The sequence below is a fragment of the Bifidobacterium saimiriisciurei genome, assembly GCF_010667655.1.
In the GTDB taxonomy this organism is placed as follows: Bacteria; Actinomycetota; Actinomycetes; order Actinomycetales; family Bifidobacteriaceae; genus Galliscardovia; species Galliscardovia saimiriisciurei.
In genome coordinates this window covers 82,099-129,576 of record NZ_WHZU01000009.1, presented here as the reverse complement: position 1 = coordinate 129,576, position 47,478 = coordinate 82,099, and the positions used below count along the sequence as shown (strand labels likewise).

Annotated in this window: 38 protein-coding genes (1 of these 38 only partly in view); 9 read left to right on the top strand and 29 right to left on the bottom strand. The window is 64.6% G+C overall.

The features are described 5' to 3' along the window. Nucleotides 1–302: 302 nt before the first annotated feature. On the top strand, nucleotides 303–1,019 hold the full coding sequence (locus tag GFD18_RS06945) for a DUF4391 domain-containing protein (RefSeq protein WP_163199640.1): 717 nt from the start codon (nucleotides 303–305) through the stop codon (nucleotides 1,017–1,019). Nucleotides 1,020–1,092: 73 nt separating this feature from the next. Beyond that, nucleotides 1,093–1,566, top strand: coding sequence for a D-aminoacyl-tRNA deacylase (gene dtd / locus GFD18_RS06940; RefSeq protein WP_163199639.1), 474 nt, complete (start codon nucleotides 1,093–1,095; stop codon nucleotides 1,564–1,566). 90 nt (nucleotides 1,567–1,656) lie between these two features. Here dtd and GFD18_RS06935 read toward each other — a convergent pair whose 3' ends face one another. The 12 genes from GFD18_RS06935 to mraZ form a co-directional block, all read right to left on the bottom strand. Beyond that, nucleotides 1,657–2,724, bottom strand: a complete 1,068-nt coding sequence (locus GFD18_RS06935; RefSeq protein ID WP_163199638.1) for a cell division protein FtsQ/DivIB — start codon at nucleotides 2,722–2,724, stop codon at nucleotides 1,657–1,659. Between the two features lie 26 nt (nucleotides 2,725–2,750). Beyond that, entirely contained in the window at nucleotides 2,751–4,325 is a 1,575-nt protein-coding gene (gene murC / locus GFD18_RS06930; RefSeq protein ID WP_163199637.1) for a UDP-N-acetylmuramate--L-alanine ligase, read from the bottom strand. 69 nt (nucleotides 4,326–4,394) lie between these two features. Further along, a complete protein-coding gene (locus tag GFD18_RS06925; RefSeq protein WP_163199635.1) occupies nucleotides 4,395–5,567 on the bottom strand; it encodes a UDP-N-acetylglucosamine--N-acetylmuramyl-(pentapeptide) pyrophosphoryl-undecaprenol N-acetylglucosamine transferase in 1,173 nt (390 codons plus the stop codon). A gap of 69 nt (nucleotides 5,568–5,636) precedes the next feature. Further along, nucleotides 5,637–6,845: a peptidoglycan glycosyltransferase FtsW gene (locus GFD18_RS06920; RefSeq protein ID WP_404801619.1), complete on the bottom strand. Its 1,209-nt coding sequence runs from the start codon at nucleotides 6,843–6,845 to the stop codon at nucleotides 5,637–5,639. Nucleotides 6,846–6,987: 142 nt separating this feature from the next. After that, a complete protein-coding gene (gene murD / locus GFD18_RS06915; protein WP_163199632.1) occupies nucleotides 6,988–8,421 on the bottom strand; it encodes a UDP-N-acetylmuramoyl-L-alanine--D-glutamate ligase in 1,434 nt (477 codons plus the stop codon). A gap of 71 nt (nucleotides 8,422–8,492) precedes the next feature. Continuing rightward, nucleotides 8,493–9,593 carry a phospho-N-acetylmuramoyl-pentapeptide-transferase gene (gene mraY, locus GFD18_RS06910; RefSeq protein WP_163199631.1) on the bottom strand — a complete coding sequence of 367 codons (1,101 nt, stop codon included), beginning with the start codon at nucleotides 9,591–9,593 and terminating at the stop codon, nucleotides 8,493–8,495. Next, nucleotides 9,590–11,119 carry a UDP-N-acetylmuramoyl-tripeptide--D-alanyl-D-alanine ligase gene (locus GFD18_RS06905; protein WP_163199629.1) on the bottom strand — a complete coding sequence of 510 codons (1,530 nt, stop codon included), beginning with the start codon at nucleotides 11,117–11,119 and terminating at the stop codon, nucleotides 9,590–9,592. Before GFD18_RS06905 ends, mraY begins: the two co-directional genes overlap by 4 nt. Nucleotides 11,120–11,190: 71 nt before the next feature. Beyond that, a complete protein-coding gene (locus GFD18_RS06900; RefSeq protein WP_163199627.1) occupies nucleotides 11,191–12,072 on the bottom strand; it encodes a UDP-N-acetylmuramyl peptide synthase in 882 nt (293 codons plus the stop codon). Between the two features lie 46 nt (nucleotides 12,073–12,118). Further along, nucleotides 12,119–13,915, bottom strand: a complete 1,797-nt coding sequence (locus GFD18_RS06895) for a peptidoglycan D,D-transpeptidase FtsI family protein (protein ID WP_318644444.1) — start codon at nucleotides 13,913–13,915, stop codon at nucleotides 12,119–12,121. Then, nucleotides 13,912–14,370 carry a hypothetical protein gene (locus GFD18_RS06890; protein ID WP_163199625.1) on the bottom strand — a complete coding sequence of 153 codons (459 nt, stop codon included), beginning with the start codon at nucleotides 14,368–14,370 and terminating at the stop codon, nucleotides 13,912–13,914. Before GFD18_RS06890 ends, GFD18_RS06895 begins: the two co-directional genes overlap by 4 nt. Further along, nucleotides 14,367–15,434 carry a 16S rRNA (cytosine(1402)-N(4))-methyltransferase RsmH gene (rsmH, locus tag GFD18_RS06885; RefSeq protein WP_163199622.1) on the bottom strand — a complete coding sequence of 356 codons (1,068 nt, stop codon included), beginning with the start codon at nucleotides 15,432–15,434 and terminating at the stop codon, nucleotides 14,367–14,369. The genes GFD18_RS06890 and rsmH overlap by 4 nt, the downstream gene beginning before the upstream one ends. Before the next feature lie 7 nt (nucleotides 15,435–15,441). After that, entirely contained in the window at nucleotides 15,442–15,939 is a 498-nt protein-coding gene (gene mraZ, locus GFD18_RS06880; protein WP_163199621.1) for a division/cell wall cluster transcriptional repressor MraZ, read from the bottom strand. A 242-nt stretch (nucleotides 15,940–16,181) separates the two neighbouring features. Here mraZ and GFD18_RS06875 point away from each other — a divergent pair, with 242 nt between their 5' ends. Together GFD18_RS06875 and serA are read left to right on the top strand one after the other, a co-directional pair. After that, complete coding sequence (locus GFD18_RS06875; protein ID WP_163199619.1) at nucleotides 16,182–18,461, top strand: HelD family protein; 2,280 nt, start codon at nucleotides 16,182–16,184, stop codon at nucleotides 18,459–18,461. Between the two features lie 10 nt (nucleotides 18,462–18,471). Then, nucleotides 18,472–19,674, top strand: a complete 1,203-nt coding sequence (gene serA / locus GFD18_RS06870; RefSeq protein ID WP_163199617.1) for a phosphoglycerate dehydrogenase — start codon at nucleotides 18,472–18,474, stop codon at nucleotides 19,672–19,674. A 158-nt stretch (nucleotides 19,675–19,832) separates the two neighbouring features. Here the strand turns inward: serA and nrdR are convergent, their stop codons facing one another. Both nrdR and GFD18_RS06860 read right to left on the bottom strand, forming a co-directional pair. Then, on the bottom strand, nucleotides 19,833–20,285 hold the full coding sequence (gene nrdR / locus GFD18_RS06865; protein WP_100509785.1) for a transcriptional regulator NrdR: 453 nt from the start codon (nucleotides 20,283–20,285) through the stop codon (nucleotides 19,833–19,835). Between the two features lie 89 nt (nucleotides 20,286–20,374). Next, complete coding sequence (locus tag GFD18_RS06860; RefSeq protein ID WP_318644440.1) at nucleotides 20,375–20,707, bottom strand: LysM peptidoglycan-binding domain-containing protein; 333 nt, start codon at nucleotides 20,705–20,707, stop codon at nucleotides 20,375–20,377. A 240-nt stretch (nucleotides 20,708–20,947) separates the two neighbouring features. Between GFD18_RS06860 and lexA the strand changes: the two genes are divergently transcribed. Continuing rightward, nucleotides 20,948–21,688 (top strand): transcriptional repressor LexA, encoded by a 741-nt coding sequence (lexA, locus tag GFD18_RS06855; protein WP_318644437.1) that lies wholly within the window; start codon nucleotides 20,948–20,950, stop codon nucleotides 21,686–21,688. A gap of 379 nt (nucleotides 21,689–22,067) precedes the next feature. Here the strand turns inward: lexA and GFD18_RS06850 are convergent, their stop codons facing one another. Both GFD18_RS06850 and hflX read right to left on the bottom strand, forming a co-directional pair. Beyond that, nucleotides 22,068–23,030, bottom strand: a complete 963-nt coding sequence (locus GFD18_RS06850; RefSeq protein WP_163199615.1) for an L-lactate dehydrogenase — start codon at nucleotides 23,028–23,030, stop codon at nucleotides 22,068–22,070. Between the two features lie 207 nt (nucleotides 23,031–23,237). After that, entirely contained in the window at nucleotides 23,238–24,737 is a 1,500-nt protein-coding gene (gene hflX, locus GFD18_RS06845; protein ID WP_163199613.1) for a GTPase HflX, read from the bottom strand. 139 nt (nucleotides 24,738–24,876) lie between these two features. On the opposite strand from hflX, the gene GFD18_RS06840 reads away from it, so the two are divergent. Next, nucleotides 24,877–25,494, top strand: a complete 618-nt coding sequence (locus GFD18_RS06840; RefSeq protein WP_225432949.1) for a class I SAM-dependent methyltransferase — start codon at nucleotides 24,877–24,879, stop codon at nucleotides 25,492–25,494. A 55-nt stretch (nucleotides 25,495–25,549) separates the two neighbouring features. Further along, on the top strand, nucleotides 25,550–29,611 hold the full coding sequence (gene hrpA / locus GFD18_RS06835) for an ATP-dependent RNA helicase HrpA (protein WP_404801618.1): 4,062 nt from the start codon (nucleotides 25,550–25,552) through the stop codon (nucleotides 29,609–29,611). A gap of 103 nt (nucleotides 29,612–29,714) precedes the next feature. Here the strand turns inward: hrpA and GFD18_RS06830 are convergent, their stop codons facing one another. Both GFD18_RS06830 and glnA read right to left on the bottom strand, forming a co-directional pair. After that, nucleotides 29,715–30,800, bottom strand: a complete 1,086-nt coding sequence (locus GFD18_RS06830; RefSeq protein ID WP_163199607.1) for a formate/nitrite transporter family protein — start codon at nucleotides 30,798–30,800, stop codon at nucleotides 29,715–29,717. Between the two features lie 413 nt (nucleotides 30,801–31,213). Further along, a complete protein-coding gene (glnA, locus tag GFD18_RS06825; protein ID WP_100509792.1) occupies nucleotides 31,214–32,551 on the bottom strand; it encodes a type I glutamate--ammonia ligase in 1,338 nt (445 codons plus the stop codon). A gap of 177 nt (nucleotides 32,552–32,728) precedes the next feature. Here glnA and GFD18_RS06820 point away from each other — a divergent pair, with 177 nt between their 5' ends. Beyond that, on the top strand, nucleotides 32,729–34,183 hold the full coding sequence (locus GFD18_RS06820; protein ID WP_163199807.1) for a DUF2252 domain-containing protein: 1,455 nt from the start codon (nucleotides 32,729–32,731) through the stop codon (nucleotides 34,181–34,183). 98 nt (nucleotides 34,184–34,281) lie between these two features. Here the strand turns inward: GFD18_RS06820 and priA are convergent, their stop codons facing one another. The 10 genes from priA to dnaE all read right to left on the bottom strand — a co-directional run bounded on the left by priA (nucleotide 34,282) and on the right by dnaE (nucleotide 46,065). After that, a complete protein-coding gene (gene priA, locus GFD18_RS06815) occupies nucleotides 34,282–35,007 on the bottom strand; it encodes a bifunctional 1-(5-phosphoribosyl)-5-((5-phosphoribosylamino)methylideneamino)imidazole-4-carboxamide isomerase/phosphoribosylanthranilate isomerase PriA (protein ID WP_163199604.1) in 726 nt (241 codons plus the stop codon). Between the two features lie 140 nt (nucleotides 35,008–35,147). Next, nucleotides 35,148–35,789 (bottom strand): imidazole glycerol phosphate synthase subunit HisH, encoded by a 642-nt coding sequence (gene hisH, locus GFD18_RS06810; protein ID WP_163199602.1) that lies wholly within the window; start codon nucleotides 35,787–35,789, stop codon nucleotides 35,148–35,150. A 53-nt stretch (nucleotides 35,790–35,842) separates the two neighbouring features. Then, nucleotides 35,843–36,463: a hypothetical protein gene (locus GFD18_RS06805; RefSeq protein WP_163199600.1), complete on the bottom strand. Its 621-nt coding sequence runs from the start codon at nucleotides 36,461–36,463 to the stop codon at nucleotides 35,843–35,845. Then, nucleotides 36,460–37,062 carry an imidazoleglycerol-phosphate dehydratase HisB gene (hisB, locus tag GFD18_RS06800; RefSeq protein WP_163199598.1) on the bottom strand — a complete coding sequence of 201 codons (603 nt, stop codon included), beginning with the start codon at nucleotides 37,060–37,062 and terminating at the stop codon, nucleotides 36,460–36,462. Before hisB ends, GFD18_RS06805 begins: the two co-directional genes overlap by 4 nt. Before the next feature lie 3 nt (nucleotides 37,063–37,065). Further along, nucleotides 37,066–38,241: a histidinol-phosphate transaminase gene (locus GFD18_RS06795; RefSeq protein WP_163199596.1), complete on the bottom strand. Its 1,176-nt coding sequence runs from the start codon at nucleotides 38,239–38,241 to the stop codon at nucleotides 37,066–37,068. Further along, entirely contained in the window at nucleotides 38,238–39,635 is a 1,398-nt protein-coding gene (gene hisD / locus GFD18_RS06790) for a histidinol dehydrogenase (protein ID WP_163199595.1), read from the bottom strand. Before hisD ends, GFD18_RS06795 begins: the two co-directional genes overlap by 4 nt. Before the next feature lie 135 nt (nucleotides 39,636–39,770). Continuing rightward, nucleotides 39,771–41,075 (bottom strand): class I SAM-dependent methyltransferase, encoded by a 1,305-nt coding sequence (locus GFD18_RS06785; RefSeq protein ID WP_163199806.1) that lies wholly within the window; start codon nucleotides 41,073–41,075, stop codon nucleotides 39,771–39,773. Between the two features lie 198 nt (nucleotides 41,076–41,273). Continuing rightward, nucleotides 41,274–41,609 carry a branched-chain amino acid transporter permease gene (locus GFD18_RS06780; protein WP_163199593.1) on the bottom strand — a complete coding sequence of 112 codons (336 nt, stop codon included), beginning with the start codon at nucleotides 41,607–41,609 and terminating at the stop codon, nucleotides 41,274–41,276. After that, nucleotides 41,606–42,379, bottom strand: a complete 774-nt coding sequence (locus tag GFD18_RS06775) for an AzlC family ABC transporter permease (RefSeq protein ID WP_318644427.1) — start codon at nucleotides 42,377–42,379, stop codon at nucleotides 41,606–41,608. Before GFD18_RS06775 ends, GFD18_RS06780 begins: the two co-directional genes overlap by 4 nt. A 119-nt stretch (nucleotides 42,380–42,498) precedes the next feature. Continuing rightward, nucleotides 42,499–46,065 (bottom strand): DNA polymerase III subunit alpha, encoded by a 3,567-nt coding sequence (gene dnaE, locus GFD18_RS06770; RefSeq protein WP_163199589.1) that lies wholly within the window; start codon nucleotides 46,063–46,065, stop codon nucleotides 42,499–42,501. Nucleotides 46,066–46,273: 208 nt separating this feature from the next. Here dnaE and GFD18_RS06765 point away from each other — a divergent pair, with 208 nt between their 5' ends. Then, a complete protein-coding gene (locus GFD18_RS06765) occupies nucleotides 46,274–46,657 on the top strand; it encodes a hypothetical protein (RefSeq protein WP_100509804.1) in 384 nt (127 codons plus the stop codon). A gap of 10 nt (nucleotides 46,658–46,667) precedes the next feature. Here the strand turns inward: GFD18_RS06765 and GFD18_RS06760 are convergent, their stop codons facing one another. Then, a protein-coding gene (locus GFD18_RS06760; RefSeq protein WP_100509805.1) for an RluA family pseudouridine synthase crosses the window boundary here: on the bottom strand, nucleotides 46,668–47,478 show its 3' portion. Its footprint extends 122 nt past the window's final position; 811 of the gene's 933 nt are visible here — the last part of the coding sequence; the start codon falls outside the window, past its right edge; it ends in the stop codon at nucleotides 46,668–46,670.

Here is a 47,478-nt window from a genome sequence, read left to right as displayed (position 1 = left end):
GTCTACCTTTTGCGCCGTGCAGAATCGTTGCAAATAAAGGGCTCACGGCTTTTGTATTCAATTCCCGCCGGCTCCACTGATATGGAAAGAGGCAGGGCGTCGCCAGACGTTCTGCCTCTTTCCATATTCCCTAACGGGAATTGAACCCCTTGGGGACGCGCGGCATGGAGCGGCTCCCGTTTTCGCCACGGACCACTCCCCTCCCCCGGCGTGTCGTGTCCGAAACGGCGAGCAATCATCGGGAACGCAACGCTGGAGCGGTATGGTTGGACGCATATGCATCGCACGGCGAAAGAAGGTCAATGATGACGGTTGCTGCATGCGGGTCGGTCTCCGCGCTCACATTGGGATTGCCGAAGACCACGGCGGTTCCCGCACGGAAGGGAATCCTGCCCAAGCAGATGTTCTATGCCAGGGTTCCGATTTCCTCGCGTCTGAAGAGGCATTTCACCGATCAGGTGGATTCCATCGCCATGCTCGGTCTTGTCCGGCCGGCGAACACCGGCGTCGCCGACGGCTCGCACTGCCATGAGATTCTCGTCCTCGGGGTGCGCATCAACGGGGCCGAGGTTCCCGAGGATGTGCTGGCGTTCATCGCCTCACGCCGAAGCGGCGGCATCGTGTTCGTCGTGGTCCGTGACTCCGACGGCGATGGGAAGGCCCACGCGGAGGAATGCATCCTGGCCGTATGTCGAAAAGCGCCCGGCAGAGTAGGCCATGTCGCCGAGACGAAGCTGTACATGGGTGAATGGGGCCCGGCGGGTGACGTTCGTCTGACGATGCATGGCCCGACGTTGGACGAGGCATGGGATTCGTTCTGCGCACAGGCCGTCCTCGGCGTCGAGGACGGAGCGGACCTCGACGCCCGCATCCTTCGCCGGGACCGAATCGTCACGCTGCGCACCCAGGTCGCCAAGCTGGAGCGCGACCATGCCCGCGCCAAGGCCCCTGCCCAACGCAACGAGATCTACGCGAAGCTGCATAAGGCACGCAGGCAGCTGGATGAGCTGCAGGCCTGACGTCCGACGCATCGCAGCCCGGAACGGGCGGGATATGCCGAACACATGGGCCTTGGACTGTAGACTGAACCGTATGCGTATCGTTGTGCAGAAGGTTTCACAGGCCTCGGTGTCCGTCGTTCCCGAATCGGAGGGCGACGAACCGTTCGAGCCCCGGTCCATCGCCCGGGGATATATGCTGCTGGTGGGCGTCGCCGACGCGGACGGCCCGGAGCAGGTGTCATGGCTGGCTCGGAAGATCGCGCATCTGCGGGTGTTCGAGGACGAGAACGGCAGGATGAACCGTTCGCTGCTTGACGTCGGCGGCGAGGTGCTGTCGATATCCCAGTTCACCCTGTTCGCCGACGTGCGCAAGGGCAACCGTCCCGGATTCACCGGTGCCGGCCGGCCCGACCACGCCGAACGCGTCTGGCACGAGTTCAACAAGGAGCTGGCATCCTACGGCGTCACCGTACGCGAGGGACGTTTCGGAGCGCATATGCAGGTGTCTCTGACCAACGATGGTCCGGTGACCATCTCATATGATACGGATATTCTTATGAAATAAGCCTTTTACCGCACAAAGGGCCGTTCGCATTCCCATGTCGGGAGCACGAACGGCCCTTTGCCTTTTATACGGCTTTGCACGCCGAACCGCCTATTTGATGGTGGCCTTGTCAGGCGCGGCCACGTTGATGGTCTTCGCGCCGTCGAGCTGCTTCGGATTCTCCAGCAGCTTGTCGACAACGGCCTTCTTCAGGGCGATGTCCGACGAATTGCCCCAGATGATGGTGTAGCCGTCGCTGAGCCTGGTCGTGACGGAGTCCTGGGTCTTCGCCTCGACCTTGACGATCTTGCGTCGCATCGATTCGTCAAGCGTTCCCAGAATCTTCAACGCCTGCTGCACGGCCTTGTTGTCAAGGCTTTTCTCGGCGTTCTTCACGTTGATGACGGGGATGCCCTTCACCGAGGCATTGACGGCGTTGAGCACACGCCCCTCCCTGTCGACCGCGGTCAGGGAGCCGCCGTCGGATTTCAGCACGGCTGCGGGGACCTCCGCCTTGACGGTGACGCTCAGACCATGGGGATACCGTTTGGTCGCATCGGCGGATGTGACCCCCGGGAGGTCGCCGATGTCGTTTTCTATCGTCGAGGTGTCGACGAGTATCAGGGATTTGCCGGCCTGCCTATGGGCGATGTCAAAGACCTGGTTTTCGGAGACCCACGTATTGGTCCCGGAAACGGTGATCTGGCTGGCCTGCAGCCGCAGCAGCGGGGAGAACAGCAACGCCCATGTCAGCAGCGAGACGAGAACGACGATGAGCAGGGCGATGGCGACGCGGATGATGTTCCGTCGCCGGTATGCCTGGCGACGTTCCGCAAGACGCTCGGGAAAGTTCACCACCTTGGGACGGGCGAACAGTCCGGGCCCGCCGAAATCGGGACTGTCAAGACGCTCCGAAACCGATTTGCGGCTTTCCATCCGGCGCGCGTCAACGAAATCCTCGGACTCCGGCAAATCGTTCTTCGTCCGGCGGGTCGACCCCGCCGGCGACTGGGATGATGCCGACCTGACGGTACGGCGGGACGACTTGCCGGCCACGCCTTCGGCGACCCGGCCGTGACGGACCCCACGGCCCGTCTCGCCACGAAGCGTCCTTCCGCGGGATTCGGTCCCGCCGTCATCGGATTGTCCCGAATGCGACGAGACGACTCGTCCGGCCATGAATCACGCTCCTCCGTGCTGTCGGGTCACTGCTGGTCCTCCGTACGCGTCTTGAGCACGCACAGCATGACGTCGGCCATGTCGGTGATGTCGCCGGCACCGACGGTGAACATGACGTCGCCGGGCCTGCATCGCATCGCCAGCATCTTGGCGGCCTGGCACATGTCGGGCACCGATTCGATCCAACCGCCCGACGGCTCATGGGCGACACCGGCCGCCGCCTTGACGACCGTTTTGGAACTGATGTCGGGATAGTCGGACTGCCGTTCGCGCGCCGGGAAGATGCAGGTGACGATGACATCGTCGGCCTTGGACAGCGCCTCGGCGAAATCATGGGCGAAGAACTTGGTGCGGGAGAACAGATGCGGCTGGAACAGCACGCGAATCGTGGACTCGGGGAAGCGGCGGCGGGCCGCATCGAGCATGGCGGCGATCTCGGTGGGATGATGGGCGTAGTCGTCGACCACGGTCACGCCGGCGGCCTCGCCTCGGATTTCGAAGCGACGGGCGGCGCCACGGAACGCACCGGCGGACTTCGCCGCATCGGCGGGGTCCATGCCCAGCAGCGTTGCGGCGATGATGGCGGCCGTGGCGTTGCGCGCGTTATGAATGCCGGGGATGCGCAGATGCACCGGTATGTCGCCTGCGGCGTGCAGGGATGCGGGCATGTGCAGGGTGAACGACTCCACCGCCTCCGGGGATGCGGAGCCGTCGTCCGCGGCGGCCTCGGCCTCATGGTCGATATGCACGAACATGGCCCCGTTGACGTCGCCGACCTCGTCGAGGGGACGCGTCGAATAGGCGACGGCACGGGATGCGGCGTCGGCGTCCATGGAACGCAGCACGGACAGCGCCCCTTCGTCGTCGGCGCACAGCACCACATGTCCCGTGGCGTGGTGGGCGTGGTCGACGAACGCCTGGCGGTAGGCCTCGGCCGTGCCGTAATGGTCGAGATGCTCGGCCTCGACGTTGGTGATGACGGCGATCTCCGGATGGTATTTGGCGAAGCTGCCGTCGGATTCGTCGGCTTCGGCGACCAGTACCGTTCCCTTGCCGGCGTGACCGCCGTCGACGGGGCCGTTCGGTCCTTGGATCGAACCGCCGATGGCGTAGCTGGGGTCGGCGAGGTCGCCCTTGCCTCCGTGGACAAGGATGTGCGCGATCATGGCGCTGGTCGTGGTCTTTCCGTGCGCACCCGCGACGGTGACCGCACGGGCCGACGTCATCAGCAGTGCGAGTACGTCGCTGCGGTGCATGAGCCTGGCGCCGGACTTGACCGCGGCGACGATCTCGGGGTTGTCGGGCTTGATGGCGCTGGACCACACCACCGTGTCGACGCCTTCGACGTTCTGGGCCTGCTGGCCGACGAAGACGGTGATTCCCAGGGACTGCAGGCGCTTGGCCTTCGGACCGAGCTCCCTGTCCGAGCCCTGGACCTCGACGCCGCGTTCATGCAGGATCTCCGCCAACACGCTCATGCCCGCGCCGCCGATGCCGATGAAATGGGTCCGGCCCAGCGTCCGGACCGTCAGGGTTTCGGCGTCCGCGGGACGGCTGGTGGGCTCCAGCACGATGGACTTGCTGCAAGCGCAATCTGACACGACAATATCTCCTTTTGGAAAACGAACTCATTCCATTATCGACGCGGTCGGGATATTCACGGCCGGCGTTCAGCGCCGTGCAAGAGCGAGCACCCGCTTCGCCATGGTATCGGCCGCGTCTCGGATGCCATAGCCCCATGCGGCGTGGGCGATGGACGCGAGACGGTCCTTGTCTCCGAGCAGTCCGGGCACATGGGACACCACCCATTCGCTGGTGAAGTCGTCGTCCTTCACCAGGAAGCCGCCCCCGGCCTCGACGACCGGTTCCGCATTGTACTTCTGCTCGCCGTTGCCGATCGGCAGAGGCACATAGACGGCGGGCAGTCCGAGCGCGGCGATCTCCGCGACGGTGCCGGCGCCGGAACGGCACATGACCAGATCGGCGCAGGCGAAGGCCCGGTCGATACGCTCCAGGTATTCTGCGGCATGGTAGTCGCCGTCACCGAGGCTGTCGGGGCCGACGCCGGAAATCACCTGCTCCCCCGCCGAAGCGGAGACGAGCTGACGCACCTGGCCGAGCTTGCCCTTGCCGGTGAGATGGATGACCTGCGCCACGTCGAGCAATTCGCGCGCGGCATTGGAGACTGCCACGTTCAGGCTCTGCGCGCCGAGCGAGCCGCCGGTGATCAGCACGATGGGCCGATCGGGATCGACCCCCAGAGCCTCGGCCCCTTCGCGGCGGGCGGCGGCGCGGTCCTGCTCCATCTTGGCCGCGACTTCGGCGATGGCGGGACGCAGCGGCAATCCGACGCGTTCGATGGTCGCGTGGGGACCGGCCGTCAGCCCCGTATCCTCGTATACGGTGCCGATGAAATCGGCCCAACGGGAGCCGAGTTTGTTGGCCATGCCGGCGCGGGCGTTCTGTTCATGGATGACCACGGGTATGCCCATGGCATGCGCGGCATAGTACGCCGGGGCCGAGGCGTATCCGCCGACGCCCACCAGCACATCGGCATGGCGCTCCCGCAGGATTCGCTTCACCTTACTGGTCTCGCTCACCCAGCGGAAGGGGAATTGGAACGCGTCGGCATTGATGCTGCGGGGGAAGGGAACCTTCTCGATGGTGTCCATCTCAAACCCCGCTGCGGGGACGAGTCGCTGCTCGAGGCCGACCTTCGTGCCGATGACGCTGATCGAGGCGCTGGGATCGAGTTCTCGGATGCTTGACGCGATGCTCAGCAACGGATTGACATGACCTGCGGTGCCGCCACCGGCGAGCACGATGCTTACTCCTTCAGACATGCTTATGAGCATACCGCCCCATCCGCCCGAACAGGCCGGTCGGGGCCGTTCAGGTGTTTCGCGTCCCCGTCATACGCGGGACACCGCCGATCCGATTTCGCTCTGAGCCCGTGCCATGCGCACCGCCGTGCCCGACGCCGCAAGGCACATGACCAGCGCCGTTCCTCCCGCGGAGACGAACGGCATGGGCAGGCCCATGACCGGCAGGATGCCGACGACCACGGAGATGTTGACCAACGCCTGACCGGTGAGCCACACGGCGATGCACATGAGCACCATGCGCGCGTAGGCGTCCTGATGGCGTATGGCGATGTTGATGAGACACCATCCGAGCACGACGAAGCCGAGCACCACGGCGCAGGTGCCGAGGAAGCCGAGTTCCTCGCCGATGATCGCAAGGATGAAGTCGTTGTGGGCGGCCGGCAGGTAGTTCCATTTCTCGCGTGAATTGCCGAGGCCGACGCCGGCAAAACCGCCTGATGCCAACGCGTAGGTGCCGTGGATGGACTGATAGCACACGGATTGCGCATCCTCCGCGGAGCAGGTGCCGTACGTGGCCAGGATGCGGCTCATGCGGTTGGAGCTGCCGGTGACGAACAGCAGGAGGATTCCGGCGAAGCCGAGGCCGCCGAGGCCGAAGAACCACCGCAGGGGGAATCCTCCGCACAACAGCGCCACGGCGCCTATGACCACGACGATCATGGCGGTTCCCAGATCCTTGCCCACCATGACGGCACCGAAGGCGGCGACGAAGCCGCCGATCGGCGCCGCATAGGCGCGCCAGCCGGGGAGCCGGAACGAACGCGACGCCAGCAGGGCCGATGGCATCCATACGCATACGCTCCACTTGAGAATCTCCGCCGGCTGGAAACGAATCGGACCGATGACGATCCAACCGACATTGCCGCCGGCTGCGGAACCGATGCCCGGCACAAGCGTCAGCAGCTGGAGGAATATGGCGATGAGCAGCATGATCGGCGACAGCGTGCGGTAGAACTTCACCGGCAGCGTCGTCAGCACGAATCCGACGAACAGGCCAAGGCCCGAATACAGAAGCTGCGAAAGAATGGTGCTCCACGGCGAATCCCCGTTGGCGACCGCGTCCACCGTGGAACTGGAGAACACCATCATCATGCCGAACAACGTCAATGCAGCCACGGAGATGATGAAGCCGTAATAGCACCATACGGGGTTGAGCAGGCAACGGATGCCGGAATAGTCCACCGGACGGCGGCTCGGACGGCCGCCGCTGGCGACCGGCGAGCCGTTCGTCACCAAGGCGACGGCCTTGTCCAGCCCCTTGAGCTGGACGTCGTCGCCTGGACGCTCGGCGCCACGCACGGCGAGCTGCTTCGAGGAGACCGACGACTTGACGCCCGACGACGAGGAACCCACCGAACGGCGGCCGGTCTTGCGTCGCTTATTCGGCATGGACCGTCACCCAGTGGCGGGCCGCCTTTGCGAAGCGATCGCCACGGTCGGCGTATGAACGGAACTGGTCCATGGAGGCGCAGGCCGGTGCCATGAGCACCACATTGCCCGGTTCCGCCACGGCTCCCGCGGCCTCCACGGCACGGTCCATCACGGTATCGTTCGGTTCCGGATCGATGAACGTGAGCGGGATGTCGGGCGCCTTGGCCGCGAATGCCGCCTTCATCGGCTCCTGGTCGACGCCGATGATGACGGCGGCCCGGATGGTCTTCGCCTGGTCTGCGACCAGGTCCTCGAAACGAGAGCCCTTGGCGAGGCCACCGGCGATCCAGACGACGGACTTGGGTCCGAAGCTCGACAGGGAGGCCCTGGCGGCGTGTGCATTGGTGGCCTTCGAATCGTCGACGAAGCGGATGACGCCGTTCCCGGACGGGGCCTCGGCGACCTTGGCGATGCGATGGCCGCCGGGCTTGAACGCCTGCAGCGCGGCTACGGCCACGCTGGCCGGAATGCCCTTGCCCAGCACCAGGGCAAGGGCGCACAGCGCGTCGGCCAGCAGGTGGGGGTATACCGTGCCATCGGGCTCGGTCAGATGGGCGAAGTCACGGATCTTGGCCACGCGTTCGGGCGCGTCCTCGCTGCGCAGTCCGGAACGGTCCACGATCCAGCCGTCCTCCACGCCGATCTGCCCGGCATGGGGCTTGTGCAGGGTGAATCCGACACGGCGGCATCCTTCGGCGGGACTGGCGGCCATGGCGAGTTCGCTCACGCGCTCGTCATCGGCGTTGTAGACCAGCGCGCGCTTCACGTCGCGGTAGACCTTGGCCTTGTCGGCGGCATAGTTCTCGAATCCTCCATGCCAGTCGAGGTGATCGTCGGCAAGGTTGGTGATCGCGGCGCAGTCCAGTTCCAGCGAATCGGTGTAGTGCATCTGGAAGGAGCTCAGTTCCACGGCCAGGGCGTCGTTGCAGGGGTCGACGGCGGCGGACGATACCGGAGTGCCGATGTTGCCCACGGCCGGCGCGTGCAATCCTGCGGCGCGCAGCATCTCCGAGGTCATCTCCGTCGTGGACGTCTTGCCGTTGGTGCCGGTGATGCCGATCCACGAAGCCGGCTTGCCGGTGTGGCTCGAATCGACGCGCAGGCGCCATGCGAGCTCGACCTCGCTCATGACGTCGAGGCCGCGGCGGGCCGCCTCCTGAAGGAACGGCGTGGAGGGAGCGAACACCGGTGACGTCATGATGGCGTCGAGTCGGTCGAACTCGATCTCGTTCTCGGCATGGTAGTCGGCTTCGGGCTTGCGCTCATCGAACGTCAGCACCGTGGCCCCGTGGTCGCGCAGCACCGTGCACGCGCTCCTTCCGGAGACCCCCAGTCCGGCCACCAGCACCGTTGCACCGGAAAAATCCTCAACTTTGGTCATACGACCTGCCTCCTTAGCATCGCCGCGTGGCACCGCGCCTCAGGCACGCCCCCATGCGGCACATCCGAACGTCAGAACTGGCCCGATCCCACCAGCCAGTTGGAGTAGAACGCCACCAGCCCGACGAGCACGAACAGCATCTCAATCATCCAGAAGCGTACTACGACAGTGTTCTCCTGCCAGCCGCACAGTTCGAAATGATGATGGATCGGCGCCATCTTGAAGACGCGCTTGTGCGTCATCTTGAAGTATCCGACCTGAATCACGTCGGAGCAGGTCTCCATGACGAACAGACCGCCGAGGATGACGGCAAGCACTTCGGTGTGGGTGGTGATGGACAGCGCCGCGAACAGACCGCCCAACGCCAGTGAGCCGGTGTCTCCCATGAAGATCTTGGCGGGATTGGTGTTGTACCAGAGGAACCCGAAGCAGGCGGCGACGGCGCAGGCGGCGATGATGGCCAGATCCTGCGGATCGGAGACCGAGTAGGCGAAGCCGGAGCCGGAGCCGCCCTTGAGGTGGTAGCTCTCCCAGTATGCGATGAGCGAGTATCCGACGAACGCGACCATGGAGCTGCCGGATGCCAGGCCGTCAAGGCCATCGGTGAGGTTGAACGCATTGGTCCATGCGGTCATGAGGAAGTTCACCCAGATGACGAAGATGACGATGGCGACGATGCGTCCGGCGAAATCGAACGACACGAACGGATGCTCGACGAATGCGATGCCCGCCTGCGCGCTGGGGAATCCGCTCTTCGTGGGCACGATCAGCGTAAGCACGGCGAACAGCGTGGCGAAGACGAACTGGCCGAAGAACTTGCCGCCGACCGAGAGGCCTTCGTTCTGCTTCTTGCGCACCTTGGCGAAGTCGTCGATGAAGCCCAGGGCGCCCATCGACAGCATGGCGAACAGCACGAGGATCGCCGTCCACGAGGGGGTGTCGTGATAGGCGAGGTACCGGTACAGCGCCGAGCACGCCCAGCCGAGCACGATGGCAAGGTTGATCACGACGCCGCCGAGCGTCGGGGTGCCGCGCTTGACCAGATGGGACTGGGGGCCGTCCTGCCGGATGTACTGGCCGTAATGCAGCTTATGGACGATATGAATCAGCAGCGGCGTGCCGATGAGGGTCACTATCAGCGACACACCGAGACCGATGAGCAGCGAAATCACAGCGTTTCTCCATTCTGGATCGACTTGCCTTCCGAAAGACCGGCCAGGTCGGGGACCGAATCGTTGCGCTCCCACCGGGCGGCGAGGCCGCTCAGACCCGATGCGTGCGAACCCTTCAGCAATACCACGGCATGCGGATGGCGCAGGGCCAGACGCAGCACGGCCCTGTCGGCGGCGTCCACGTCATGCACCAGTTCGGGCACGGGACCGTTGCCTTCACCGCCGGCGCGCACGCCTTCGACGAGGTCCGCGGCCAGGGAGTCGAGAGTGGAATCGTGGTCGCTGCCGACGGCGATCACCGCGTCGAGGCCGAGCCCGGCCGCGTATTCGCCGATGCCGCGGTGCAACGCCGCCTCGTCGCCTCCGAGCTCGAGCATCGAGCCGAGCACCGCGATCCTGAACGGCGCGGAACCGCCCTCCGCGACCTTCCATCCGGCGAGGCCGTCGAGACCGGCCTTCATGGAATCGGGGTTGGCGTTGAAGGAATCGTCGATGACGGTGAAGGACGCGCCTGCACGCTCCAACGTGGAGACGGCCATGCGGTGCGGGCTGATGCGCTTCTGCTCGCCGAGCACACGCACGATGTCCTCCGCGGGGACGTCCAGATACCATGCGGCGGCGGATGCGGCCAGCGCGTTCATGACATTGTGGCGTCCGGGGATGCCGAGACGGACATGCAGCGGATCGGCCACGTCCGGCAGCTTCATGTCGAAGCTCGCGCGGTCATGGTCGTCGGCACTCACGTTCCAGGCGCGAATCTGCGCGTCGGAGCCCTGGCCGAACCAGTACACCAGACCGGGGGCCAGGTTCGCCATGGGCACCACGTGGTTGTCGTCGACGTTCAGGATGGCAACGCCGTCCTCGTCGAGGGCGCGGACGATCTCGCTCTTCGCCTTCTGGATGTTCTCCACGGAACCGAATTCGCCGAGGTGGGCGACACCGACCTTGAGCACGATGGAGATGTCGGGGCGGGCGATCGACGTCAGGTAGGCGATCTCGCCGATGTGGCTGGCGCCCATCTCGGAGACCAGATAGCGGGTCTGTGAATCCACTTCCAGCGCCGTCAGAGGCATGCCGATGTCGTTGTTGAACGATCCGATGGGGGCGATGGTCCTGGCCTGGCTCGACAGCAACGCCTTGAGCAGGTCCTTGGTCGTGGTCTTGCCGACCGATCCGGTGATGCCGATCACGGTGAACGGTTCGGATTCGACCCGGCGACGACGGATGTTCTCCTTGGCCAGCAGACCGAGTGCGGCGACCGTGTCCCCGACCACGATCTGGTCGATGTCCACGCCGTCGACGACATGGTCCACCAGCGCGGCGACGGCACCGGCCTCGAGGGCCTTGCCGAGGAAATCGTGACCGTCGACGCGTTCTCCCGCGATGGCCACGAACAGCGAGCCGGCCTCGACCTTTCGCGAATCGGTGACCACCGACGAGATGGCCTCGGAGCCATCCCCCGCGGAGCCGCCGTGCAGCTCGCCGTCAACGGCCTGCGCCGCTTCCTTCACTGTTATGAGCATCATACGTAATCAACCTCTTCCGTCTTCTCGTGGCATTCGTGAGTTCCATTCGGCAGTCGCCGGCAACGTCTCCGTCAGCCCATTTCCTTGGTCACCCGCAGGGCGCTGCGAATGTTGCCCTTGCGCACCCCGGCCTTCATCACCATCGCGATGGCGAGGGACAGCCGGCGGTTCGAAGCATCGTCGTTCGCGCCGTCATAATGGGCCGCCATATCGTCGGTTTCGGCGGTGCGGTGGGCCACATGGGTGCGTTCGCGCAGTACGGCGCCATACCGTTCCATGGTCTCCTTGAGCGAGGGGCGGGCGGCCGCCGCGTCGTCGGGCTCGCTCAGGGCGCAGACATCGACGACGACGGACGAAAGCGCGCCGGGCAGCAGGGTCTGGTCATCGGCGCCGATGACGACCGCGGATGCGCCGTCCTCCACGAACACCGACAGCATGCGCTGGATGTCCAGGGCGTTGAGCGGGTATTCCTCGACCAGATGTCGTTCGAGGGACACGGAATGCCGGAATCCGATCTGTCCGACGGGGTTGCCCAGCACATGCAGCAGCCCGGCGATGTTCGACGCCTGCTTCGACGCCTGCTCGCCCGCCACCAGGAACACGGCGATGGCGTTGGAGGGATGCCCGGCGATGTCGGCGGCCATCTGCCCGTGCTCGGCATCGGTCAGGTCGCCATAGAGAATCGGGATGTTGCCTGCGAATCCCTGTCCTTGCGCGGATGATGGCAGGAGCACCGCATACGCTCCGCGACGTTCCGCCTGCAGCACCACGTCGGCGTTCAGTCCCATGACCGGGGCTATGTACAGCGCGCCGGGGCTCACGGAATCCATGTCGTTGGCCAGCGAGGTCACCGTGACCTTGCCGCAGGACCTGTTGTCGGTCATCAGGCCGTACCGTTCACGGAGGTCGGCGATGGTGAGATGCTCCGTGCTCGCTTCGCTTAATGCGCTCATGCCTCACCTCTTGCTGCGTTGATCATGTTGTCTCGCATGGTCCCTTTCACCATTCTGTAGGAATAGCATTTTTCCTTGCGGACGAGGCAGGCACCTCGTACTTCTGCATAAGGAATTCACCAATGGTCGCGACGACCGGGCCGGCGGTGATACCGCCGTAGATGCCGTCCGGGTTCATCAGCACGACGGTGACCACATACCGGGGGTTGTCGGCGGGAATCGCGGCGATGAAATCGCCGATGTGGTTGTTGAGCGCGCCGCTGGAATCGGCCACCTGAGCGGTGCCCGACTTGCCGGCGATGCGGTAGCCCTTGATGCTGGCGACGTTCTTGTACTGGGAGGCCATCGACTCCATCATGTCCATGAGCTCGCCCGCCACGGATTCGTCGATGACCCGCACCGGCTGGTTCGCCGAGGGCGTGGTGTCGTTGCCGTCCGCATCGGTGGACGACTCGATGATCGACTGGCCGCAGCGCACGCCCTTGTTGGCGATGGTGGCGACGACGTTGGTCATCTGCAGTGCGGAGGCGGAATAGCCCTGGCCGAACAGCACCGTGTTGCGCGTGCGCAGGTCCCATGACTGGTAGGGCGCCAGCTGCCCTCGCGATTCGCCGGGGAAGTTCAGTCCCGTGCTCTGGCCGATGCCGAACTTGGTGATGTAGTCGTAGCGCTGCTTGAGCGTGTAGTTCTTCGAGGCCATGACCGTGCCGACGTTCGACGACTCCTTGAGTATTCCGGCGAGCGTGAGGTTCTGCAGGCCGTGCTCGTGCGAGTCGTGGTAGGTCTGGCCGTTGACCTCGGTCTGGTACGGCACCTGGAATTTGTCGGTCGGCTTGTGCAGCCCCTCCTGCAGTAGTCCGGCGGCGGTGATGAGCTTGCCCGTCGAGCCCGGCTCGAACACCGTGGTGACGGCCTTGGACGCGTTCATCTTGGCCCCGTCGCTGCCGGCGGCGTAGGTGTCGGTGTCGGCGATGGCGCGGATCTTGCCGCTCTTGACCTCCTCGACCACGGCGATGCCCCAGTCGGCGCCCGTCTTCTTCTTGGCGTCCTGCAGGGCCTTCTTCACATACCATTGGGTGTCCCAGTCGATGGTGAGCTTCACCTTGCCGCCGTCCACCGGCTGCTCCGATTCGGTCCTGGTGCCGGGGATCTCCTGGCCGTTGGCGCCACGCTGGTACCGGACGGAGCCGTCCTTGCCGACCAGCGACGCGTTGGTCATCTTCTCGATTCCCGCGACTCCGGCGCCCGAATCGTCGACGCCGCCGAGCACGCCGCCGAGCAGGCCGTCCTTGTCGGAATATTCGCGCTTGCTGGTGAGCTCGTAGTTGATGACCCCGGAGAGGTGCAGCTTGTCGATGGACCTCTTGACCGCCGGCACCACGTTCTTCTTGAGGACCACGTACCGGCTTTCACCCACGAGCTTGCCTCCAAGCTCCATGGTGTTCATGCCCAGCACCGGCGCCAACAGCTTGGCCACGGCGGCGGCGCCTTCGGCGTTGACGTTCTTGCCGTCGATGGAGTGGCAGACGCTCTGGTTGTCGCCCTTGCAGTCGACGGGCTTGAAGTCAGCGACGGCCTTCTGGTCGGCGTAGACCGTATAGCGTTCCACGCTCTGCGCCAGCACCACGCCGTTGGTGTCGACGATGGTGCCGCGCTGCGACTGCAGCGGCTTGGTGACCGTGCGGCTGGCGGTGGCCGCCTGCGCCATCGATTCGGCGGAGAACAGCTGGATGTACGACAGCCTTGCGATGCATGCCGATGCGAGCAGGGCAAGCACGATGCCGATGACCAGTGCGCGGCGTCGGAAGATGTCTCCCTGACTGCGTTGTGCCTTACGGTTCACTTGCTTCCCTTCGCGTTGCTCGTTCCCGACTGGTATCCCTGCAGGTCGATGGTCAGGGCGTCCGAGCCGGGGACCATGCCCAGTTTCTGGGCTTTCTGCGGCAGGGACGCCTCAAGCGCGTCGAGCTTCGTCTGACGTTCCTGCACGTCCTGCGTGAGCCGTCCGATGGACTGCTGCGTATCGGTGATCGCGAACGAGTCCTCCACCATCTGTGTGCGCAGCACCAGCGAGCCGATCAGACTGGCGGCGAGGAATACGATGGCACAGACGAAATGGAAGATGCGCAGGCGCTTCGGCCTCGCATTGCCCATCACCATCTTCAATCGTCCTCGCAATGTCTCCGGATCGCCCTGCTCGGAGGAGGACACCCGCAAATGGGGACGCGATTGCGTCTGCGAGCGCATGCCGCGGGGTGCGGATTCGATGCGCTTGCGTGCGGTTCGTGATGAGCTCATCGGCGTCCCCTTCGTGTGGAGGTCCTTGTCGTCCTGGTGGTCTTCGTCGTCCTGGTCGCCGCGTACCCGGCATGCTGGCCTTCGGCGAACCGCCTGGCCCAACGGTCGGGTATGGGTCGGGTCAGCTCCACGGCCCGCAGCCTCACCGAGGCCGATCGGGGGTTCGAGGCGATCTCATCGGCGTCGGCCTTGATGGCGCCGCGGGTGAGGTCGCGGAAGAACGGGCGGGCGTCGTCGGGGATGACGGGCATGCCGGCCGGAACATCGACCTTCAGCCCGTTCGCCATGAACCGCTTGACGGTCTTGTCCTCGAGCGAATGGTACGACTCGACGACCAGACGACCGCCTTCGGCGAGATGCAACGCGGCCTGCGGCAGGGTGGACGCCAGTTTGTCCAGTTCGCCGTTGACTTCGATGCGCAGTGCCTGGAACACGCGTTTCGCGGGGTTGCCGGCAGGTCTGTGGGCCTTGGGCACGACCCTGTCGACGAGGGCGTTGAGCTGCGCCGAGGTGCGTATGCGTTCGTGGCGCCGATCCTCCACGATGGCCTTTGCGATCGGCCCGGAGAACCGTTCCTCTCCGTATTCCCGGAAGATGCCGCGGAGCCGTTCCACGGGGTATTCGTTCAGCACGCTTTCCGCGGTGAGCGGCTGGGAGGGGTCCATGCGCATGTCCAGCGGGGCGTCATGGGAATAGGAGAAGCCTCGTTCCGTCTCGTCGATCTGCAGACTGGAGAGCCCCAGATCCATGAACACCGCGTTCACCCGATCGATGCCGCGGTCGGCAAGCACGTCGGCGAGGGAATCGAAGGCGGAGTGCACGGGGATGAAGCGATCGGCCAGACCGTTGTCTTCCATACGCCGAGTGGCCAGGGCAAGGGCCTCCTCGTCGCGGTCTATGCCGATGAGCCGGGCGTCGGGAGCGGCTTTGAGGAACGCCGTGGCGTGGCCCGCAAGGCCGAGCGTGCAGTCCACGATGACGGAGCCGGGCCGCAGGGCCGCCTCCGAGACGAGACGAACGCAGTCCTCGAGCAGGACCGGCTGATGAATGGCTGTGATATCCATGTCTTTCCTAGAACTCCACCGTCGGTAATACGTCATCGGCGATATCGGCATATCCCTGTTCCTGCGCGGCCAGATAGGCCTCCCAGGATTCGCGGTTCCATATCTCGGCCCTGGTGCCGACGCCGATGACGACGACATCATTGCCCAGTCCCGCGTAGTTTCGCAGCATGGGAGGGACCACCACCCTGCCCTGCTTGTCGGGAGCCTGGTCGACCGCCCCGGAAAGGAAGACGCGCAGATAGTCCCGCGCGGCCTTGTTCCCCAGGGATGTGCGCTGAATCTGGGCGGCGACGCGTCGGAATTCGCTGTGGGGCAGCAGATACACGCATCGCTCCTGTCCTCGGGCCATGACCAGTCCGGAACCCAGCTGGCCGCGTAGCTTGGCGGGAAGGGCCAGCCTTCCCTTGGCGTCGATCTTCGGGGTGTAGGTTCCCAAAAGCAGCGGCGGCAGATCCATCGAGGGCTCAGCGGCGGCGTCGGATGGCATAACGGAGTCATCGGCCATCGCGTTCACCTCCTTGCCCCACAATGCTGAACCGCGACCAACAGTTCACCACTCTACCCCACCAATCACCATTCTTCACCACCAAATGGTGTTTTTCACCCACATCTCATCACATTCGCCTCGCCGGGCGCCACATCCTCGGCAGCAGAGGGCGGCCGGCCACGACCACGGGCCTTTTAGAGGGCTGGGCGTATAGTGGATTGCCGAACTTTTTACGCCCCATCTCTCAAGGAGCGACCCGAATGTCGAATTATTCCTCGCAGTTGCGTGACGAACAGCATGCCGTCGACCGTGCCTATGGCAGGCTCGACGAGCTGCGCACCCAAGCGTGGAAAAGACTGGAACGCGTAAGGGCGGCGGGCTCCCACGGATCGCCGACCCAGCGCACGGAGCGCGATTCGTTCGCCACCATGTACGAGGACCGTCTCACCCAGCTGAGGGCCGTCGAGGACCGTCTGGTGTTCGGGCGTCTGGACGATACCGAGGGAACCCGGCGCTACATCGGCCGCATCGGGCTTTCCAGCGCCGAGCACGAACCGATTCTGACCGACTGGAGGGCCGACGCGGCCCGACCGTTCTATGAGGCCACGCCGGCTCACCGCAGCGGCATCGTGATGAGAAGGCACATCACGCTCCGGTTCCGCGAGGTCGTGGGCATCGAGGACGAGGTGCTCGACGTCCATGCATCCCAGGTGGGCGAGGCCTCGGCATCGGGCACGCTTACCGGCGAGGGCGCGCTGCTCGCCTCGCTGAGCACCCGACGCACGGGCAAGATGACCGATATCGTCGCCACCATTCAGGCCGAGCAGGACCGCATCATCCGCGCACCGCTGAACAGGGCCGTCGTGGTGCAGGGCGGACCGGGAACGGGCAAGACCGCAGTGGCGCTGCACCGTGCCGCATACCTGCTGTACACGCATCGCAAAATGCTGCAGCGCTCCGGGGTGCTGGTCGTGGGCCCGAGCCCGTCGTTCCTGCATTACATCGATCAGGTGCTCCCCTCGCTGGGCGAGACCGGCGTGGTCTCGCGCACCATGGCGAACCTCATCCCCGGCGTGAACGCCGACGCCGTGGATTCGCCGCGTGCCGCGGCCCTCAAGGGAGACAAGCGCATGGCCACCGTCATCGCCAATGCCGTCGCGGCGCGCGAGCGTGTGCCGCAGTCGCTGCCGTCGGTGAAAATCAACGGTTTCGTGGTACCCATGCTGGCCAGCGACATCACCACCGCGATCAACGACGCGAAACGCTCTCGCCAGCCCCATAACAAGGCCCGCGAGGCCTTCGTCGATTCGATGCTGCATTTCATGGTCATGCGCTACACCGAGCAGCTGGACTATGATCCCGAACGCTCCGAGCTCGCCCAAGTGCGCTCCACGCTGCGCATGAGCGACGACGTGCGCAGGACCCTTAATCTCGCCTGGCTGCCCATGACGGCGCAGTGGCTCATCGACGACCTGTGGGCCAAGCCGCACAAGCTGCGCAGGTATGCCCCCTGGCTCCGCGACGACGACATCGCCGAGCTGACCCGCGAAAAGGGTTCGCCGCTTACCGTTTCGGACATCCCGCTGCTTGACGAGGCCATGGAGCTGCTTGGTCCCGACCCCCGTGAGGCCGAGGCCCACGACCGCAAGGCCGCCCAGCGTCGCCAGGACGAGGAGTTCGCCAAGGAGACGCTGGCGCAGGCGGGCATCGGTTCGGGCATCGTCTCCTCGAGCATGCTGCTCGATCAGATCAACGGACTCGACGAGGACACCACCGCGCAGCGAGCGGCCAGCGAACGGGAATGGACCTTCGGCCACATCGTCATCGACGAGGCGCAGGAGCTCACCGCCATGGACTGGCGGGCGCTGATTCGCCGCTGCCCCTCCCGGTCCTTCACCATCGTCGGCGACATCGCACAGACGTCGGCCCTGGCCGGGTCGCGGTCCTGGCAAAAGACGCTCGACCCGTTGTTCGGCCCGGAGGGCTGGGACCTCAACGAGCTGACGATCGACTACCGCAATCCGCAGGAGGTCTCCGACCTCGCCTCGCGCTTCGCCCAGGGCGAGGGGCTGTATATCTCCACGGTGAAGGCGGTCCGTCACATTCCCGATTCCGTTGAGAACATCACGCTGCCCGATCTCGGGCAGGTGCTGCAGACCGCCGGCGAGTATGCCGCCGATCTGGCCACGAGATTCGTCTCCGAGGATGGAACCGGCCGAATCGCCGTCATCGCCGACCATGAGCTGTTGCCCCGACTCGCCGACGCCGTATGGCGCGGCGTCGCGCAGCGTCTCGGCGATCGCCGGGCCGAATCCCTGCGCGCCCAGGCGACGTGGGAGAGCCAGGTGAGCCTATGCACCCCGCAGGACGTCAAGGGCCTCGAGTTCGATGCGGTCGTCGTGGTCGAGCCCGGCCTCATCGAGGACAACGCGCCGTCTCGTCTGGTGGCGGCGTCGGACCTCTACGTGGCCATGACCCGTCCCACCCAGAAGCTCGTTCTGGTGAGGACCCAGGATGACTTAGACCACCTTGCGATATAGAGTAGGGCACATGCCTAAAGCATTACTACTGGAAAACATCCATCCCTTCGCGTCGGAGAACCTGCGTCAGCATGGCTTCGAGGTCGTCACGACCAAGGGCGCGATGGATGAGGACGAGCTTATCGACGCACTGGAGGGAGTCGACCTTCTGGGCGTTCGTTCGAAGACCAACGTCACCGCGAAGGTGATGGAGGCGCGGCCGAACCTCACCGCCGTGGGCTGCTTCTCGATCGGCACCAACCAGGTTGACCTCGAGTACGCAGGGGCGCATGGCATCGCCGTGTTCAACGCACCTTACTCCAACACCCGTTCCGTGGTCGAACTGGTCATCTCCGACATCATCGCCCTGATGCGTCGGCTTCCGGCCCATTCGCACCATGTGCGCTCCGGCGTGTGGGACAAGTCCGCCAGTGGATCGCATGAGGTGCGAGGCAAGACGCTCGGCATCATCGGCTACGGCAACATCGGCTCCCAGGTCTCGGTGCTCGCCGAAGCGCTGGGCATGCATGTGATCTTCTACGACATCGAGGAGAAGCTCGCCTTGGGCAATGCCGAACGCGCCAGCAGCCTCGAGGATCTGCTGGAGAAGTCCGACGCCGTCACGCTGCATGTCGACGGCCGCAAGTCGAACACGAACTTCTTCGGCGAGGCCCAGTTCGCAAGCATGAAGCAGGGATCGGTCTTCATCAACCTTTCCCGCGGCTTCGTGGCCGACCTCGACGCCCTGAAGGAGCATCTGGACTCCGGCCATATCGCCGGCGCCGCCGTGGATGTGTATCCGGTGGAGCCGAAGAAGTCCGGCGATGCCTTCCACACGCCGCTGAGCGAGGAGGACAACGTGATCCTCACCCCGCATATCGGCGGTTCCACGTTGGAGGCGCAGGAGGCCATCGGCCATTTCGTCTCGCACAAGCTGCTCGACTACTGGCAGAACGGCGTCACCTCGCTGTCGGTGAACCTGCCCACGCTGAATATGAACGCGCGTCGCGGGGCCGCCCGCATCGCGCATCTGCACGCCAACCTCCCCGGCGTGCTGGCCAGCGTGAATCACGTTCTCGGCTCCGAAAACATCAACATCGCCGCACAGGCCCTGGCCACCGAAGATGAGCTCGGTTATGTGGTGACCGATGTGGCCACGATGCCCAGCCAGGCGGCCTTGGATGCATTGCGCTCGTTGCAGGGCACCATCCGCGTCCGCGTCATGAAGGACTGATTCCATATCGTCCTGCGCATCGGCGTGAACCGATGTAAAACGATATGGCGATGGCGGTCACCAGGTACTCCGGTGACCGCCATCGCCATATTATTTACTTGCCGCTCAGCGTTGTTCACCGCATCAGGCGGCAACGCATTACGCCTCTTATCAAGAAACTAATCCGCGTCCTGGGCGCGCAAATCGCGGATGGCGCGTTCGAAATCGTCAAGACTGTTGAATTCCTGATAGACGCTGGCGAAACGCATGTAGGCGACCTCGTCGAGGTTGCGCAGAGGCTTGAGGATGGCAAGCCCCACTTCCTCGGACTTGACCTGTGCAAGGCCCCTCGACCGCAGATCCTCCTCGACTTTCTGCCCCAACTGCTTGAGATCCTCCTCGCGAATCGGGCGCCCCTGACACGCCTTGCGTACGCCGGAAATCACCTTGTCGCGGCTGAACGGCTCCACGTTCCCGGACCGTTTCACCACCATCAATGTGGCGGTTTCGACGGTGGTGAAACGCTTCTGGCATTTCGGGCATTCACGTCGACGACGAATGGCGTAGCCGTCCTCCCCCACGCGGGTGTCGACGACCTTGGTATCAGGATTCTGACAGAAAGGACAATGCATATGCATAAGAGTAAACGCTGGTATTCCCATCCGCGTGTCTCCCGAGTCCGATTCCACGCCATCCCGTCATTCACCGACGGACAACGTCGTCATGCATCACCATGCCGGGCAGGCACCACGATGCGCTGACCGACCTGCAGGGACGGGGAATCCAGCTGGTTGAGCCGCATCAGCTCATCCACCGTATCGTTCACGTTCCCGCCGTGCGGGGTGACTCCCTGCGCATATGACCACAGTGTGTCGCCCGGCCCCACCGTATAGCATGTGACCTCCATGGGCCCCGTGGCGGAATCAGCCTCCAGGGCGGGGGCCGCCACCGAATACGCGACACAGGACATGGCCACGGCCAACATGGCGATGACGATGCGGTCGCGCCATGCGTTCCACCGTGCATCAGCGTTCCACCGTGCACCAGCGTGCACGCCAGGCATCGCTTCACGGGATTCCCCATTCTCCATGCCCGTGGAATGCCCCATCTTGGAATCCGCACGCATCCGAACCACGACGTCCCGCATGTCAACCACCCTTCTCGAACAGATGTTCTATCGAACAGCTGTTCTAATTATGGCACAGATGTTCGAACGTCGCAACCACCCTCGAACATCTGTTTGATTTCGTGGGCAATTGCAGGTACTGTTGACGTATATATGAAAGGAGCCCCCGTGAGTACCATCCCCTTTGCCTCATACGGCCATACGCCGAAAGGCCCCGCCGAGGATGCGCTCACCGAGCGCCAGCGTAGAATCCTCGATGCCATCCAGTCGCATATTCGCCAGCGTGGCTTCCCCCCGTCATTCCGTGAAATCGGAGAGGCGGTCGGGCTGAAAAGCCCGTCCTCCGTCAAGCATCAGCTCCGCGCGCTCGAAGACAAAGGCTTCATCCGAATCAGCGCCAACAAGGGGCGGGCCATCGAACTCATTCGGGAATACCCCGATGACGGAGAACAGTCACCCGCATCGGGCCCCGCGCATCTGCTGACCTTCCCGGTGCAGGCCGAACCATCGGATGCAGCCAGCGAATCCATCGCCGAATCACGGGACGTTCCGCTCGTCGGACGCATCGCCGCAGGCACGCCCATCACGGCCGAACAGCATATCGATGATGTCATGCGCCTGCCCGAACGACTTACCGGCTCCGGCAACCTCTTCATGCTTGAGGTTCATGGCGATTCCATGATCGACGCCGCGATCTGCGATGGCGATTTCGTCGTGGTACGCGAACAGCATGAGGCCGAGAACGGCGACATCGTCGCGGCGCTGCTTGACGGCGAAGCCACGGTGAAGACCTTCCGCAAGGAGAATAACCACATCTGGCTCATTCCCCACAATCCCGCCTACTCCCCCATCGATGGCAGCAATGCCAGCGTAATGGGCAAAGTGGTCACCGTCCTGCGCAAAATCTGAAGTCGGCGATGTGGGAGCGTCTGCCGCGTTGCGGGGAATCCGATGTTTTTACACGCCTTCAGAACAAAAAAGAATTCCACGCACATGGCCGCAAACTGCAGAAAGTGAAGGCGTACGAAGGTACGTCGAGTTTCCCCATAACGGCAGCAATGCCTTCACAATAAATAAAAAGGGACCGATGCGTGTGTCATCAAGGCGCGGGAAGTGAAGGCGTACAAGGGCATGCCGACTCGCCGCGATACGGCAGACACGCACGGAATCCCATAAAGGTAAAAACAAAATCCCACGTGTGCGTCATCAAGGCGTGGGAAACGAAGGCGTACGAAGGTACGTCGAGTTTCCCATAACGCAGATGACGCTCCGTGGGATTTTGTTTTTATTAGAAGCCGAACTGGGCGGCGGTCTCCTTCAGCGTCTCGGCCGAACGCTTGAGGGCGGCGAGCTCGCCGTCGGAAAGCGGGGTGTTGATGCGGGTGTTGACGCCCTGACGGTTGAGCACGGAGGGGACGGACATGCACACGTCGGAGATGCCGTGGAAGTCGTCAAGGAGCGAGGAGACGGGGAGGATGCGGTTGGAGTCCTTGAGGATGGACTCGATGATGTCGACGCCGGACATGGCGATGGCGTAGTTGGTCGCGCCCTTGCCTTCGATGATACGGTAGGCGGCGTTCTTGACCTCCTGGTGAATCTCCTCACGCTTGGCGGCATCGAGCGGCTCGTGGCCGGGCAGTTCCTTCCAGTCGCACATGGGGACGCCGCCGATGGTGGCGGAGGACCACAGCGGGACTTCGGAATCGCCGTGCTCGCCGGCGATGTAGGCGTGGACGTTCTTGACGTTGACGCCGGTCTGCTGGGCGATGAGGAAGCGCAGTCGGGCGGAGTCGAGGTTGGTGCCGGAGCCGAAGATCTGGTTGGCGGGCAGGCCGGAGATCTTCATGGAGACGTGGGTGACGATGTCGACGGGGTTGGTGACGAGCATGTAGATGGCGTTGGGGGCCACGTTGACGACACCGGGGATGATCGACTTCATGATGTTGATGGTGGCGCCGGCGAGGTCCAGTCGGGACTGGCCGGGCTTCTGACGGGCGCCGGCGGTGATGACGACGACGTCGGCATCACGGCAGATCTCGACGTCGTCGGAGCCGCTGATCGAAACCGTGGGATAGAAGCTGGAACCGTGCTGCATATCCAGCACCTCGGCCTCGACGCGCTTGGCGGCGATGTCCTCAAGGACGATTTCGCGGGCGATACCGCGCTGTGCGGCGGCGAAGGCCATGGTCGAGCCGACCGCGCCTGCACCGATGATCGCAAGCTTTGTGGGACGAATCGGTGAATTTGCCATAAAGGCACCTCTCTTTGAAATTGCTTTCAACCGTGACAAATCATGCCAACTTCGGGAAACACTATATCTACACCTTCTGACTATTGACAGGGACGGCTCGGACGTTCATCCCGATATATGAACCGGCATGTGAACGCTCACAGAACTCGCGGCAACGACATGACGGACCTCCCGCGGTGAAATCCCCGACAGCGGAACGGCGGGAGATCACGCCGCGTCGTCGATGGAGCGGTCGACGATACGGGCGGCGAGATGACGGTCGACGTCGGCCTCGATGTATACGCCCTCGGGCCGGTAGTCGACGACGGAGACGACGCCGTTCTCACGGACGGACGACAGCAGCGATCCCGCATCATAGGGCAGCAGCGCGGTCACATGCACGTCGGGGACGGGAAGCAGCGCCTCGACGGCGGCCAACAGATCGTCAATGCCCTCACCGGTCGCGGCGGAGACGATGAAGGCGTCCGGAGCGAGCTCGCGCAGCCTCGCGCGGGTGGCCCCGTCGATCATGTCGGCCTTGTTGAAGGCCAGCAGACGCGGAATGCCCTCCACGCCGGCGATGTCGGCGAGCACGTCGTTGACGGCGTCGATCTGCGAGAACGGGTCTGGATGGGACCCGTCGACGACGTGAAGGATGACGTCGGATTCGCCGACCTCCTCCAACGTGGACTTGAACGCCTCGACCAGCTGCGTGGGCAACCGTCGCACGAAACCGACGGTATCGACATACGTATAGATGCGGCCATTGGCCGACCTGGCCCGCCTTACTGCGGTGTCGAGCGTGGCGAACAGGGCGTTCTCGACCAGTTCCGCCGATCCGGTCAGACGGTTGGTCAGCGAGGACTTGCCGGCGTTCGTGTATCCGACGACGGCTACGGACGGCAACGCATTGCGTCGGCGGGAGCCGCGCTTGACCTCGCGGGCCGGAGCCATCTGGCGGATCTGGCGACGCAGACGCGCCATGCGCGTGCGGATCACGCGACGGTCCATCTCGATCTGCGTCTCGCCCGGTCCTCGCGAACCGATGCCGCCGGCCTGACCCGCCGCCTGACCGCCGGCCTGACGGGAGAGCGAGCCGCCCCAGCCACGCAGTCGCGGCAGCATGTATTCCAGCTGGGCGAGCTCGACCTGCGCCTTGCCTTCCCTGCTGGTGGCATGCTGGGCAAAGATGTCGAGAATGACGGCGGTGCGATCGACGACCTTCACCTTGGCGACGTCCTCGAGCCCTCGTCGCTGCGACGGGGGGAGGTCCGCGTCCACGACGATGGTATCGGCGCCGAGCTCGTCGACGATGCGCGCGATCTCCTTGGCCTTGCCCGAACCCACATAGGTGGCGGAATCCGGTCGAATGCGATGCTGCAGCAGACCGTCCATGACTTCGGCGCCGGCGGTCTGCGCCAACGCGGCGAGCTCACGCAGCGACTCCTCGGCCTTGGCCTGCGTGGTCTCCTGGCTCGACCATACGCCGACGAGCACCACGCGTTCGAGCCTGACCTTGCGGTATTCGACCTCGGTGACATCCTGCAGCTCGCCGAGTCCGGCGATATGCTTCAGCTGGTTGCGCGATTCACGCTCGGCCCACTCCTCGCCGTCGCCGCCGACCGGCACGGCACCGGTATGGTCCTGCAATACCTCGGAATGCTCCGCAAGCACCTCCGACGACTCGTCGTCACGGTCCCCGAAGGGCTCGAATTGCTGTTGCTGCATGCTGGTCTTTGCCACTGGCACCTCTCGAACGCTGTTCTATTCTGCCTTCTTATTATCATCGTGTGAGAAGACATGGCCGTTACGCCCACGGCACAGGGACAAGACAGCGACGGATCCGGACGGATCCCAAGGAGATGCGATGACGACGACACCCAACGAACAGTATTTTTCGGCCTCCCCCTCCTCCGACGACGTGCGCCGGACGCTTCATGTGAAGCTGCGGGGCCGCGAGCTGGACGTGCAGACGTCGAACGGGGTGTTCTCGTCGGGCAGGCTCGACCTCGGCACATCGGTGCTGCTGCGCCACGCGCCCATGCCGCCGGCCAAGGGCGTGCTGCTGGACATCGGCTGCGGATGGGGACCCATTACGCTGGCGCTCGCGATGGAGTCGCCCGAGGCCGAGGTCTGGGGCATCGATGTCAACGAACGCGCGGTGATGCTCGCCGCCGAGAACGCCGCGGCGAACGGATGCGGCAACGTGCACGCCGTGCTGGGCGATCAGCTGCCCGAGGACCTTGCCTTCGACACGATCTGGTCGAATCCGCCCATCCGCATCGGCAAGCAGACGCTTCATGAACTGCTGATGACGTATCTGCCCCGGCTCAGGCAGGGCGGTGAGGCATATCTCGTGGTGCAGCGCAACCTCGGCGCGGACTCGCTGATCCCCTGGCTGGCGAATGAGCTCGGCGATGGTTTCACCGTGGGCAAATACGCCTCCTCCAAGGGGTACCGTGTGATTGAAATCGTGCGCCGGTGAGTTCTCGCTTCGGTGTAGACGAACGGACAGAGGAACAGACGAGGAACAGGAATCAGTGAAGTTTACATACCCTGCCGAGCTGCCGGTAAGCGCGGCGAAGGACGAGATCGCCGAGGCGGTGCGCACCCATCAGGTGGTGATCGTCTCCGGACAGACGGGTTCGGGCAAGACCACGCAGCTGCCGAAGATCCTGCTGGAGCTCGGCCGCGGCACCCACGGCCATCAGATCGTGCACACGCAGCCGCGACGCATCGCCGCCAGGACCGTCGCCGAGCGCATCGCCTCGGAGATGGACGTCCGACTCGGCGACGAGATCGGCTTCCAGGTGCGGTTCACCGATGAGAGCTCGCCCAGGACGCGACTGCGCGTGGTGACCGACGGCATTCTGCTGGCGCAGATCCAGCGCGACCCGAAGCTCAGCGCCTACGACACCATCATCATCGACGAGGCGCATGAACGCAGCCTCAACATCGACTTCCTGCTCGGCTATCTCACCGCGCTGCTGCCGCAGCGACGCGACCTGAAGCTCATCATCACGTCGGCGACCATCGATTCGGTGAAGTTCCAGGAGCATTTCGCCAAGGCGCTGCATGCCGACGTGCCGGTGATCGAGGTTTCGGGGCGCACCTACCCCGTGCAGGTCGTATACGAGCCGTTGGGGTCGGCGCCCGCGCTCATGCATTATGTGCCGGGATTCGAGCGCTCCTCAGACGATGACGACGACGCCGACATGGACATGCCGACCGCCGTGGCGCGAGCCTGCGCCGAGCTGGTCATCCATTCGTCGCATGAGCCGGGGGCCCGAGACATCCTGGTGTTCGCGTCCGGCGAGCGCGACATCCATGACTTCGAATCGGCGCTGCGTCGTCATTTCGGCCAGCGCGCCGTGGACATGAACCGTTCGGACGCCATCGAGATCATGCCCTTGTTCGCGCGTCTTTCGGCGAAGGAGCAGCACCGGGTCTTCGAGGCGCATACGCATCAGCGCATCGTGTTGGCCACGAATGTGGCGGAGACGTCGTTGACGGTGCCGGGCATCCGTTATGTGGTCGATCCGGGCACCGCTCGCATCTCCCGGTACTCGAAGGCGGCGAAGGTGCAGCGTCTGCCGATCGAACCGATCAGCCAGGCGAGCGCCGACCAGCGTGCCGGCCGATGCGGCCGTGTGGCGGACGGCATTGCGATCCGTCTGTATGACCGCACCGACTATGAGACCCGCCCCCGGTTCACGGAACCGGAGATCCTGCGCACGGCGCTTGCCTCGGTGGTGCTGCATATGCTGTCGGTGGGTGTGGCCCGCACGGCGGAGGATGTGACGGGGTTCGGGTTCATCGATCCGCCGGATACGCGCGCGGTGGCGAACGGTTTCAACGATCTGACGGAGTTGCGTGCGATTTCGCGCTCCCGTGGCCGCGGCGACGTACGTCTGACGCATATCGGCCGTCAGCTGGCCCGGCTGCCCATCGACGTGCGTCTGGCCCGCATGGTGGTCGAGGCCGCGAAGGACACGCCGAACACGTTGGCCGCCGTGCTGGTGGTCGTCGCGTTCCTGAGCCTGCAGGATCCGCGCGAGCGTCCGGAGGACAAGCGCGAGGAGGCGGACCGCATCCATAACCGGTATGCGGATGAGTCAAGTGATTTCCTTACGGCGCTGAACATCTGGGACCGCTTCTTCCAGGCGGATGGCGAGACATCGCATTCGGCGTTGCGCCGGCTGTGCAAGGCCGAGTTCATGAACTATCCCCGTATGCGCCAGTGGCGTGACCTGTATCGTCAGCTCGTGCAGATGTGCCGGGAGCTGAAGTTCGAGGCGGGCGAGCCGTTGCCGTCGTCCCGTCCGCCGCTCGAGGTGCGTCAGTTGCCGATGAACCAGCAGGCGGCGCATTCGCTCACCTGCTCGTGGGATGCCGTGGGCATTCACAAGGCGATGCTCTCGGGTCTGTTGTCGAGCATCGGCATGCAGCAGGTGCGTGAGCCGAAGGCGTCGGATTTCGCCGGATTGCATGGGGCGGCTCGCGCACGGGCCATGAAACGTGCTCAGAAGCAGTCAAGGAACGAGTATCTGGGTTCGCGCGGCACAAGGTTCGCGCTGTTCCCCGCGTCGGCGGTGGCGAAGTCCACGCCGCAGTGGGTGATGGCCGCCGAGCTGGTGGAGACGTCGCGTCTGTGGGCACGTTCGGCGGCGGCAATCGATCCGGCATGGGCGGAGCCTCTGGCGGGAAGCCTCACCCGCACCACGTATGCGGAACCGCACTGGTCGGCGTCGAAGGGCGCGGCCGTGGCGAGCGCGAAGATTCTGCTGTATGGTCTGCCGATCGTGCAGGACAGGACGGTGCAGTGGGGAGCCATCAACCCGGTGGAGGCGCGTGATTTCCTGATTCGCGAGGGATTGGTCGCCGGCGAGGTGCAGCAGCGCTTCCCGTATGACGATTTCATCGACGACAACCGTGCGGTGCTGGAGGAGTCCGGCGAGGAGACGGCCCGTACCCGTCATATGGTCGACAGGGTGACGGACGAGGATCTCGTCGATTTCTATGATGCGAAGCTGCCGGCGGACATCACGTCGATGGCGAAGCTGGGCGCATGGTGGCGGCGGCACCATGACGAGGACCCGACGCTGTTGGACTTCGACCCGTCGAAGGTGGAACGTCTGGCGGAGGCCGAGGAGGTCAGTCTCGACGACTACCCCGACCATTGGCATACGTTGGGTTCGGACGGCTCCCCCATCGATCTCAAGCTCTCGTACGTATACGATCCGCAGGCCGAGAACGACGGCGTGACGGTGCATGTGCCGTTGAAGTTCCTTTCACGCATCTCCCCCGAACAGTTCACGTGGAATGTGCCGGGATTGCTCGATGAGCTGATCGTCGCGATGATCAAGTCGCTGCCGAAGGCGCTGCGCGTGCAGTTCGTGCCCGCGCCCGACACGGCGAGGAAGATCCGCGTGTGGATCGACGAGCACTACGATGCGCTGCCGGGATCGGGCGAGCAGGGTCGGCCGGCCTTGGCCCCTGTCGACGAGACGACCGGGGTGGCGCAGTGGCCCGATCTCAGGCATGTCTTCACGCAGGCGGCGATTCATGTGGTCGGCGCGCAACTGCACCCGGAGGTGTTCAACGAGGAGCAGCTGGCGCGTCTGCCCAAGCATGTGCGCATGACGTTCGTGGTCGAGAAGCCGGTTGCATCGCGCAATCGCCGCGGTCGGGGCCGCGGGCGCGGACCGCAGAGGATGACCGTGCTGGCGTCGTCGAAGTCACTGGCGGACCTGCAGGCGCGCTTCGCCGAGCAGGCGGCCGAGTCGGCGCGGCAGACGGTGAGGAAGCAGGCGACGAAGGCGGCGGACCAGGGCAAGGTGGTGCAGTCGGCGAATCTGCTGCACAAGGCCGGTGCCACGATGGTCTCGCGCTCGGCGATGCTGTGGAAGGCCGCATTGGATGCGCTGCGTCTGCCGGATGAGCGCATCTCCTCGCGTTGGCTGGGCGGTGAGGCGCTGATGCTGGCCTCCGCGCCGTATAAGAACACGAAGGACCTCGTGGAGGACCTGCAGCTGGCGGCGGTCAAGCGTCTGCTGCCGAACGTGGGGAAGATCAGGGACGACGCACAGCTGGCGGATGCGGTAGGCGATGTGACGCAGGTGTACGAGGACACGGTCTATCAGTTGGCGCGTGACGTGATCGCCGCATTGCGCCGCTATGCCGAGGTGGACAAGGCCGTCTCGGGCACGGCCTCATTGCCGCTGCTGTCGGTGCTGCAGTCGATTCGCGAGCATATCGGCGCGCTGGTCGTGCCGGGCTTCATCGGCGCGATGCCGCCGGATGCGTTGCGCTCGCTGGAACGCTATCTTCATGCCGACCTGCTGCGTTTGGAGAAGGCGAAGGCGAACAAGTCACGTGATGTGAATTGGGCGTGGGAGGTCGACGAGGCGCAGCGGCTCGTCGACAAGGCGCGCGAGCAGGCCGGCAAGCTGCCGGCGGGGCCCCGTCACGACGAGATGGCGGCCCGTGTGGAGAGGGCCCGGTGGATGGTCGAGGAATTCCGAGTGAGCCTGTGGGCCCAGGAGCTCGGCACGCCGAAGCCGGTGAGCCTCAAACGCATCACCAAGGCGTTGAAGGAGTAGTCCCGACGCCGGCACGGCGACCCCGTGACGATGTTGGATGATGGCAATTGGCCTCGGCCGTGTTTTCACACGGCCGAGGCCATCATGTTGTCCGCCCGTATCGTCAGCGGCGGCCGATGTTGTGGCGCAGGTTGCGTTCGGCGTGATGGGTGTGCTGGTCGTTCATGACGGCGAAGTTGATGCCGATGAGCAGTCCTCCTCCGACGAAGTTGCCGAGGATGACGACGATGATGGCAAGCACCTCCATGAGCGGATCGCCCACGCCGTGCAGACCCATGATGAGGAAGAGCACGGAGTCGGCGACGGAGTGCTCGAAACCGAGGTAGGCGAACACGAACACGGCGACCATCATGATGATGCACTTGGTGAAGTCGTTGACGATCTTGCCGTTGTAGCACATGAGCATGGCGATGTTGATGCAGAAGTTGCAGAAGATGGCGCGTACGAACAGGTCGGCGATGCCGAAGGCGCCCTGGGTGAGGTAGCCGGTCTTGGTGGCGACGGCGGCGACCATGACGGTGTAGATGTCGCCGCTGATGATGGTGGAGAAGCGCATGAGCGCGGCCACGACGAGTCCGCCGAGCAGATTGCCGACGAGGCACAGGCCGAGGATGCGCAGGCTGTGCAGCCAGCTGATGCGCTTGTGGTAGACGCCGATGGACACGATCATCATGTTCGAGGTGAGGAGCTCGGAGTTCGTGTAGTAGATGAGTACGAGAGCCCAGCCGAACGTGCAGGCGCCGAGCACCTTGCCGGCAAGCGCCATGGCGGGGCCGGCGGCGGCGAATGTGGCGCTGATGGCGAAGAACGCGGTGAAGAAGATGCCGACGAACAGACCGGCCATGAGGGCGCGCTGCATGTATTTGCTCACGAGGCGGCCGGTCATGGTCTCCTTGCTGTTGAGCACGTCAAGCACGGTGGAGACGAAGATGTTGCCGGGGAACAGCGGGTGGAGTTTGGGCGCGGCGCCGAGTGGGGACGCGGGAGCGGCCGCGGCCGGGGCGGCAGTGGCGGTCGCCGCGGTGTTGGCGGCGCTGTTGGCGGCGTCGGCTGCGGTCGCGGCGGCCGATGCGGCTGCCGCCGCCGCTGTCGCCGCTGCCGCCGCCGCTGCGGTCGCGGCTTCAGGCGCGGAGGTGGGGGCGGCTACGTTCGGGGTGGATGCTGTCGTCTGTTCGGGATTCGATGACATGAACTGTCTCTCTATTCGTGGATTGCTGTGATTTCCTCTGTATACCGTCTCCACGGTAATTCACGATGGTGTTTCCACGCGTCATGTTGCCGTGAGATTCCCCACACTGTGAGCTAGCCGACGTTATCGGGAGGATATACGACGAGAATCCCAATCAGAGGCCAGTCTCTCGGCATGGATTGACATGATCTGGTACGGATTGGATGGGTTTGTGGGTCTGTGATGGGAACGTCGAAAACCGTCTCCTTGTGAAGCGCTAGGCCCACTTTCCCGTTTTGCGATCGGACAGACCCACAAACTCCGGAAAAATAAAGGCCGCTCCATGCGTGCGGTATCGTCATGGGCAAAAACGAAGGCGTACAACAGTACGTCGAGTTTTTCCCATGGCGATAACGCTCCATGGAACGGACTTTTTACAGCTTGGGGAGGTAGTGCTGGAGTTCGTAGGGAGTAATCTGCCCGCGGTAGTCCTCCCATTCCTTGCGCTTGTTGCGCAGGAAGTAGCGGAAGACGTGTTCGCCGAGGACGTCGGCGACGAAGTCGGATTTCTCCATGATCTTCAGGGCGGTGTCGAGGGAGTCGGGCAGGGGCTCGATGCCCATGGCCTGGCGTTCCTCGTCGGTGAGCTCCCAGACGTCGTCACTGGTGGGTTCGCCGAGGGTCATCTGCTTGTCGACGCCGTCGAGGCCGGCGGCGAGGAGCAGCGAGTAGGCGAGGTAGGGGTTGGTGACGGGGTCGAGGGCGCGGAACTCCATGCGTGCGGAGTTGCCCTTGCCGGGCTTGTACTGCGGCACGCGAAGCAGCGCGGAGCGGTTGTTGTGGCCCCAGCAGATGTAGCTCGGTGCCTCGTTGCCGCCCCAGAGGCGCTTGTAGGAGTTGACGAACTGGTCGCACACGGCGGTGATTTCGGCGGCATGGTAGAGGATGCCGGCGGCGAACTGGCGCGCGGTGAGCGACATGTTGAATTCCTGGCCGGCCTCGTAGAAGGCGTTGGAGTCGCCTTCGAAGAGGCTGAGGTGGGTGTGCATGCCGGAGCCGGGATGGTCGGCGAACGGCTTGGGCATGAAGCTGGCGTGGATGCCGCGTTCGAGGGATATCTCCTTGACGACGGTGCGGAAGGTCATGATGTTGTCGGCCATGGTGAGGGCGTCCGCATAGCGCAGGTCGATCTCGTTCTGGCCGGGGCCGCCTTCATGGTGCGAGTATTCGACGGAGATGCCCATCTGCTCGAGCATGTTGACGGTGGCGCGGCGGAAGTCCATGCCGGGGCTGCGCGGCACGTGGTCGAAGTAGCCGCCTTCGTCGACGGGCTTGGGCGACTTGGACCAGTCGTCCTGCATCTCGAAGAGGTAGAACTCGATTTCGGGGTGGATGTAGAAGGTGAAGCCCTTCTCCTTGGCCTTGGCAAGGGTGCGCTTGAGCACGTGGCGCGGGTCGCCGAGGCTGGGCTCGCCTTCGGGGGTGAGCACGTCGCAGAACATGCGGGCGGTGCCTTGCGGGCCTCCTCGCCAGGGCAGGATCTGGAAGGTGGAGGGGTCCGGCTTGACGATCATGTCGTCTTCGGAGACTCGGGTCAGGCCTTCGATGGCGGAACCGTCGAAGCCGAGGCCCTCCTCGAAGGCGGCTTCGAGTTCGGCCGGTGCGATGGCCACGGACTTGAGTGTTCCGAGCACGTCGGTGAACCACAAACGAATAAAGCGCACGTCGCGTTCTTCGACCGTGCGCAAAGCAAACTCTTGCTGTCTGTCCATGTGTGCCATGGTTTCACGAGTTTGTTTCGTGTGCAGTTAACAGAGGCTCGCGTGTCGCATTGTGGACGAGAATGCGGGTATGGTGTTAGGGTCGGCCGTCCTGCGGGCGGCATGTCGATTCGTGTGGATTCTTATGTGAAGGAGTGTTGTTTCATGGCTGCGATTGGAATTCCCGCAATGTCGCGGGGTTCGGTCCCGTTCGGTGATGGTGCGGATGGCCCGCAGGAGCCTCCGGTGGTGTTGGATTGGATCGAGGCGACGAATCCGAAGGACCGTATGCTGATGGGCACGATCGCGCGCCGCCGAGCGCCGCTGGGCAGTCATGCGATGTGGCATCCGATGCCGAACCGGTCGGAGAAGCTTGATCTGCTGGAGGAGCAGTCGGCGATTCGCGTGCAGGAGCTGATCCCGCTGCGGTACGCGAGGATGAGCGTCTCGCCGTTCACGTTCTACCGCGGCACGGCGCTGATCATGGCGTCGGATCTGGCGCAGACCCCGGTCAGCGGGATTCCGGTGCAGTGCGTGGGCGATGCGCATATCGCGAATTTCGGCATCTTCATGTCGCCGACGCGTCATCTGGTGTTCGACGTGAACGATTTCGACGAGACGCTGCCCGGACCGTGGGAGTGGGATGTGAAGCGTCTGGTGACGAGCGTCGAGATCTGCGCGCGCGACCGCGGCTTCGACAAGGCGACGCGCCGCCGTGCGGTGCAGGAGTGCATCCGCTCGTATCACGCGTCGATGGACGAGTTCGCGCGGATGGATAACCTCGACGTCTGGTATGCGAATCTCGATGTGGAGAAGACGCTTCAGGAGTATACGAAGAACGGCATGCCGAGCAAGACGCTGCGCAAGGCGGTGAACAAGGCGCTGTCGAAGGATTCGAACCATGCGGCGCAGAAGTTCGGCGAGCTGGTCGACGGGGAGCCGCGCTTCCGTTCGGACCCGCCCGAGCTGGTGCCGATCGACGAGCTGACGGGATACGATCATGAGGGCCCGTTGGATGTGACGATCGAGACGTTGTTCAACCGGTACAAGGACAACCTGTATGCGGATCGCCGTCAGGTGCTGGATTCGTATCACCGTTACCATGATGCCGCCCGCAAGGTCGTGGGCGTGGGCAGCGTGGGCACGCGCGTGTGGGTGATGCTGCTTTCCGGCCGTGATGTGAACGACGCGCTGGTGCTGCAGATCAAGGAGGCCGAGGAGTCGGTGCTGGAGCGTTTCGTGGGCTGCAGCCGGTTCCGCACGCATGGCGAACGCGTGGTGCAGGGCCAGAAGGTCATTCAGACGACGTCCGACGTGCTGCTGGGCTGGACGAGCATGACGACGCCGGAGGGGCTGCGCAAGGACTACTACGTGCGTCAGCTGTGGAACGGCAAGGGGTCGATCGACCTGGACCATGCCGGCAAGGAGGGCATCATCAACACGGCCCGCATGAGCGCGTGGGCGTTGGCGCACGCGCATGCGCGCACGGGCGATGCTATGGCGATCAGCGCGTACATGGGCGACGACGATACGTTCGACAACGCGATTGTGACGTTCGCGAAGCAGTATGCCGATCAGAACGAGCTCGATTACGAGGTGTTCATGGACGCCATCAGGTCCGGCCGCCTGCCCTGCGCGAAGTAGCCGGGAAAGAGAATTGCCTTCGATGATGCGGAATCGGCCGTATCATCGAAGGCAATTCATATGTTTGCGATTACAGTATGGGCACTGTATGAGTTCCGTCAGGCGTTGGCGACCTCGAGCGCCTCCTCGAGGGTGAAGGCGCGGGCGTAGAGGGACTTGCCGAGGATGGCGGAGTCCACGCCGAGGCCGTCGAGCGTCTTGATGGCGCGCAGGTCGTCGAGGCTGGAGATGCCGCCGGAGGCGGTGACCTTGGCGTCGGTGCGTTCGGCGACCTCGCGCAGCAGTTCGATGTTCGGGCCGCTCATCATGCCGTCGCGGGCCACGTCGGTGACGACGTAGCGGGAGCAGCCGACCGAGTCGAGGAACTTCATGGTCTCGAACAGGTCGCCGCCCTCCTTGACCCAGCCGCGGGCGGCGAGGGTGTGGCCGCGCACGTCGAGGCCGACGGCCACGCGGTCGCCGTACTTCCTGATGACGTCGGCGGTCCATTCGGGGTTTTCGAGGGCGGCGGTGCCGATGTTGACGCGGGCGGCGCCGGCGTCGAGCGCGGCGTCGAGGCTGGCGTCGTCGCGTACGCCGCCGCTCATCTCGATGTTGACCTTGTCGCCGAGCTCGCCGACGATGGTCTTGAGCTGGGCGCGGTTGTCGCCGGTGCCGAAGGCGGCGTCGAGGTCGACGAGATGAATCCACCGGGCGCCGGATTCGACCCAGGTGCGGGCGGCCTCGAGCGGGCTGCCGTAGTCGGTCTCGGAGCCGGATTCGCCCTGACGCAGACGTACGGCCTTGCCGTCACGCACGTCGACGGCGGGAAGAAGGGTAAGCATTGGTTGTCCTTTCATCGGAAATGACGAGGTCGATGATGGGCGGGGATGGCCGACGGCCGTTGCATGCGCCGTGCCATTCACCCCATCCCACCGGCTGGTGCCGGACGCCTTCCCCTCAGGGGGAGGACGATATGCACGAGTCAGAAGGTGGCGATCCAGTTACGCAGGAGCTGGGCGCCGGCCTCGGCTGACTTTTCAGGATGGAACTGGGTGGCGCTGAGCGGGCCCTGCTCCACGGCGGCGACGAAGCGGCTGCGGCCGTATTCGCACCACGTGATGCGTTCGTCGCTTCCGGCGAGCACGCCGGCGTTCACGCCGTCGCCGGTCGGGTGGCTCACGGCGTAGGAGTGCACGAAGTAGAAGCGCTCGTTCTCGAGTCCCTTGAGGAGCCTGGAACCTTCGGCCGCCTCGACGGTGTTCCATCCCATGTGGGGCACCACGTCGGCGTCGAGCGGTTCGACCACTCCCCCGAGGTATCCGAGACCGTCGGCCGGCGTACCGCCTTCGACTCCCTGGGAGAACATCACCTGGAGTCCCACGCATACGCCGAGCACGGGCTTGCCGGCCGTGAGGCGCTCGTTGATGACGCGGTCGCCCCCCACGGTCTTCAGGCCCTCCACGCAGGCGGCGAATGCGCCCACCCCCGGGACGACGAGACCGTCGGCGTCCATGGCCTGACGGTAGTCGCTGGTCAGGGTCACGTCGATGTCGAGATTCGCCAGGGCGCGCACCATGGAGCGCACGTTGCCGAAACCGTAGTCGAACACCACTACTGAAGTCATGCTTCTGCCTTTCTTCCGGCGCTTGTGGCGCCGTTGCCGTCACGGCCGACCGGTCAGTCGACCTTCGATCCGCGGGTGGACCCGCCTCGTCCGAATTTCGTGTGCTTGGCGATGACGTTCAGGGCGTCGCCGCGCTCCATCGTGCCGGAGTCGACGATGGTGAGGTTCTGCCGTTCGAGTCCCGCCACGTCGATCGCGCCGATGAGCAGATCCTCGACGAAGTCGGGCGTGGACATGAACAGCACGGGGGGCGCGAACTGCGTGCCGGGCTTGCCGTTGACCCACAGGGTGGCCTCGAGCTTGTCGGCTCGGTTCACGGCCAGCACGGCGGAGAGACCGGAGATCACGGTGGTCAGGTCCCTTGCCGCGGCCTCGGGGCCGTCGCCGTCGACGTTGCGCAGCACCGCCACCGCGCCGGTGTCGGATGCAACGCACTGCGCGGAGATGTCGGAGAGCTGGCAGAACGCGGCGAGCAGGTCGGCGGCGCTCAGCTGCGTGATGAGCACGGCGGCCTTGGCCTTGTTGCCGAGCAGCCCCTGCAGTTCGGCGTCGAAGGAGTCCATGTCGTTGAGCTCGTCCTCGAATCCGGCGAGCGCGGCATTGATCTCCTCGTCGCTGAACGAGTCGGGGTCGCGGTCCGTGTTGTTGGGGTTGTTGGGGGTCTGGTCGCTCATAGCGATCCCTTCGTGCTGGGAATGAGGCCCTGGATTCGCGGGTCGGGTTCGACGGCGAAGCGCAGGGCTCGCGCGACGGCCTTGAACTCGGCTTCGGCGATGTGGTGGGGGTCTCGCCCGGCGATCAGCTGCAGGTGCAGGCACAGGCCGGCGTGCAGTGCGATGGATTCCATGACGTGGCGCACCATGGAGCCGGTGAAGTGACCGCCGATCATGGCGTATTCGAATCCTTCGGGCTCGCCGGTGCATACGGCGTAGGGCCGGCCGGAGATGTCGACGACGGCCTTGGCGAGGGCTTCGTCGAGCGGCACGGTGGCGTCGGCGAAGCGGCGGATGCCTCGCTTGTCGCCGAGGGCCTGCTTCAGGGCCTCGCCGAAGACGATGGCCGTGTCCTCCACGGTGTGGTGCACGTCGATATCGGTGTCGCCGTGGGCCTTGATGTCGAGGTCGATGAGCGAGTGCTTGCCGAGGGCGGTCATCATGTGGTTGTAGAAGGGCACGGAGGTGTCGATGTTCGTCTTTCCGGTGCCGTCGAGGTTCAGCGTCAGCTCGATGCTCGATTCGCTGGTCTCGCGTTTGATGGTGGCGGTTCTTGCCATGGTTCAGGCCTCCTTTTCGGCCGCTGCGAGCACTTCGACGAACGCCTTGCGGAAGGCGGCCATCTCCTCGTCGGTGCCCATGCATACGCGCAGCCAGCCGTCGGGGCCGACGTCGCGGATGAGCACGCCGCGCCTGAGCAGCTCGTTGAAGATGTAGTCGCGGTTGTCGAAGACGCCGAAGTACACGAAGTTCGACTCCGAGTGTGCCACGGTGAGGTTACGTCCCTTGTAGGTGAGCGTTTCGAGCCATGCGGCGGTCTGTTCGCGGGTCTCGCGCAGGTGGGCGACGGTGCTGAGCTGCTCGTCGGTGTGCTCGAGCGCGGCGAGGGCCGCGGCCTGGGTGACGGCGCTCAGGTGGTACGGCATGCGCACGATGCGCATGGAGTCGATGATGCCCTTGTCGGCGGCGATGTAGCCGACGCGGGCGCCGGCGTAGGCGAACGCCTTGCTCATGGTGCGGCTGACGGCGAGGTTCGGATGCTCGTCGATGAGGCTGACGGCGGAGGGCACGCCGGGCGTGCGGAACTCCACGTAGGCTTCGTCCACCACGAGGATGGGATGCACGCCTTCGGGCGCGCCGTCGACCCCGGCCTCCTCGCAGGCGGCGAGCAGGGTCCGGGTCTGGTCCATGGGCAGCGGGGTGCCGGTGGGGTTGTTGGGGCTGGTCACGAGCACCATGGCCGGCCTGACGTCCCTGATGGCGGCGACCGCGGCATCGATGTCGAGCGTGAAGTCGCCGTTGCGGGGCACGGTCACCCACTCGGTGAAGGTGTCGCGCGCGTATTCGGGGTACATCGAGTACGTGGGCGTGAAGCTCAGGGCCTTGCGTCCCGGTCCGCCGAACGCCTGGAAGAGCTGGAGCATGATCTCGTTGGAGCCGTTGGCGGCCCACAGCTGTTCGACGGCGAGGCGCGTGCCGGACTCCTTGGCGAGATAGTCGCTGAACGCCTTGCGCAAGGCGATGTGCTCGCGGTCCGGGTAGCGGTTGAGCGTCGGGGCGATCTCGCGCACGCGCCGGGCGATGGTGTCGACCACGTCGGGCGCGGGCGGGTACGGGTTCTCGTTGACGTTGAGGCAGACGGGAACGTCGAGCTGGGGGGCGCCGTACGGCTCCTCGCCCCGCAGGTCGTTGCGCAGCGGCAGGCTCGCGGGGATGGCGTTGCTGGTGGTCTCGCTCATCGAAGACCCGCTTCCTTCTCCTGCTCACGCAGGGTGGCCTTGTCGTACGGGTCCTTGACGAAGCGGGACAGCACGCATTCGCCGTGGGCGGGCAGGTCCTCGGAGACGGCGAACGCGTTGATGCGGGCGGCCAGGGCCTTGAGGCCCTCCTCGTCGTATTCGATGACCTCGACGGGCTTCATGAAGGTGTGCACGCCGAGTCCGGCGGCGAAACGGGCGGTGCCGCCGGTGGGCAGCACGTGGTTGGAGCCGGACATGTAGTCGCCGAGCGGGACCGGCGAGTAGGGTCCGCGGAAGATGGCGCCGGCGTTCTTGATGCGCTTGACCACGGCGTCCGCGTCGGCGGTCTGGATTTCGAGGTGTTCGGCGGCGTAGGCGTTGGCGGCGTCGATGGACTGGTCGAGGCCGTCGGTGAGCACGATGGCGGACTGGGTGCCGGAAAGCGACGTGTGGACGCGTTCGGCGTGCTCGGTCTTCGGCACGCGGTAGTTGAGGTTCTCCTGCACCTTGTCGGCGAGTTCCGGAGAGTCGGTGAACAGCACGGAGCCGGCGAGCTCGTCGTGCTCGGCCTGGCCGATGAGGTCGGCGGCCAGCAGGCTGGGGTTGGCGTCCTTGTCGGCGATGATGCCGATTTCGGTCGGTCCGGCGACGGCGTCGATGCCCACGAATGCGGAGACGAGGGACTTGGCGGTGGCCACGAAGATGTTGCCGGGGCCGGTGATCTTGTCGACCGGGTCGCACAGCACGTCGCCGTCCTGCGGCTCGGATCCCTTGGCGCCGTACGCGAACATGGCGATGGCCTGTGCACCGCCGACGGCGTAGACCTCGTCGACGCCGAGGATGGCGCAGGTGGCGAGGATGGTCTTGTTCGGCAGTCCCTCGGCGTCATCGCGGGCCGGGGGCGTGGCGATGGCGAGCGATTCGACGCCGGCGGCCTGGGCCGGGACGGCGTTCATGATCACGGACGAGGGGTAGACGGCCTTGCCGCCGGGCACGTAGAGGCCCACGCGCTGGATGGGGATCCAGCGTTCGGCCACTCGGGCGCCGGGGGCGAGATCGGTGTGGAAGTCCTTCGGCACCTGGCTGGCTGCCACGGCGCGGGCGCGACGCACGGACTCCTCGATGGCGGCTCGGACCTCCGGGTCAAGGGTGTCGAGGGCCGCGGCGATGGCCTCGGCCGGCACGCGCAGGTGCTTCGGTCGCACGTGATCGAACTTCTCCTCGAAGTCGCGCAGGGCTGCGGCGCCGCGCTCCTTCACATCGTCGAGGATGGGGCGCACGAGGTCGGTCGCCTCGGAGGTGCCCATCGCGGCGCGCGGCATCGCGGCCAGCAGTTCGGCTCGGCTGAGGCTCTTGCCTCGCAGGTCAATGATTCGCATAATGTTCTCTGCCATGCTCACGATGGTAAGAACCGCCAATGACGAAAACGACCGAATCGCGCAACCTGTCTCACACTTCGGAGACGAAAAGGCCGTCCGGCCCATCGGGGCGCGGACGGCGGGGCGAAACGGCCGACGGGAAACCGGAAGTCAGCCCTTCCACCAAGGGCGAAGCGGATACCAGTCGCCCATCGGATGGCCTTCGCGGTCGGGCTTGACGGCGAGGAACTGGTGCACCTGGATGCCGTCGAGCTCGAAGTTCAGCGCGCATGCGGCGAGGTACAACCCGTACACCTTGGCCCGTTCGAAGCCCACCTCGGCCACCTCGGCGTCCCAGTTGGCCCTGAGGTTGCGGTTCCAGTTGTGCAGGGTGAGCGCGTAGTGCTGCCGCAGGTTCTCCTGATGCACCACGTTGAAGCCGGCGTCGTGGATGCGCGACTCGATGAAGCCGGGCGAGGCGAGGTCACCGTCGGGGAAGATGTAGCGGTCGAGGAACTCGTCGGTTCCGGGCCTGCCGTTCGGACGGTTGTGGCTGATGGTGATCTGGTGGTTGAGCAGCCTGCCCATGGGCTTGACGAGCTTGAACATCTCGTTGAAGTAGTGCTGGTAGTTCTTGGCGCCCACATGCTCCATCATGCCGATGGAGCATACGCCGTCGAAATCGCGCTCGGGAACCTCACGGTAGTCCATCACGCGCAGTTCGGCGAGGTCCTCGAGGCCTTCGCGGCGAATCCACTCCTGTCCGTATTCGATCTGCTCTCGTGAAAGCGATACGCCCAGGGCCTTGATGCCGCGCTTTGCGGCGGCGATGACCATGGAGCCCCATCCGCAGCCGATGTCGAGCAGACGCTGGCCGGGCTTGAGGTCGAGCTTGTCGAGCACGAGGTCGAGCTTGCGCTGCTGCGCCACGTCGAGGCTGGTGTCGGGTGTGTCGAACACGGCGCAGGTGTATGTCATCGACGGTCCGAGGAAGCGCGAATAGAACTCGTTGGACAGGTCGTAGTGGAAGCTCACCGTCTCGGAGTCGGCCTTCTCGGTGTGCGGGATGAGTCCGTGCGTGATGCGTTCGAACTTGGACGGCCCTTCGGATTCGGGCACCTCCACCTTGTGCACGCCGTGGCTGAGCACGGCCGCGGCCACTTTGGCCAGCTCGGCCGGCGTGGGCTTGCGCAGGTACGGCGACAGGGCGATCAGCTGCCGCAGCTGCGGATACGGGTCCGCGTAGTCGATGCCCTTGATGTCGAAGTAGCCGAGGATGTACGAACGGGCCACGCCGATCTCGTTGGGGTTGCGCACCAGCTGGTGCATCATCTTCGGACTGGTGATGGATATCTCCAGATCGGCCTTGGCCCGGCCGAACGTCGATCCGTCGAACGCGTCGATCCTCACCGGGGCGTCCTCGTCAAGGAAGACGCCGATCATCTCGCTTACTTTCATGGACTTGCCGTAACCCATTGCCATCGCCCCTTTTCAAGAAAACGGCTCATGAAATCATTCGCATCGGTATTCGATCACACAGCAGTGTAGTCCGCTCACACCGCCGTCATGAGCACGGAAACCCGAATGATGGAACATTGTTACGCATGTTCATCGTTGGGCGAAAACCAATCGACGCATCGCGCCGGATCGTCGGATTCGGGCGGTCGTCCCGATTCAGACGAACACCATCTGGACGAGCACCATGTAGAGGATGGTGCCGCCGGCGATGGACAGCAGCATGTTGCGCTTCCACGCGTGCAGCGCGACGATCGCGGCCATGGCGATGAGCTCGGGGATGCCGTGGCTGCCCGTCATGGGCGAGACGTCCTTGAGCGAGTACACGACCAGCAGGCCGGTCATCGCGTACGGCAGCACCTTGCCGAGGTATTCGATGAAGCGCGGCGGCTCCTTCGACTCGGGGAACAGCAGGAACGGCAGGAATCGGGTGAGGATGGTGCCCAACGACACCACCGCAATGGTCAGTACGCTCTGCAGCACGGTCATCGTCATGCCGTCGCCTCCATATCCTCGGCATCCTTCACGGCATCGCCGACGCTCCCATCGCCCTTCGGCCGCGGATCGTCGAGGTACGGCCGCAGCAGGACGAACAGCACGAGCATGAGCACCATCGAGGGAATCATGAACCGGTCGGGCCCGAGCACGATGAGGCATCCCAATGAGGCGAGCACCCCCACCATGGCGGGAAGATGCCGCTTCTCCCCCATCCACTGGTCGAGGAAGATGACGAGGAACAATGCGGTGAGCACGAATTCGATGCCCTTGGTGCTGAACGGCAGCAGACCGCCGACGAGCCAGCCGAGCGCGGTGCCGCCGATCCAGTACCAGCGGTTGAGCAGGTTCACGAACAGCATGAACCATCCCCTGTCCACGTCGTCGGGGATGTGCGCCGACGAGTTGATGGCGAAGCTTTCGTCGCACATCGCGAAGATGAGGTACGGCTTCTTCCATCCCATGTTCTTGTATTTGCCGAGCATCGACAGTCCATAGAACAGATGCCTTGCGTTGACCATCAGCGCCAGCATGAACGCGGCGAGGGGGTCGAACGCGCTGAGCAGCAGGTTCACCGTGACGAACTCCATCGACCCTGCGAAGATGAAATACGCCATGCACACCGGATAGAGGAACGCGAAGCCCTTGGCATGCATGAGCAGACCGTACGAACAGCCAAGGAACAGGAAGCCCGCGGCGATGGGCAGGGTGAGCGGGAACGCGGTCCGGAACGCCTTGCCGACGACTCCCGGTTGCGACGGTGAATGCACGGGAGCTCCTTTCTCTTCCTTCCGTGGAACAACCCGATTCATGATAATCCCATGGAGGACAAGGTCGTCGTACATGTCCATCGGGCCACCGACCGCAGGACGGCGGCCCGATACCGTCCCTACGCGGCGGCGAGGCAGGCCGGCCCGAAGACCGTCTTGATCTCGCCGAACAGGGAGGTGTCCCTTCGTACGCGGAAGTTGTCGCCGAAGGTGAGCATCGTGGCCCCGCCCTTGGCGTCGGTCACGGCGAGCCGCACCTCGCAGTAGCCCGGATGCTGGCGCAGGATGCGGGCGAGGGCCTCCACATGCGCCCTGTCGATGGCGGTGGCCGGCAGCATGATGACCAGCGTGCGCTCGTCCTCGGCCTCGAGCGTGGGCACCTCCATCTCGGAGGCGCGCAACGACACGGTCTCGTCGCGGACGTCGACCATGCCTCGGATGCGCACGACCGTGTCGAGCGCCATGTCGGCCGCGGAGGACTCGTAGGCCTTGCCGAAGAACATGCACTGGATGGAGCTCTCCAGATCCTCGATGGTGACGATGGCCCAGGGGTTGCCCTTCTTCGACACACGTCGGTCGATGTTGGTGATCAGTCCGGCGAGCGTCACCTGCTCGCGGTCCGGCATCGTCGGCGCGCGGTCGATGAGCTGGGCGATGGACATGTCTCGCAGTCCGGCGAGCACCGAGCTCATGCCGCTGAGCGGATGGTCGGAGACATACAGGCCGAGCATCTCGCGTTCGAAGTTGAGCTTGGTCTTCTTGTCCCATTCCTCGATGTCGGGGATCTGCACGTCGGCGTCGCCCATCACGTCGTCGCCATCCGCGTCGTCGTCGCCGAGGCCGGCGAACAGGTCGAACTGGCCTTCGGCCTCCTTGCGTTTGAGCGGCACGATCTGGTTGATGGCCGTCTCGTGGATCTGGAACAGGGCGCGGCGGTTCGGGTCGATGGAGTCGAAGGCGCCGGCCTTGATGAGCGATTCGACGAGGCGGCGGTTGAGCGCGGTCAGCGGCACGCGCTTGATGTAGTCCATGAAGTTCACGAACCTGCCGTGGGAGCCCTTGCGCTCGGCGATGATGTCCTCCACGGCCTTCTCGCCGACGTTGCGGATGGCGCCGAGGCCGAAGCGCACGACGTCGCCGACTGCGGAGTACTCGTACACGGATTCGTTGACGTCCGGGGAGAGCACCTGGATGCCCATGCGCCTGGCCTCGCCGAGGTACAGTGCCGTCTTGTCCTTGTTGGTGCTGGCGCCCTGCAGCAGCGCGGCCATGAACTCCGTCGGATAGTGGGTCTTGAGGTAGGCGGTCCAGTAGGAGATCAGGCCGTATGCGGCGGAGTGCGCCTTGTTGAACGCGTATCCGGAGAACGGCACGAGGATCTCCCACACGGCCTCGGCGGCCTCCTCGGAGTAGCCGTGCTCCTTCATGCCGGCGAAGAACGGGATCTTCTCCTTGGCCAGCACCTCCGGCTTCTTCTTGCCCATGGCGCGCCTGAGCACATCGGCCTTGCCCAGGGAGTAGCCCGCGAGGATTCGCGCGGCGGACTGCACCTGCTCCTGGTAGATGATGAGGCCGTACGTCTCGTCGAGCACCTGCTTGAGCGGCTTCTCGAGCTCGGGGTGGATGGGCACGATCTTCTGCAGACCGTTCTTGCGCTTGGCGTAGTTGGTGTGCGAGTCCATGCTCATGGGGCCCGGACGGTACAGGGCGATGAGTGCGGAGATGTCGTTGAAGTTGTCGGGCTTGAGCGTCTTGAGCAGTGCGCGCATGCCGTCGGAATCGAGCTGGAACACGCCGAGCGTGTCGCCGCGGGAGAGCAGCTCGTACGTGGCCTTGTCGTCCAGGGGGATCTTGGTGTAGTCGAGTGTGCCCTTGCCGTTGTGCTCGATGTTCTTGAGCGTGTCGCGGATCACCGTGAGGTTGGAAAGCCCTAGGAAGTCCATCTTGACCAGACCCAGCGTCTCGCAGGTGTGGTACTCGAACGTGGTGGTCACCGTGCCGTCGGTGCGTTCCAGCAGCGGCGACGTGTCGGTGATCGGCTCGCTTCCCATGATGGTGGCGCAGGCGTGCACACCGGTCTGGCGGATTAGGCCCTCGATGCCCATGGCCTCCTCGGTGATGCGCTTGACGTCCGGGTCGGAATCGTAGAGCTCGCGGTATTCCCTCGCCTCGGCGTATCGCTTGGCGCCGGGGTCGAAGATGTCGTGCAGGCTGATGTCCTTGCCGCCGGTCGCGGCGGGCGGCAGCGCCTTGGTGACGCGCTCGCCCATCGAGAACTCGTAGCCCATGATGCGTGCGGAGTCCTTCAGTGCCTGCTTGGTCTTGATGGTGCCGTAGATCACGCACTGCGCCACCTTGTCGTGGCCGTACTTGTCGGCCACGTAGTCGAGCACCTTCATACGGCCCTCGGGGTCGAAGTCGACGTCGATATCCGGCAGGGAGACGCGTTCGGGGTTGAGGAACCTCTCGAAGATCAGGCCGTGTTCGAGTGGGTCGAGCTCGGTGATGCCCATGGCGTAGGCGACCATGGCGCCTGCAGCGGAGCCTCGGCCGGGGCCGACCATGATGCCGTGCTCCTTCGCCCAGTTGATGTAGTCGGAGACGACGAGGAAGTAGCCGGGGAACTGCATCTGGCAGATCACGCCGCACTCGTAGTCGGCCTGCTTGGAGACCTCGACGGGCACATTGCCCTCGTAACGCTTCTCCAGGCCCTCCTCGACCTTCTTGAGGAAGAGCGAGGTCTCGTCCCAGCCTTCGGGGCAGTCGAACCGCGGCATGAACGCGCCGTCCTCGCCGTCGTCGAACATCACGTTGCAGCGTTCGGCGATCTCCAGCGTGTTGTCGCATGCCTCGGGCAGGTCGCGGAACAGTTCGCGCATCTCCTCGGCGGATTTGATGTAGTAGCCGGAGCCGTCGAACTTGAAGCGGTCGGGATCGTCGAGACGCGAGCCGGAGTTGATGCACAGCATGGCGTCCTGGGCGCCGCGGTCCGCCTCCAGCACGTAGTGGGAGTCGTTCGTGGCGAGCAGCGGGGCGTTCAGCTTCCTGGCGATGGTCAGCAGGTCCTCGGTCACCTGGGTCTCGATCTTCAGACCGTGGTCCATGAGTTCGATGTAGAAGCTGTCCTTGCCGAAGATGTCCTGCAGCTCCCCCGCCGCGCGCAGGGCCTCGTCGAACTGGCCGAGCCTGAGCCTGGTCTGGATGATGCCGGATGGGCATCCGGAGGAGGCGATCACGCCTTTGGAGTAGGTGGCGAGCACCTCCTTGTCCATACGCGGATAGCGCATCACGCGACCTTCGAGGTTGGCCACGGAACTGGCCTTGGTGAGGTTGACGAGTCCCTCGTCGTTCTCCGCCCACATGGTCAGGTGGGTGATGAGGCCGCCGCCGGAGACGTCGTCGCGGCGCTGCGCCTCGGTGCCCCAGTGCACGCGGGACTTGTCCTGTCGGGCGGTCTCCGGGGTCACATATGCCTCGATGCCGATGATCGGCTTGACGCCGGCCTTCACTGCGGTGCTCCACATCTCGTAGGCGCCGTGCATGTTGCCGTGGTCGGTGATGCCGACGGCGGGCATGCCCAGTTCCTTGACCCGGTTCACCAGATTCGGGATCTTCGAGGCCCCATCCAGCAGGGAGTAGTGGGTGTGGTTGTGAAGCTGCACAAAGTTCTTCGCCGGTTCAGTCATACGTTCCACCATACCTCACGCCCTGCTGGAGGCATGGCGGCGGGTGGACGGGGCATCGGCCGACGGACCGGCGCCATGGTCCGCCGGCCGATGTGGACGGACGGTCACGTTTGTCCACATTCCCCCGGGAGCTTGATTTTCCCGTCCCGAGCGTCCGACCATGGAACCGATGGCCCGCATGACGGCCGTATGAAGGGAGTCGACGACGATGAACGAGCAGCATCCGGCGGTCGGTCATATCGAGGGAATGGGCCCTCGCCCGTTCTCCAAGGCGGCCATGGCGGCCTTCGGCCTCGCCATGGCCTGTGTGCTGTGCATGGGAGCGGCCGCGGGAGGGTATTGGCATCTCAATCGCGGCGAGTATGATCCCGCCGATGCATTGATGCTGCTGGCCGCGATCGCAGCCGCGCTGGCCGGTATCTGCTGCGCGGCCGCGGCGATCATCGTGGGTGTCGTGTCGCTGGTGGAATGCCTTCGACCGAACCCGCGCACGGGAATGAGGGCCCGCGGCCTGTGGCTGGCCGTCGCCGCCATGGCAATCGCCGCGATGCCGTTGGCGGCGCTGCTGTGGCTGCGCGCCGCCAACGGCTGATGCGAGCCGTTCAGCGAGCCGTGTCGTCCGTATGACGTTCGCGCAGTATGTCGAGCGCGTGCTGCAGATCGGCGGGGTAATGCGAGGCGACATGCGTCCACAACCTGGTGCGGGGATGTTTGAAGTCGAGCTCCATGGCATGGAGCCATTGCCTCTCGAGTCCGAGTTCGGCGGCGAGCTTCGGATTGGCGCCGTACATGTGGTCGCCGACGAGGGGGTGGCCGATGGACGAGAAGTGCACGCGGATCTGATGGGTGCGTCCCGTCTCGAGATTGATCTTCGCGAGCGTGGCCTCGCCGAAGCGCTCGAGAACATCCCAATGGGTGACCGCCGGCTTGCCTCCGGGTGTGACGGTGAATCGGAAATCCGACACCTTGGCGCGTCCGATCGGCGCCTCGATGGTGGCCTTGTCCTGCGGCAGGTCGCCCTGTGCCACTGCATGGTAGGTCTTGACCACCTCATGTTCGGAGAACTGTCGGCGCATCTCCTTGTAGGCGAGCTCGGACTTGCATACGAGCATGAGGCCGCTGGTGCCGACGTCGAGACGACTGACGATGCCCTGCCGTCCGGGGGCGCCGTAGTCGGTGATGTGAACGCCGCGGTGCAGCAGGCTGCCGAGCACGGTCGGTCCCGTCCATCCGACGGATGCATGGGCGGCAACGCCCACGGGCTTGTCGACCACGACGATGTCGTCGTCCTCATAGGCGATGGCCATGTCGTCAGCGATGGGCTCGGGCTTGGCCTGCGGGGTGACGATGTCGAACTCGACCATGTCACCGGCCGCGAGCGTGGTCGAACGGTCGCATGGGCGGTGCAGCAGC

Excerpts from the sequence above, each read along its gene's own strand:
- GFD18_RS06875 (WP_163199619.1), top strand. The coding sequence starts at position 16,182 with ATGTCGAATTATTCCTCGCAGTTGCGTGACGAACAGCATGCCGTCGAC.
- rsmH (WP_163199622.1), bottom strand. The coding sequence starts at position 15,434 with ATGGATATCACAGCCATTCATCAGCCGGTCCTGCTCGAGGACTGCGTT.
- GFD18_RS06805 (WP_163199600.1), bottom strand. The coding sequence starts at position 36,463 with ATGAGCGACCAGACCCCCAACAACCCCAACAACACGGACCGCGACCCC.
- hflX (WP_163199613.1), bottom strand. The coding sequence starts at position 24,737 with ATGCAGCAACAGCAATTCGAGCCCTTCGGGGACCGTGACGACGAGTCG.
- GFD18_RS06890 (WP_163199625.1), bottom strand. The coding sequence starts at position 14,370 with ATGAGCTCATCACGAACCGCACGCAAGCGCATCGAATCCGCACCCCGC.
- dnaE (WP_163199589.1), bottom strand. The coding sequence starts at position 46,065 with ATGACTGAACCGGCGAAGAACTTTGTGCAGCTTCACAACCACACCCAC.
- GFD18_RS06765 (WP_100509804.1), top strand. The coding sequence starts at position 46,274 with ATGAACGAGCAGCATCCGGCGGTCGGTCATATCGAGGGAATGGGCCCT.
- serA (WP_163199617.1), top strand. The coding sequence starts at position 18,472 with ATGCCTAAAGCATTACTACTGGAAAACATCCATCCCTTCGCGTCGGAG.
- dtd (WP_163199639.1), top strand. The coding sequence starts at position 1,093 with ATGCGTATCGTTGTGCAGAAGGTTTCACAGGCCTCGGTGTCCGTCGTT.
- GFD18_RS06905 (WP_163199629.1), bottom strand. The coding sequence starts at position 11,119 with ATGATGCTCATAACAGTGAAGGAAGCGGCGCAGGCCGTTGACGGCGAG.
- murD (WP_163199632.1), bottom strand. The coding sequence starts at position 8,421 with ATGACCAAAGTTGAGGATTTTTCCGGTGCAACGGTGCTGGTGGCCGGA.
- glnA (WP_100509792.1), bottom strand. The coding sequence starts at position 32,551 with ATGGACAGACAGCAAGAGTTTGCTTTGCGCACGGTCGAAGAACGCGAC.
- GFD18_RS06850 (WP_163199615.1), bottom strand. The coding sequence starts at position 23,030 with ATGGCAAATTCACCGATTCGTCCCACAAAGCTTGCGATCATCGGTGCA.
- mraZ (WP_163199621.1), bottom strand. The coding sequence starts at position 15,939 with ATGGCCGATGACTCCGTTATGCCATCCGACGCCGCCGCTGAGCCCTCG.
- priA (WP_163199604.1), bottom strand. The coding sequence starts at position 35,007 with ATGCTTACCCTTCTTCCCGCCGTCGACGTGCGTGACGGCAAGGCCGTA.
- GFD18_RS06900 (WP_163199627.1), bottom strand. The coding sequence starts at position 12,072 with ATGAGCGCATTAAGCGAAGCGAGCACGGAGCATCTCACCATCGCCGAC.
- GFD18_RS06785 (WP_163199806.1), bottom strand. The coding sequence starts at position 41,075 with ATGGGTTACGGCAAGTCCATGAAAGTAAGCGAGATGATCGGCGTCTTC.
- hisD (WP_163199595.1), bottom strand. The coding sequence starts at position 39,635 with ATGGCAGAGAACATTATGCGAATCATTGACCTGCGAGGCAAGAGCCTC.
- GFD18_RS06780 (WP_163199593.1), bottom strand. The coding sequence starts at position 41,609 with ATGACGATGACCGTGCTGCAGAGCGTACTGACCATTGCGGTGGTGTCG.
- GFD18_RS06935 (WP_163199638.1), bottom strand. The coding sequence starts at position 2,724 with ATGGCCGGACGAGTCGTCTCGTCGCATTCGGGACAATCCGATGACGGC.
- GFD18_RS06945 (WP_163199640.1), top strand. The coding sequence starts at position 303 with ATGATGACGGTTGCTGCATGCGGGTCGGTCTCCGCGCTCACATTGGGA.
- GFD18_RS06820 (WP_163199807.1), top strand. The coding sequence starts at position 32,729 with ATGTCGCGGGGTTCGGTCCCGTTCGGTGATGGTGCGGATGGCCCGCAG.
- GFD18_RS06795 (WP_163199596.1), bottom strand. The coding sequence starts at position 38,241 with ATGAGCGAGACCACCAGCAACGCCATCCCCGCGAGCCTGCCGCTGCGC.
- GFD18_RS06830 (WP_163199607.1), bottom strand. The coding sequence starts at position 30,800 with ATGTCATCGAATCCCGAACAGACGACAGCATCCACCCCGAACGTAGCC.
- GFD18_RS06840 (WP_225432949.1), top strand. The coding sequence starts at position 24,877 with ATGACGACGACACCCAACGAACAGTATTTTTCGGCCTCCCCCTCCTCC.
- hisH (WP_163199602.1), bottom strand. The coding sequence starts at position 35,789 with ATGACTTCAGTAGTGGTGTTCGACTACGGTTTCGGCAACGTGCGCTCC.
- GFD18_RS06925 (WP_163199635.1), bottom strand. The coding sequence starts at position 5,567 with ATGTCTGAAGGAGTAAGCATCGTGCTCGCCGGTGGCGGCACCGCAGGT.
- hisB (WP_163199598.1), bottom strand. The coding sequence starts at position 37,062 with ATGGCAAGAACCGCCACCATCAAACGCGAGACCAGCGAATCGAGCATC.
- nrdR (WP_100509785.1), bottom strand. The coding sequence starts at position 20,285 with ATGCATTGTCCTTTCTGTCAGAATCCTGATACCAAGGTCGTCGACACC.